Below are 57671 nucleotides of genomic sequence, written 5' to 3'. Positions count from 1 at the left end.
ATCCACGGACCGGCCGATCCGGATTGAAGACGAGACCTTCTACGAACCAACACACGGGCTCGCACTTCGCAACCCGCTCCGGAAGGACAAGTCTTCCGCAAAGGGGTTCGAGTTCTTCAATGAGGTACGTGTCTACTTCGATAGCGAAATCGAGCATCGCTGTCTCCTGCGGCTCATGACCAGGCGGGACATTGCGGAGATTCACTCACAGGCCCTGCTGTTCAATTATCACGACGCCCAACGGAAACCGCACGAGCACACGATCGATTACCTGATCATCTACAAAGACGGCTGGAGGGTTGGCATCGTCATTAAGCCCGAACGAAAGCGCGATGAGATGGAGGACCTTATCGAGCGCATCAAAGTCGATCCCAGTTCGGCTCAAGTCGACGACTTCCAGTTCCTTAGCGAAACGTACGGCTCAATTGAAGCGGCCGAAAACGCCGATTTCATTTTCTGGTCCCGCGAATTCGAGATCGATCAAGAAGTGTCCGACCTCCTGGATATCGTTCGCACCATCAATGGGTACGTTCGCTTCGGCGATCTCCTACGCTCCTGTCGCAACATCGATGAACGGCGTGTCGCTGTTTGGCGGCTGATTGATCTCGGCGTGCTCATCTCGCCGACAGGCGAACGCATCACCGAACTCACCTATCTCGCACGCAACCCGGCGCACTAGCGCCGGGTACAGCCGATGCGGCTTCGAGGGATACCCATGAACCAAGACGTTGTTACACCTAAGCCACTGAAGAATCCCATCGCGGACATCACTCGCGAGGATCGCTTCATGGTTGAGGACGAGCCGTGGCTTCTTTCCTCAAAAATTCCCGGCGGACTTAGCTTCCGGCACGCCGATGAACCTTGGCGTGAACCGTTGGAACTGACCCATGACCAGATCTGGAAGTACATCCAGTCGGGCAAGGCGTGGATCGATGAAGGAGCACAGAACCCCAATGTTCAAGCTCTAAACATCCGATTTGGCGGCAAGACATTCGATCAAAGCAGCAAGAGTAATCGGGACCGAGCCAACATTCGCCGAGCTTTCTTCGAGATCTACGAAGAGCGGTGCTTGATTGAAGGCAAAATCAGTCGTTCCGGTCCCGACTTCCAAAAATGGATCGACGAGAATTGGAGCCTCGTTTCAAAGCGAGCGCGTTGTGATGTCGTCGTCGCCGAGTCCGGCAAGCTCACCGTTTCCACATTCAACCGGCGATATCGCGCGTTCGTGGCAAGTGGCCGCAATGTGCTCTCCCTGATCCCAAAGCACACCGGACCGGGGCGAAAAACTGCACTTTGGACGCCGGAGGCATATGATCTCGCGCTCCAGTGCGCCCGTGGATACATGAGCCGCCTCAAGCCAACCAAGGCTCTGATCTTCGACGAATACAAGGCGCAGCTTGCAGTCGCGAACCGAAACCTCCGCGAGGAGGAGCAGCTTTATCAGCTCTCACGGACGAAATTCAACGATATCATCGCATCGTTGCCCGCGTTCGACGTTGTGGCCTCTCGCGAAGGTGAGGAATACGCTCTCAAATATTTCGCGCCTAATCTTCGCAGCTATAATGTGATCCTCCCTGGCAAGCGGGTCGAGATCGACGAATGGAAGGGTGATCTCTTCACATTCTTCTCGAAGGCTGGCGCCCTGGAAGGTGTGACTGCAAAACAGCGAGCAAAGCTGCGAAAAATCCGGCTCTGGCTTGTGTTCGCGATTGATGCGGCCACGCGGTACGTTTTGGCTGTCAAGGTCGCTCAAGCTCCGAACACCGAAGCTGCCCTGGGCATGCTCCGAATGATTATGACGGATAAGACAGCAATCTCTGAGATCGCGGGGGCTCAAAATCCGTGGGTCGGCGTTTGCAAGCCAAAGCTGGTCGTAAGCGACCATGGCTCTGCCCTCACATCAGACGAGGTCGTCAACGCTCTGAATTCTCTCAAAATTGGAGCAACGCGGCCTCCTGCTGGCCAACCCAAGAAGCGCCCATTTATCGAAAGTCTGTTTCATACCATTGGGCCTTTCTTGACTCGGTTTTTCGACGGTCAAACCTTCCGAAACATTTGGGAAAAAGGCGATTATGATCCCAAGGCCCATGCGTCGCTTGCAGCAAGCGAGTTCAACGAAATCGTCGTGCAGGCAATCAACGATTACTACCACGTTCGTCGCCATGGCTCGCTTGGTGGCCAATGTCCGCACGATGCTTGGGTCGATGCCGTGGAGACGTACAAAGTCACACCGCCTCCACGGCCGATCGACATGCTTCGCGCTTTCGGAGAAGTTCACACCGCACCGATCACGCAATACGGCATCGTCAAACATAACGTCCCATACATGAACGAGCGCCTTGCCACAGAAGCACTCGATCGGCGGACCTTCGAATTCAAGTTTGACGAGACCTACATCAACGAAATCCTCGTCAAACAAGAGGATGGCGGCTGGTTCCCGGTCCCGAACAACATTGATCTAGTCGAGGACCTGACACTCGCCGAGTGGGACGAGGCGAACAAGGAATTCTTGGCAGAGAATGCGGCCCGGACGGACCGGCACACTTCGACGGTCCACGACTTCATCCTACGCAACCGTGAAAACGGCAAAGCTGCCACCCTCCGTGCTGGCCTTGATCCCGCTGTACCGTCCCCAGCCAAGCTCGCGAAAATGCGAAAGAAAATCTACACCGGGGTTGCATCAGGACGGACTACAGGCCTGCCCATCGACACCAACGCGCCGGTGCAGCTTCCTCCTGACGAACTCCGAGGGGGTGTTGTCGGTCGCGTACGGCCTGCGGAGCTTCAACCTGCGCCAACCCCGCGCACTCCCTCGCCCTCCAATTTTTCTCGTTCAAAATGGGATGACTAAAAATGACCGATCAGATTGACCTTCATCGCGCAAATTTGCGTGCGCTTAAAAACCAAGTCCGCCAGAAACGGCTTAAGAACGACCGCGACGACGATCTCGCTGATGAGATCCAATCCATGCTCGATAACATCGACGACTTTTTCGAATACGGTTCCTGCGAGGATCGTCGCGGGCTGTTCGTCACCGGCCCAGCAGGTACAGGGAAGTCGACAGCCCTAAAGCATATCCTTCAGACAAATCCAGCGTTGCAGCCTTATCGAAACGAACATAATGCTCTTGTTCGTCCTGCTCTCAGCATCAAGCTTCCAAAGGAAAGCAAAACGAATGTCGTTGTGGAGCAGGTGTTTAAGGCACTCGACCTGCCTGCGGAGGGGAGTGAAAAGCTGCTGACACCCATGATGATGGACGCGCTCATGGCTCATAAGGTCAAAATCCTCCATTTCGATGAGGCGCAGCATACGGTGCGCTCCCAGACCAATGCGGCTTTTGAAGCGGTTCAAGACATGGTTAAGCAGCTTGTCGACTGGGAAGAGTGGCCGCTACATGTCATCCTTTCAGGGATGCCGCGTATCGAACGAATGCGCGATGATCAGCAAATCGGTCGGAGATCGATGGTTTTCCCGTTTCGACGGCTCGAAATCGAGAGCGACAAATATGTGTTTGCAGGTCTGCTCAATGAGGTTTCAGCGGACTGCGGACTTCAGTTGCGTGATAACTTGAGGGAAGACGATTTTCTCGGTCGTCTTTGCAAATCCACTCACGGCGCCTGGGGAACCGCGATTGGCGACATTCGTCGCGCATGTTTTCGCGCCCTGACAAAGCGAAAGTCCGAACTCACCGTCAGCCATTTCGCTCAGGAATACGAACGGAACACCGGTGCACTATTGAAGGAAAACATTTTTCTAGCCGAAAACTGGGAGCAACTGGAGGTCAAGGAAACGCTGAAAGCCATGCGCGATGAGGAGGAGAAGTAAAGTGGTCCTCCCTGTCCCTGTCACCCATAGGATTGGTCGCGAAAATGCGATCAGCTTAGCCTCCCGGTTGAGTGCTGGGAACGGCTATCGATCGCTTCGGTTATTTCTCGCATCCGGACGGGTCTCGCTGCGCGATCTTTACGTGGGTGAGGAAAAGGCAATCGCAAAGTTGGCGCATTGGTCCGGGGCCAAGCCCACGGACCTCTCGCAATTCGCTGTCCGGACGGAAACCAAAAGGAAGTATTGGAGCCTTGGTCACGCCACCTTTAACAAAGAGATGCGACGAGGCAATCGATTCCGGTATTGCCCTTCTTGCATCCTTCATGACTGTCGGCAAGGAAGTGAGCAACCGGCGTCACGCCCGTTTGTGCGGGTCCAGTGGCTTACTAGAGCGGTAGTAAATTGTACCGACCATCAACGCCCTCTAATCGAAGTCCAATTCCCGAAGTTTCAGGAAGACGATTTTGCTCGTTATGTCACAGCAAATTTTTCGACTATTGAAGCTCAGGCGGCGGATCCAGTTACAGACGAGGGTGTCGAAGTCGATCGGTTTATCGAAAATCGAATCCTCGGCGTCAAGGAAGAACCATATCTTGACCGCTTTGAGGTCCATGTAGCCGTCGAGCTGTGTTCCTACCTTGGTAAATTCATGAAACGTCACGAAGCAACATCGTCGCTCCTACCCGCCTCACTTCAATCTGCCTCGCCGCGAGAAGCAGGTTTTTACGTCGCGCGACAGGGTGCTGATGCGATTCGCAATGTGATCGTCACCTTCATTAACGTTCGCAAACCGAGCACCGCCGAGAAATTTCTTTTTGGTCAATTGGGACGATGGCTTCGAAGCAATAGCGCCGTGCCACGCTACGCTGAAACCGTCAGCCTCCTTCAAGACATCGCCGTTCGCAATCTGCCGTTCGGAGCGGGCGATATGTGTTTTGTTCCGGTCCATGAGCGCCATCTCCACTCGGTCGTTTCCGCGAGCCTGGAGTATGGCCTGTTTGAGAAGCGGGTCATCCAACTTATGCGAGACAGCAAGTTGATCGGGCCACAAAACTTGCATCCGAGCCGCATCTTTTTTAACGCGGAGCAAGCTCACGGCATCCTTGAAGAAGCGAGCCGCACGTTGACCAGCAAGGAAGTCCGCGAAGAACTTGGCGTCACGGAAAAAGTAATGGCTGACATCCTCGGCACAGGTCTTATCCCGCGCGTTGAGAACAGGGCAGACACGAGAGCGTACGCCCGAATTCGAAAAGAAGACGTGGAGCAATTCAAGGCGAAAATCATGGCCGCGACGACAGAGTCTAGCTCCGGCGGCCTATCGACGATTAGGGACGTCTGCCAAGCGTGCGGCTGTTCAACGACTGATGTCATCGCCCTCGTAACGAACGCCAAGCTTTCCAGTGTCACGATGGTGAAATCAGAAGCCTTCAGGTTGAACGACTTACGGGTCGATCTTACAGAGGCAGTAGGACTGATCGTTCCCGCTCGCGTTGCCGAGTGGGAGAAACATAACGCTGGCTTTATCAAGCTCGATGATGCACGAGTGGCGCTGCAGGTCAAAAGCCTGACGATCTCGTACCTCGTGCAACGCGGTTTGATCGTTGTAAAGAAGCTCACCAATCCCTACACGATGCGTCGTCAAGACTACGCTACTCTCGAATCCATCCGAGCTTTCGAAGCGGAGTACATCATGTTGGGCGAACTCTCCAAGTTGTACGACACCCATCCGATCGTCATCACGACGACTATGGAAAAGGCCGGGGTCAAAACGTCTCCGGAACGTGCGGGACTCGTTTCCAGGTTTTATCGTCGGGCCGAAGTGGATGCTCACAGGATCGCTGAGGCCGTCGCCAGGCTGAGGAAGTAATCACTCAACTCGGAGATTAATTCATGCCCGCCCACGCGGGCTTTTTTTTGGCCTAGATTCTCAATTTTTCGGAGCGCATTTCGAGTGATGTAAATGGCCCAGGTGATTGTCAGACGCAGACCTGTCGCGGTGAGTGGCGCACACCTATGGCGACATCGGTTACCAACCTAGCGAATGCGGAAAAAGACCCTGCATTAACATATTGATTTTCATCTGGAAATTCATTTGCGAGCCATTCGCAGGCGCAAACCTACGCGGGCCAATCAAATCGGTCACCGCCAGCCTATGGTGAAAATTTCGTTTTGCTTTACAACCATTAACTTGACGTTAGTCAAGTTTGCGGCACATAGATACCTGAAGTGCTCGATCTAAGATTGTAATAACGACACTCGAGCAGCCCTAGCCTCTCCGGCATAGGGACGGTCTTGCCATGATGGCAGGCACCCTGAGGGGGTTAACCGTAAACGTGATCCGATCATTGCTAGTCTTTCATCGATCTGCGGCGCAGTTCGAAGCGCTAGCCCATGCTTGTGGGGCTCTACGTGACCAGTATTTTGACCAACATCGCTGCAACAAATGCGCTTCAGACCTTGCGCACACTGAATTCGAACATGGAGCGCACGCAACAGCAAGTCAGTTCGGGCCTAAGGGTTCAGACCGCCGCCGACAATGTCGCGTACTGGTCCATTTCGACGACGATGCGGTCCGACACCGACGCCATAGCAGCCGCCAGCGATGCGCTCGGGCTCGGCACCGCCAAGGTGGACACTGCCTATCAGGGCATGGAGGCCGTGATCGATGTTCTGGATGAGTTCAAAGCCAAACTCGTCACCGCAAAAGAGACCAGCGTCGACAAGGGGCAGATCCAGCTCGAATTGGACAAGTTGAAAGAGCAGGTCGTCTCCATCGCCAACGGCGCGAGTTTCAGCGGAGAAAACTGGCTGAACACCGACATTGCCGACATCTATGACAACACGATCAACAAGTCGTCCGTGGTGTCAGGCTTCACCCGGACTGCATCCGGGGTATCAGTTCAGAAAATGGAATCTGATCTCTCATCGATTTCTCTGTTCAACACCACCGGTGGCGGCCTGCTTCAAGCCGATGCGCGCGATGCCTATACGGTCGGCGGAATCCGCTATCCGACCTCCTATTCCAGCTACTCCGACTCGACGGTATACTATACCGATGACGGGTCTATGGATTGGATGACCCCGGAACGATCCACTGGCAGTGCCGGCCTCTTCGCTCTGAACGATTTCCCGGATGAAGCGCCTCTCGATTTCAACACGGCCGGTTCGAACATCAGCTTCACACTCCTGCTTGACAAGGAAGTGGAGGACCCAAGCCAGCTTCCCGGGCCCTACTTTGGAGGAGTGAGCACTACGATCACAATCACCAAGGCTGACGTGGACGCCTATGATGCCAGTCTTGGTGGAGTCATATCGACCAACACGCAGTTCGCAGGCGTCCTCAACAGGCAGTTGAATCCACTCGGCGCCTTGGTTTCAGCCGACTCCTTCATGTACGATCCCCCGGATTCAAAAAATCGCGTCCACGATCCCAAGAAAATGAGCATCATGACGCTCCAGAAAAATGGTGACGGATCCTATGTCGGCATCTCGAACCTGAGTAGCACTGGCGTCAGCAACGGTGGTTTGAAAGAGAATTCTGCCTATGGCTTACGTGGGTCGAGCTTAAGCCTCGAGTTCCGAGACTTCACTCTATACAATGACGGCGAGAACGAAGACGGTATCGAGATCAACTTCAATTTCGCGGTCAATGGTGCGTCCCAGAAATCCTATTCCTTTGATCGCACCTATGTGAATACGCTGCTGAACAAGACCGACGGTACGGTCGCGACCGCAGAGGAGATGGAAACTCTGCTGCACTCGCTGCTCGACGCCGATTGGCCAAACCTAGTCATCGAGGCGACGGATGCCACCCACGTCACCATCAAGTCAGATCCCGCAGTCGATCGGAAATGGGGAAGCGGAACAAGCATAACGTTCAGCCAAATCCGCGTCAGCAACGAGCCTCGTCCGGCGCTCGACTTTATCGACATCGACATCGAAGAGAACCCCGACAATATCGACAATTATCTGAGCTACATCGAAACCGCGAAATCGAGGGTTGTCGACGGCGCCGCGTTCCTTGGTTCGCTCCAGCAGCGTCTCGACATGCAGACAAGCTTCAACTCAACCCTCATGGACAATATCGAAAGCGGTGTAAGCCGCCTTGTCGACACGGACATGGAGGAAGCCTCTGCTAGGCTGTCCGCAATCCAGACGCAGCAACAACTTGCCGTTCAGACGTTGCAGATCGCCAATAGCAGCAGCGAGACGATTATGCAGCTCTTCAACTCCTGAACGCACCTGGAGCGCTGGCCGAAGTTCTTTCACGGATCCAGCCCTCCTTTCATTCTCTGGTCGACATCGTCATGACCAGGCGTTCGGTGGTTCACCGCGCTTCCGCTGTGGCGCGTATCGAGACCACCCTGCCCGGCACCATTGCCACCATCTGGCCGCTCACGGCACCGGACGCCCTCTTGCCGTGCAAGGCGATGCCTCAGGCTCCACATCCACCAGCATGTCGTCACACTCGAGACAGGTCATGCAGATCCCGCAGCAATCCTGATCGAACTCCTCAGCGGATCTCGGTTGTCGACAGCAGTCGCAAATGGGCGAGCCCGGGCCGGCGACCCGGGTGGGAGACAGAATTTCCATGACGTTGCCATCGCGTGCGTGCGCAGAGGTATCTGCCATCGCAACCTCCCTATTTCAGTTGATGATCATAAGATGGGAGCGACTAGCTCAAGAATCCAGAGAGGGCGTACAGACAGGAAGCACCTGAACCATCACGCGTTTGTTGCGTTCCTTCGGTAGATCTGGAGATGACCGCATGAAACGAACACTCATCGCCTTCGCCCTCTCGCTCGCAACCTCGCAGGTGTTTGCCATGGACAGCCTTTCACACCTCGAATGGAAAAAGCGTGTCCTCATCCTTTTTGGTGACAAGGGCGATGCATCGATTGCCCGACAGGTCGGCATCCTGACATCGCAAAAGGCGGAATTGGCGGAGCGCGACATGGTTGTGCTGCAGGTTTCCGGAGATGTCGTGGAAACGATCTATGGTGACGCCGACCGGATCGACGCGCGCAGGCTGCGCGCGGAGGCAAATATTGCGGACGGTGCGTTTCATGTCGTCCTTGTCGGCAAGGATGGCGGCGTGAAGCTGAAAAGCGATACGGTCGTCAGCGACGTCGAGATGTTCGACCTGATCGATCGCATGCCGATGCGCCGCGGCGGAAAAGGCTGAATGACCTCAGACGACATTGGGATATCCGTGGCATGCAACGACTCCGATTCGTTCAACTTTTCGCGACCATTTCGGAAAACGCGGGCATATTCCCGATCGACATTTGCGTTGCGACGCGTTCACCCTACCTTAGGCGCCTAGGCCATGAATTGAAGGAGACGATGACAGATGAGCGCCGAATTCGGTCCGTACGTGCAGATGGGTAAGCTTGCTCAGGTGATGGCCCACCAGTACCAGAAGGACACCAACCTCGCTTTGGCGCCCCTGCTGTCGCATTACATGGACGAGGTCGAGGTCAACGTGGCCGCCGACAGTTTCAACCACTCCGGTTTCATGAACAATATCCGCGGGCCGCTCAAGGTCACGGCTGACGCAACGACGGACGAGCGGCGCAAGGCGTTCCTGCAGGCCGTCGTGGATGCGCTTCAGGAGCGCATGCAGCGCGTATAGGCCCTGCCGCAGCAGGATTATTCCAAGATTGAGCTCATAAAATCTGATGCAACGCGCCTTGTCGCGCACGTGCCGGCGTTGCGCTATGCACAGCGCGGATGGTCGTGGAAGACGGACGGGCTGCCGTCCCGACACGGTTTCGGCACGGCTGTTAGGCGGACGATCGGCCTTAACAACCGCCCTGATCACCGCGCCAGTTCACGAATCGACATACTTGGACACGCAAAATGAGTTCCCATTTCCCGTTTTTATGGTGCACTAGGTCTCAAAGATATTCGAGGGATCGATTCCGGTCCTTTTTGAGAGAGTTTGCGCCATGGAAAATCCGATCCCCCTGAAACGCATTTCCCAAAATGTCGTCTTTCGCAAAGGTGACGTGTTTGTTCTGTTCGGCGAGCTGTTCGGGCGCGGTTACGCGACCGGGCTGATCGAAGAGGCCAAGCGTGCGGGCATGAAGATCGTCGGCATCACCGTCGGGCGCCGCGACGAGAACAACGCGCTGCGTCCGCTGACCGATGACGAACTGCAGGCTGCGGAAACGCAGCTCGGCGGCAAGATCATTAACGTTCCGCTGATGGCGGGCTTTGATCTCGACTCACCGGCCGGCACGCCGACCCCGACCGATCTTCTGGCCGACATGACGCTCGAAAGCTGGCAGACCGACAAACTGGACTGGGATCACATCGAGGCATGCCGCACAGTCGGCGTGGAGCGCTTCCGGGATTCGCTGACGAAAGTCATGGCGATCCTCGAAGACATGATCCCGGCCGGCAAGAATGTCTTCTTTGCTCATACGATGGCGGGTGGCATCCCCAAGGCGAAGGCTTTCCTCGTCATTGCCAACCGCATCTACAAGGGCCGCGGCGCCCGCCACATGTCCTCGCAGACACTGCTCGACAGCGACATGGGCAAGCTGATCCTTGCAAACTTCGACGAGGTTTCCGCCAACACCTATCACCACCTGATCGATCTCAGCACCGCCATCCGCACGCGGATCGAAGCAGCGGGCAACCAGGTGCGCTACACGGCCTATGGATATCACGGCACCGGCATCCTGATCGGCGACGAATATCGCTGGCAGACCTACACCAACTACACGCAGGGCTATGCCAAGATGCGCCTTGAGGATGTAGCGCGCAAGGCTTGGGCCGATGGCATCAAGGCGACCGTCTACAACTGCCCGGAAATCCGGACCAACTCTTCCGACGTGTTTGCCGGTATCGAACTGCCGCTCATCCCTCTCCTTCTCGCATTGAAGAAGGAAGGCGGCGGCGCCTGGGCTGAAGAACTGTGGCAGGCCTGCCAGGAGCGCCTGGCAGACGGCTACACGGTTGAAGACACGCTGCAGAAGATCATCGATCTTCAGGCAGACGAAGTCATGCAGCCCTTCTACGATTTCAAGCGTTGGCCGATGCCAAACAGCCAGGGCCAGTCCGATCTCACCATCGGCACCTCGGCCGAGATCACGCAGATGCACAAGGACAGCAAGGTTCTGATCAGCGATCTGCTGAGCACGCTGGTCGTTGAGGCAACCGGACAGCTGATCTTTGCGGAAACCTCGAACCCGACCGGTCCTGTCGTGTGGCTCAACCACGACATCGTCGCCCGCAAGCTCAATTCGACCCATGTGTCGAATGCGGATGCAGGCGTGACCGAAAAGGTCAGAATGCTCGCCTGAAAAAGGCCGCTGCACTCCATCGTGCCCGCCGACCCGCGTCGGCGGCACCATCGATGCAAAGATACTCCCTGACCGTCGCCCGGCATCGCTTTGCCCCTCAGGCCCTAGTCCGGGTCTTGCCCTGACGGTTGCTCCGGCCTACCAAGCCTTGAACGATCAACCACCCTTGATCCGTCTAAGACGCCGGATGGGTGAGCCATGGAAACCGTGATGGCAGACGAGGACAGGCAGACCACATCCGGCGAAACGATTACTCTTTACGAGGCGATCGGGGGTGATGCGACGGTTCGGGCCCTTGCGGCGCGCTTCTACACCCTGATGGATACGCTGCCGGAAGCTGCCCGCTGCCGGGCCGTTCATCCGCAAAGTCTGACGGGAAGTGAAGCGAAGTTCTATGACTATCTGACCGGCTATCTCGGCGGCCCGCCCGTCTATGTGGAAAAACACGGGCACCCTCGCCTTCGCTCGCGCCATTTCGGCGCTGAGATCGGACCGGTGGAGCGCGACGAATGGTTGCTGTGCTTCCGCCGCGCCATGGACGAGACGATCGCAAGCCCGGCCCTGCGCGACATCATCTGGCCGCCGATCGAGCGGCTGGCTCATCACATGCAAAACAGGGAATAGAGCCTTGGCGAGACTCGATAAACTGCGGCCGTTCATTCTCTTTGCGAGCGGTCTGATGGGCGCCTGCGGCGTAGGCCTTGCGGCTGCCGCAAGTCATGGCGGCGATACGCTTTTGCTCGGGTCTGCCTCGATGATGTGCCTGGCGCACGCGCCGGTGCTGCTCGCTCTTTATCTCGGACATCAGCAGATCCGCACAGCGACGCTGGCCGGTCTCATTCTGGGCCTTGGGACGATCGTGTTTGCGGGTGATCTGGTGGCGCGTCATTATCTCGGAAGCCGACTTTTTCCGTTTGCCGCGCCGCTCGGCGGCAATCTTATGATTCTCGGCTGGCTCGCAATCGCGATCGGAGCGTTTTTGCGCGCCGAGGACCGGCGCTAGAACGTCCGGGTTTGGCTCGAAGGTATCGATCTCGGCAAAGCCGTATCCTGCGAGCGGTCCATCGCGAGCCGGTAAAGCTCGGTCACCATGCCGTCGCCGCTCTGTTCGGCGAGCTTGTGCAGGACCGCCATCGCGTCGAGATCGCGCCCCTCGCGATCGAGAATAGGCTGATCAGGATAACCTGTTTTCATCATTGCGATCCTTGATTGTCTGCAGCGCCCGCTCAAGGCTTGACTTCGACCCGTTGCGCAAGGGGATGAAGGTGACGCCGAACTTCTTGCATCCGGTCTTTACCCGCAGACACGCATCGTGGCTGATACAGTCGATCGGGCAGAACACGCAGTCAACCGAGGGAAGCACCGTATCGATGCGGGAAACCGCCTCGCGCAACCCACCGTCGTGATGGATCAGTTCCGCGCCGTGGCGGGTGGCGATGGCGCGCAGATGGGCCACCTGGCAGTCCCGGCCGCCGACATAGAGAAAGCTGCGGATGTCGACCACTTCCCCGCCGATCCCGGAGGCGCCATTGGCAGCGCTGCGGTTCGAGGATGCCGCAGCATCGGATGCGGCATTGCCGCCACTCGTATTTTTCCGCTTCTGTTTCTTCGCCATGATGCTCTCCGTATTGGCCCGGAATAATTCGGGGCAAACCCCGTCGTTGGCGCACCATATGAAACTTGAATTTGAGAGTAAAGATTAAAGTCGACTCTTTCACTCATATTAATTGAGGGACGCAGCCCGCGTCGTTTTCGACCCACACGCGCGCCGAATGGCAGTTTTTCTGCTCACGTAGCGTATGGCAGCAGACCGTGGTTTTTCGGGGCATCGATAGGCAAGGCCGACGTAGGCTTACAGCTCGATCAACGAAGCCTCGGGATTCACAGCAGTTTTAGCGTACCCTATACTGAGCATTTGCTCAAAACCGAGAATAAATTCAGACCCTGGCGTGTACTGTCAGTTTTCGCCCAAGTCCGGACAAATATTCGCCCGCTATTTTAACCAGCGATTAGCGCAATTACGGCAATAGGTTAGGTGGGCGTCCTCGCGCATGCCGAGAATTGGCGGGTTGGGATGTATTGTTGGGCAAGTTGAAGTGGTGTGCACTATGGCAATTCGGGATATGGCTATTTCGAAGAAACTCGGCCTCGTTACCGTCGTAATGGGCCTTTCTTCTCTTATTATTGCAGGCGTTGCGGGAAGCGGGCTCTATGGCCTGCAAAAGGCAATCATTTCAGTCGGCGCGCGTGAAGAAGTCGCTCGTGAAGCGATGGATCTTCGGGTCGACATTATCGCAATTAGCCGCATGACCTATCAGCTGGCCGCGGCGCCGGACAAAGCCAAGGATTTCCGCATCGACGCCGAAAAGCGCGCCGGCGAAATGCTGGCCCGCCTGCCGAAGATCGAGGCAACCGCAGACGCTGCTGAACAGGATCAGCTGAAGACGGTGAGAGCCGCCCTCGACAGCTATTTCGTCTCGATCCGCAGCATGGTGGACACCGCCGAAAAGAATGCAGCCGACACCGCCGCCATTTCGGCTGCGCTGAAAAAGGCGCTGGATGGCCAGAAGGTCGTCACCGACTCCGTCAAGGTCTACAGCACCTATTCGGGCAAGGAACTGGCTGTGGCCCGCGAAGAAGCCGTTGCGTCCTCGACCACCGCCATGCTGGTTTCGGCGCTGTCGGCCCTCGCCTTCATCATCATCGGCGCCACGATCAGCACGATCGTCGCACGCCGTGGCATCGTTCGCCCCATCCGCGAGCTGACCGAAGCCATGACCCGCCTTGCCAAGGGCGATATGAACATCGATGGCGTCGACGCAAGCCGCGGCGACGAAATCGGCGCGATGGCCCGCGCCGTCGAGGTATTCCATACCAACGCTGTCGCCATGACCGACCTCAAGGCACAGGAAGCAGCCCTTCACGAGCGTTCCAGCGACCTGCAGACGTCGATTTCGAAAGTTGTCGCATCTGCTGTCGCCGGCGATTTTTCCGGCCGCATCCGCAAGGACTACCAGAACGAAGACCTCAACCGCTTTGCATCGGGCGTCAACCAGCTGGTGGAAAGCGTCGACAATGCCGTCACGGAAGTTCGCCGCGTCATCGCAGCGCTTGCCGATGCCGACCTGACCCAGAGCATGAACGGCCAGTTCCAGGGTGCATTTGCCGAGCTTCAGACCAACGTCAACTCGACGATGGACCGGCTAAGCGCCACCATGAGCAACGTGCGCGGCGCAGCCGGCACGATCAACGACAATTCCGCCGAACTGTCTTCGGCGGCAAACGACCTCTCCAAGCGGACCGAGCAGCAGGCTGCAGCGCTTGAAGAAACGGCAGCCGCCCTCGACGAGATCACCACGACGGTGCGTGCCGCCTCTGCCCGCGCCACCGAAGCCCGCGACATGGTCTACGAGACCAAGCAGAGTGCGGCAAAGTCGGGCGAAATCGTTCGCAGCGCCGTCACCGCCATGAGCCGCATTGAAGACAGCTCGACGAAGATCAGCCAGATCATCGGCGTCATCGACGAGATTGCCTTCCAGACCAACCTGTTGGCGCTGAACGCCGGCGTCGAAGCCGCCCGTGCTGGCGAAGCCGGTCGCGGCTTTGCCGTCGTCGCTCAGGAAGTGCGTGAGCTCGCCCAGCGCTCCGCCAATGCGGCAAAGGAAATCAAGACGCTAATCAGCGCCTCGGCTTCCGAAGTCGCAGGCGGCGTTTCGCTGGTGCGCTCGACAGGTACAGCACTTGTCGAGATCGAAAGCCTGGTCAACAAGGTCAACGAACATGTGGAATCCATCGCCACGGCTGCCCGCGAGCAGTCGACGGCGCTGGCCGAGATCAACTCCTCGGTCAACCACATGGACCAGATGACCCAGAAAAACGCGGCGATGGTGGAAGAAACGACGGCAGCGAGCGAGACGCTTGCAGCCGAAAGCCGCCAGCTTCAGGCGCTTCTTTCCAACTTCAAGCTGGAAGGCGGCAGTGAGCTCGGCGGCATGGCACGCCGGATGCGCGCGGCCTGATAAAAGCCTGGACAGTCAGACAGTGAAATCCCGGGGGCAGCGATGCTCTCGGGATTTTTCAATTCGGATCGGCCATCCGGCGATGGCCCGCAACGCTCAGCAGGGTTTCGGTCCCTGTTCCGGCTTGGTGTCGACCAGCGCACTGCTCACTGCTTCTTCATGATACCAGCAGTGGTCCTGCACCGCGACCGGGTAGGTCCCGACCGGCACCGTGGCGCCGTTCTCAAGACGGATCCGTGGCGTCAATGGAAATTGCAGGATCTGCGCTGTCTCACGATGGATGCCAATAACCATCCTATCGCCTCCTCCTCAATGCGCACTCAAACGCATACCAACCAGAGATATGCACATTTTTTGTGCTTTCTGCACTATTTTACATCATTTGCCTGTTCGGCGCTAGGCACGAATGAAAGCAAACGAGCTCAGGGCGATATAGTTTCGTCGGCGGAACTCAGACGCGAAGCAGAATTCCTAGTTTCAAGACCCCCGGTGGGTGCGCGAAAAATCGATTGATTTTCAAACGGGCTGGGATGATGGCGTTACAGTCGTCACCCGCAGACATGTAAGCCCGGCCAATCATACGACTTTTTTATCGGGATTTTCAGGCGACGACAAAAACTGGCACGGTATGTGCGTCCTATGTCTCATGCCCGGGATGCAGCGCTTTCGCGTCGCAGTCTCTGGATGGCTCAACCATGAACACCACGGCCTGAGAGATAAAATATGACCAAGTTTAAGCTCGAGTACATCTGGCTCGACGGTTACACCCCCGTCCCGAACCTGCGTGGCAAGACGCAGATCAAGGAATTCGACACCTTCCCGACGCTGGAACAGCTGCCGCTGTGGGGCTTCGACGGTTCGTCGACCAATCAGGCCGAAGGCCGTTCGTCCGACTGCGTGCTGAAGCCGGTCGCCATCTATCCGGATCCGGCCCGCACCAACGGTGCGCTGGTCATGTGCGAAGTGATGATGCCCGATGGCGTTACCCCGCACGCGTCCAACAGCCGCGCAACCATCCTCGACGACGAAGATGCATGGTTCGGTTTCGAACAGGAATACTTCTTCTACGAAGACGGCCGTCCGCTCGGCTTCCCGGAAAGCGGCTACCCCGCTCCGCAGGGTCCGTACTACACGGGCGTCGGCTACAAGAACGTCGGTTCGGTTGCCCGCGAAATCGTTGAAGAGCATCTCGACCAGTGCCTCGCAGCCGGCATCAACCACGAAGGCATCAATGCCGAAGTGGCCAAGGGCCAGTGGGAATTCCAGATTTTCGGCAAGGGCTCCAAGCGCGCCGCCGACCAGATCTGGATGGCCCGCTACCTGCTTCTGCGTCTGACGGAACAGTACGGCATCGACATCGAGTTCCATTGCAAGCCGCTCGGAGATACCGACTGGAACGGCTCCGGCATGCACTGCAACTTCTCGACCAAGTACATGCGCGAAGTGGGCGGCAAGGAGTATTTCGAGGCGCTGATGGCGCAGTTCGACAAGAACCTGCAGGACCATATCGACGTCTACGGCCCGGACAACCACCTGCGTCTGACCGGCAAGCACGAAACGGCTCCGTGGAACAAGTTCTCCTACGGCGTTGCCGACCGTGGCGCCTCGATCCGCGTGCCGCATTCCTTCGTCAACAACGGCTACAAGGGCTACCTCGAAGACCGCCGTCCGAACAGCCAGGGCGACCCCTACGCGATCGCCTCGCAGGTTCTGAAGACGATTTCGGAAGTGCCGCTCGCAAAGTCCGCTGCCGCTTAAGACACAACGTCCTCCCAAGGACAACGAAGACGCCGGCCTCGCGCCGGCGTTTTTTTGTTTCGGGGGTTCTGCACGTGAGGCTTTCCCGGCACGCTCCCCTGGATCGGTACCTCTCCGCCCTCAGGGCTCAGGGCTCACCCCTATCCGCCCTCATCCCCCTCTCCGCACCCTGAACCCTCTCCAAACCCTAATCCCTGTGCTCGTCACAGGGATCCAGCAGCGTCGCGTCCGCGGCGCGGAAGGGTCTTCTCAGCCCAAGGACTTGGGCTGACTGGATTCCTGTGACGAGCACAGGAATGAGGGAGTGTGGGAGGGCCGCTCGCGAAGACGGCTGCCGCTTGTGATCCCAAGTCGGCTGTCGCTTAGGACGCTGGAGCCATTGCCGCTTGAGGCGCAAAAGCTCTCTCCACCCTCATCCCTGTGCTCGTCACAGGGATCCAGCAGCGTCGCGTCTGCGGCGCGGGAAGGCTCTCCTTAGCCCAAGGACTTGGGCAGCCTGGATTCCTGTGAAAGGCACAGGAATGAGGGAGTGTGTGAGGGACGCCTCGCCAAGACGGCTGCCGCCGGAGATGCAACATCGGCTGCCGCTTGAGACGCAAAGTCCTCCGGGAAGCCCTAGGGCTTCAGCCCCTCCAGAAACAGCCCCTCCAGAAACCGCGCCGCATCCTCGAAACGGTCCTCGTCGTCCCGGTCCTGGCCGAGGACGGCGCGGACCTGGACGTCGAAATCGGCGTAATGTTGCGTGGTGGACCAGATCGAGAAGATCAGGTGATAAGGGTTGCAGGTGCGGATCTTGCCGGCTTTCGACCAGGCGCGGATGACGTCGGCCTTTTCATCGACCAGGTCTTTGAGGGGCCCCTTCAGCTCGTCCTCGATATGCGGCGCGCCCTGCAGGATTTCGTTGGCGAAAAGCCGGCTTTCGCGGGGGAAATCCCGCGCCATTTCCAGCTTGCGACGGATATAGGAGCGGATTTCCGAAGCCGGATTGCCTGTAGCGTCGAAAGCGCGCAGCGGCTCCAGCCAGGTCGAGAGAACCCGGTCGATCAGCTGGCGGTGGATCGCCTCCTTGGTGCGGAAATAATAGAGCAGGTTCGGCTTCGACATCCCCGCCGCCTCGGCAATCTGGTCGATCGTCGTGCCGCGGAAACCGCTGACCGAAAACACCTCGAGTGCCGCCTCGAGAATGACCTCTTCCTTCTCCTCCTGGATGCGGGTGCGCCGCTGCGTTTTAGCCGCTCGTGGAATGGCCATCCGTATCCTGCCTTGCAGTCCCAAACGCTGATCCAGATTCGTATCACGAGGCCCATTTTCAGGGCATGTGGCGCGAAAATAGGCGAGTATTTTTCGTGATTTACGGCTTGAGTGGCGGTCGGGACATTGTATGTTTTACCAGTCGGTCAAATTATCGATCACAGACAAAACAAACGCAATGCCGATGTTTCAGATCGTGCAAACGTCGGTCTGGAACGCGGCTCAAGCAGGCATAACGGGTGAGGACAGGATGATGGCGGCAGCACCGGGCGAGAACATGCGTGTGAACGGCGACCGGCTGTGGGACATGCTGGAGGAGATGGCAAAGATCGGCCCCGGTATTGCCGGCGGCAACAACCGCCAGACCCTGACCGACGAGGACGGCGAAGGGCGCCACCTGTTCAAGCGCTGGTGCGAAGACGCCGGCATGACCGTCAGCACCGACAAGATGGGCACGATGTTTGCGACCCGCGCCGGAACCGATCCGGATGCGTTTCCGGTCTATATCGGCTCCCACCTCGATACCCAGCCGACCGGCGGCAAATATGACGGCGTGCTGGGCGTGCTGGCAGGGCTCGAAGTCGTCCGCTCGATGAACGATCTCGGCGTCAAGACGAAGCATCCTGTCGTTGTCACCAACTGGGCGAACGAGGAAGGCGCGCGGTTTGCGCCGGCCATGCTTGCCTCCGGTGTGTTTGCCGGTGTTCATTCGCTCGACTACGCCTATAGCCGCAAGGATCCGGACGGCAAGACCTATGGCGAAGAGCTGAAGCGGATCGGCTGGCTGGGCGACGAAGAGGTCGGCGCCCGCAAGATGCATGCCTATTTCGAATATCATATCGAGCAGGGCCCGATCCTCGAAGCCGAGCAAAAGCAGATCGGCGTCGTTACCCATTGCCAGGGCCTGTGGTGGCTGGAATTCACGCTGACCGGCAAGGAAGCGCATACCGGCTCGACGCCGATGGACCGCCGCTGCAATGCGGGACTCGCGTTCGGCCGCATTCTGGAACTGGTGCAGACTGTGGCGATGGCGGAGCAGCCGGGCGCTGTCGCTGGCGTCGGCCAGGCGTTCTTCGCGCCCAATTCCCGCAACGTGCTGCCCGGCAAGGTCGTCTTTACCGTCGACATGCGCACGCCGACGCAGGAAAAGCTCGACCGCATGCGGGAAAAGATCGAGGCGGGCGCAATCGAGATCTGCGAAGCGCTCGGCGTCGGCTGCGCGGCGGAAGCCGTCGGTCATTTCGATCCGGTCACCTTCGATCCGGTTCTGGTCGGCCGGGTGCGCAATGCCGCGGTCAAGCTCGGCTACAGCCACCTGGACATCATTTCGGGCGCCGGCCACGATGCCTGCTGGGCGGCACGACTGGCACCCTCGACGATGATCTTCTGCCCCTGCGTCGACGGCGTCTCGCATAACGAGGCGGAAGAAATCTCCAAGGACTGGGCGGCCGCCGGCTGCGACGTGCTGCTGCACGCGGTGCTGGAAACGGCGGAGATTGAGGCTTGAGCGTAACCATCGCCATCGAACTTCCCGACCAGCCGGATGTCGCGGCCCTCATCGAGATGTCGGACAGCTTCATGGCCGGTCTGTATCCTCAAGAAGGGAATTTTGCGGTCGATATAAATGCGCTTTGCCAACCGGACATCGTATTCGTCGTGGCAAGGCTGGACGGAAAAGCGGTTGGTTGCGGAGGTCTCAAGTGGCTCGGCGACAAGACAGCAGAGGTGAAGCGCATTTTCGTGCACGACAATGCCCGCGGTCATGGCGTGGGGCGACGGATCATGGGCATGCTGGAAGACCTTGCAGCCTCGCATCGGATCGAGCGGGTTTATCTGGAGACGGGCCCCCTCAATACCGAAGCGATCGGTCTCTACCAAGGACTCGGCTACCGGACTTGCGGCGCCTTCGCGCAATATGACGAAAATCCCTACAGCCTGTTCATGGTCAAAGCTCTTGAAGCTGCCTGATCGACCGGAGATTGTGGAATGTGCCTTTCCTCGCTATGTTCGACGAGTTTCAATGTCGCGGAGCCAGCCGCATGTCACCCGCACCGGAAACCTCTGTTTTCGAGCCTCTCCGTGCCTTCCGTTCGACGAGGAAAGGCTGGAACTGGCTGAAGCCTAAGACCAGAGCGTTACGTGCCGGCCGAGCCGGAAAAGTCGTCCATCGCGCGGCAATGCGCCATCAGTGACAGGAGGCAATGACATGGGCAGGCCACGGGAAGTCTCTGAGGAAGAACGCGCCGAGCTGATCCGCAAGGGCTACCGGCCGATCGAGGTTTGGGTGCCGGACTTTACCAGCGAGGCCTATCGATTGCGGGCGGCGCTGCAGGCGAAGGCATCGGCGGAGGCGGATCGCAAGGCTGGCATCATCGAATTCAGTGACGAAAGTCCTGCCGAGGACTGGGACAGGCCGTGAATTTGAAACGAGGCGACATGGTCACGGCGGCGTTTCAGGGTGACCTTGGCAAGCCAAGACCCGCGGTCATCGTCCATGCCGACGAGTTCATCGAGGGCCACGTCACGCTTCTCCTATGCCCGCTGACGACGTTTCTTTCGGACTCTCCGGATTTTCGACCGACCCTGACGCCCTCAGCATCGAACGGGCTGCAGGCAATATCCCAGATCATGACCGACAAGATGACCCACCTTAGAAAGGCGTCGATCCGTCAGATCATTGGGCATCTCGGTGACGACGAGATGCAGCGACTTGAGAGTGCGTTGATCAGTATTATCGGCCTGCGGCAATCGGTGCTGCCAATCGCCACAATAAAATAAGGGAGCGAGCCATGACCACCATCATCAAGAACGGCACTGTCGTGACAGCCGACCTCACCTACAAGGCGGATGTGAAGATCGAGGGTGGTCGTATCGTCGAGATCGGGCCGGATCTCCGGGGCGAAGAGGTTCTGGATGCGTCAGGCGCCTACGTGATGCCGGGCGGGATCGATCCGCATGTGCATCTGGAAATGCCGTTCATGGGCACCTATTCGGCCGATGATTTCGATAGCGGCACGCGGGCGGCGCTTTCGGGCGGCAGCACGATGGTGGTGGATTTCTGCCTGCCCGAGCCGGGTCAGTCGCTGCTTGATGCGCTCAAGCGCTGGGACAACAAGGCGACCCGCGCCCATTGCGACTATTCCTTCCACATGGCGATCACCTGGTGGAGCGAGCAGGTGTTTGACGAGATGAAGGCGTTGGTGCGCAACCACGGGATCAACACGTTCAAGCACTTCATGGCCTACAAGGGCGCGCTGATGGTCAATGACGACGAGATGTTCGCCTCGTTCTCGCGCTGCGCCGAGCTTGGAGCCCTGCCGCTCGTACATGCGGAAAACGGCGATATCGTCGCCGCCATGCAGCAGAAACTGATGGACGCGGGCAATGACGGACCCGAGGCGCATGCCTATTCCCGCCCCGCTTCCGTCGAGGGCGAAGCGACCAACCGCGCCATCATCATTGCCGATACCGCGGGCGTTCCGCTCTATGTGGTGCACACGTCCTGCGAACAGGCGCATGAGGCGATCAGGCGCGCCCGCCAGTCCGGCATGCGGGTCTATGGCGAGCCGCTGATCCAGCATCTGACGCTCGACGAAAGCGAGTACGCCCATCCGGACTGGGATCATTCCGCCCGCCGCGTGATGTCGCCGCCGTTCCGCGACAAGCGCCATCAGGATTCGCTATGGGCGGGCCTGGCGGCCGGTTCGCTGCAGGTGGTAGCGACCGACCACTGCGCCTTCACCACCGACCAGAAACGCACCGGGCGCGGCGATTTCCGCAAGATCCCGAACGGCACCGGCGGCCTTGAAGACCGCCTGCCGATGCTGTGGACCCACGGCGTCGAGACCGGCCGCATCACCATGAACGAGTTCGTTGCGGTCACCTCCACCAACATCGCCAAGATCTTGAACATCTACCCGAAGAAGGGCGCGATCCTGGTTGGAGCCGACGCGGATATCGTGGTGCTCGACCCGAAGGCATCAAAGACGATTTCCGCCGCGACCCAGCAATCGGCGATCGATTACAACGTTTTCGAAGGCAAGCATGTGACCGGGCTGCCGCGCTTCACGCTGTCGCGCGGCAACGTCGCCTATGCCAATGGCGAGATCCGCACCAAGCCGGGCGACGGCAAGTTCGTGTCGCGGCCGCCCTTCCCGGCAGTCAGCAGGGCGCTGTCAGCCTGGAAGGAGATCACCGCGCCGCGCAAGGTGGAACGCGCTGGCATCCCGGCATCAGGCGTATGAGCGGCTTGATGACAGCGATACCCCATGGAGCGCAGGCGGGTGGCTCAGTCCACCAGCGCGTCCAGTTCCGGCAGCAGGACCACGCTTTCCTGCTCGTTGGGATCCGTGCGCGCGATGATCGCGGTGCAGGGCGTGCCCGACCGGTTGGCCGGCAGATGCGGAACGCCGGCCGGGATGTACATCAGCTCGCCCGCCTGCAGCACGACGTGGTTCTCCAGCCGGTCGCCATACCAGGTGTCGGCGGAGCCGGAGAGCATGTAGATCGCGGTCTCGTGGGTCTCGTGCAGATGCGCCTTGGCTTTTGCCCCCGGCGGAATGGTCAGAAGATGCATGCAGATGCCCTTGGAGCCGACCGTTTCGGCCGAAATGCCCTGCACATAGGTGAGGCCCTGCTTGCCGTCATAGGCAGCGTCGGGCCTGACGATACGGCAGGTCGGTCTTGATGACGTGTCCATTGAAATTCCCCCTCTCCAGCGGAGCCGCGGCCGCCTTCATGGCGCCGACGGCCGGATGTGCAGCTCCATGATACCAGAAAACCCGGCCCTTCAAACGATCAGCCACGCTTACGACGGAGCGCGCCCATGACCTACTCCGTCGTTTCCGCGAGAAATCTCGGCCTCACCTTCGAGACCGGCGACGGGCTGGTTCATGCGCTGTCTGATGTCGATCTCGACGTGAAGAAGGGCGACTTCGTCTCCTTCATCGGCCCCTCCGGCTGCGGCAAGACAACGTTTCTGCGGGTGATCGCCGATCTGGAACGGGCAACCTCGGGCGAAATCCTCGTCAACGGCATGACGCCGGAGGAGGCGCGCAAAAGCCGCTCCTACGGTTACGTGTTTCAGGCGCCTGCCCTTTATCCCTGGCGGACGATTGAGAACAACATAGCCCTTCCGCTCGAAATCATGGGCTACTCGACGGCAGAACGCGCGAGCCGCATCGAGCGGACGCTCGATCTCGTCAATCTCTCGGGCTTCGGCAAGAAATATCCGTGGCAGCTTTCCGGCGGCATGCAGCAGCGCGCCTCGATCGCCCGCGCGCTCGCCTTCGATGCCGATCTCCTTCTGATGGACGAACCCTTCGGCGCACTGGACGAGATCGTCCGCGACCATCTGAACGAGCAACTCCTGAAACTTTGGGAGCGGACGCAAAAGACCATCTGCTTCGTCACCCACTCGATCCCCGAGGCGGTCTATCTCTCCACCAAGATCGTGGTCATGTCACCGCGACCCGGGCGGGTGACCGACGTGATCACGTCGACCCTGCCGAAGGAACGCCCGCTGGATATCCGCGAGACGCCCGAATTCCTGGCGATCGCCCACCGGGTCCGCGAAGGTCTCCGCGCGGGGCACAGCTATGAGGAATAAGACCTGCGTCAGCAAAAAGACCCCTCCCCACCCTCCCCACAAGGGGGAGGGCTTAACTTGCCGCGCCCTCACCAAAAACCGTCTCTGCAGTGGAATATGGACTGAGCGGTGCAGCGTAGTCTCTCCCCCCTTGTGGGGGAGATGGCCGGCAGGCCAGAGGGGGTCTTTCTTTTACCGATCACATCAGCATGTCGCCGGGGTCTTGTCGTTTTTCGAGAAAGGAATTCGCATGCCGCATTCCAACATCGATCCCAGGACACGACGAAGCGCCAAACGGCTTCGCCGCGAACTGACCAAAGCCGAATCCGCGATGTGGACTATGCTCCGCGACTTCCGGCAGTTTGGCGCGCGCTTCAGGCGCGAGACTCCAATCGGTCCTTATATTGCTGATTTCGCGTGGCTTTCCGCCAGAATCGTGATCGAGGTGGATGGCGACAGTCATGAAACCGATCATGGTCGGGCTCACGACGTGCGGCGCGATGCGTTCATGAAGGGACAGGGCTTCACTGTCATGCGTTTCGATAACCATCAGGTCATTGACGGACCGGATTACGTCTTCACGACCATCGAAGCTCTAATCGCGCCTTTTCTGGAAAGGCCGCCGACATGACCACCCAGGACACACTGAAATCCCGCATCCTGCCCGTCGCAACAGTCGTCCTCGTCATCGTCGCGATCTGGTATGTCGGCGCGTATTTCATGAACGCGCCATTCCAGCGCGATCTCGACCGGCGCGGCAATGTGACCTCCACGCCGATGGAATTCCTCGGCAAGACGATGTCGCAGCCGAAACCGATCCTGCCGGCGCCGCATCAGGTGGCGTCGAATGTTTTCGAGAACACGTTTCTGCGCAGCGTTTCCTCAAATCGCAGCCTCGTCTATCACGCCTGGGTGACGCTCTCCTCGACGCTTGCGGGCTTCGGTTTCGGAACGCTTCTCGGCATCCTGATCGCGGTCGGCATCGTCCACGTGCGCGCGCTCGACCGCAGCCTGATGCCGTGGATCATCGCGTCGCAGACCGTGCCGATCCTTGCCGTCGCGCCGATGGTGATCGTCACGCTCGGCGCGATCGGGATTTCCGGTCTGGTGCCCAAGGCAGTGATCTCCACCTACCTCTCGTTCTTCCCCGTCGCAGTCGGTATGGTGAAGGGCCTGCGCTCGCCGGAACTGATCCAGCTCGATCTGATGCGCACCTATCATGCCAGCGCCGCACAGACTTTCTGGAAGCTGCGTGTCCCCGCCTCGGTGCCGTTCCTGTTTACCTCGATGAAGGTGGCGATTGCCGCAAGCTTGGTCGGTGCCATCGTTGGCGAGCTGCCGACCGGTGCTGTCGCCGGCATCGGCTCGAAGCTTCTCGCCGGCGCCTATTACAGCCAGACGATCGATATCTGGGCGGCGCTGGTTGCGGGCTCGGTGCTGGCATCGCTTCTGGTCGCAGTCGTCGGGATCGCCGGAAAGATCGTCAACCGCAACATGGGAGGAAAGCCGACATGAGCGCGCTGATGCGAACCTCCCTCCTCACGTCATGGCAGGGCTGGCTGTCCCTGGCGCTGTCGCTCGCCGCACTTGCGACCCTTCCGCTCCTCGATCCCGATGCGGTGGCGCGTTTTGCACCGATGGCACTATTTGCGATCTTCGCTCTGTCGATTGCAGGCGCGGTCGTTTCGTTTCTGCCGCTCCCGCCCCTGTTTCTCGCGGCAGCGATCTTCGTCTTCTGCCACCTGTCGACCAGCATCCTGATTTCAGGCCTCTCCGGAAACGAAGGCAAGGCGGCAACGGCGTTTTTCCTGATGATCGCCGCCAACTGGCTGCTGGCATGGCGCTGCGTCAGCCTGTTGTCGGAGATCCGGACCCGTTCCAGGTTTGCGGATGGGCTTCTGGGTCTCGCGATCCCGGCGATCTTCGGCGCGTGGCTGCTGATCCTGTGGGAGGCGCTCACCCGCGGCTTCGGCGTGCCCTTCATCCTCCTGCCGCCGCCCTCCTCGATCGGGCTGCGGATTGCAGCCTCGCTGTCGATCCTCTGGGCGGACGTCCAGCAGACCATCTTCAAGGCGGTGCTGGCGGGGTACATCCTCGGCTGCAGCGCGGGCTTCGTGGTGGCGATCCTGGCCGACCGCTTCGCCTTCCTGCGCGCAGGACTGATGCCGATCGGCAATCTGATGTCGGCGCTGCCGATCATCGGCGTCGCACCGGTCATGGTCATGTGGTTCGGTTTCGACTGGCAGTCGAAGGCCGCCGTCGTCACGATCATGACCTTCTTCCCGATGCTGGTGAACACGGTGGCCGGGCTTTCCGCCTCCGGAACGATGGAGCGTGACCTGATGCGCTCCTATGCGTCGGATTACCGGCAGACACTGATGAAGCTCAGGCTTCCGGCCGCCATGCCGTTCATCTTCAACGCGCTGAAGATCAATTCCACCCTGGCGCTGATCGGTGCCATCGTTGCGGAATTCTTCGGCACGCCGATCGTCGGCATGGGCTTTCGCATCTCCACCGAGATCGGCCGCATGAATGTTGACATGGTCTGGGCGGAAATCGCGGTTGCGGCGCTCGCCGGATCGCTCTTTTATGGCGTCGTCGCCCTTGCCGAGAGAGCAACGACATTCTGGCATCCGTCTAACCGTGGGGGTTAGTCGCTGACGATCCGCATCCCGAAAACGGGGGCGGCAACAAAAGAGGGAAACGACAATGAAAAAGATGATCATGGCACTGATGGCGGGAGCGTTCTCGCTTGCCGCATCCAATGCATTCGCCGCCGACAAGCTGACGCTGCAGCTGAAATGGGTCGCCCAGGGCCAGTTCGGCGGTTATTTCGTGGCCAAGGACAAGGGCTTCTACGAGGAGGAAGGCCTTGACGTGACGATCAAGCCGGGTGGTCCCGACATCGCTCCGGAACAGGTGATCGCCGGCGGCGGCGCCGACGTGATCGTCGACTGGATGGGCGGCGCGCTGGTTGCCCGCGAAAAGGGCGTACCGCTGACCAACATCGCCCAGCCTTTCGCCAAGTCCGGTCTCGAGCTGATTTGCCCGAAGGACGGCCCGGTCAAGACGGAAGCCGATTTCAAGGGCAAGACGCTCGGCGTCTGGTTCTTCGGCAACGAGTATCCGTTCTTTGCCTGGATGAACAAGATCGGCTTGAAGACCGAGGGCGGTACGGATGGCGTGACGGTTCTGAAGCAGAGCTTCGACGTCCAGCCGCTGATCCAGAAGCAGGCGGACTGCATCTCCGTCATGACCTATAACGAATACTGGCAGGCGATCGACGCCGGCTTCAAGGCCGAAGATCTGGTCGTCTTCAACTATACCAAGCTCGGCAACGACCTTCTGGAAGACGGGCTCTACGCTCTCGACACAAAGCTGGCCGATCCAAAGTTCAAGGAGAACATGGTCAAGTTCGTGCGCGCTTCGATGAAGGGCTGGAAATACGCGATCGAGAACCCGGAAGAAGCCGCAGAAATCGTCATGGACAATGGCGGCCAGGACGAGAACCACCAGAAGCGCATGATGGGCGAAGTGGCAAAGCTGATCGGCGACGGCAAGCTGGACATGGCGACCTACGAGCGCACGGTAAAGGCGCTGCTCGACCAGAAGATCATCACCAAGCAGCCGGATGGTGGCTACACGACCGATGTAACGACCGCCGCTCTTAAATAAGCAGGGCCTGATCGAGCCGATCTAACCTGCCGAAACAGTATATGCCCGGCGCGCTGCCGGGCATATTTTATGGGGCGGTAACCATCACTGATCTTGGTCTTGGCATTTCCGCGAGCAGATTGATTTGCGGCGACGGAAGCCGTAAAAACACGGGACATGAATTTGTCGGATGACGGACTTGTGGCGGCTTTGGGTCGTCACCACCTCATCAGGTACTGCGCAGGGAGGGGCGCGGATCCCGGACAGCGAAATAAAGACCCTCTGGTGCATCGGAAGTCGTCGCATGTTTCGCATTTCGTCAAAGCTCGCGTTGTTGGCGGCGTCCCTCGCCCCTGCCCTGATCACGCTCCTCGCCTTTCCGGCATTGGCGCAGCAAGCACAGCCGACCGCACCGCAGAAGAACCTTCCGTCGATCATCGTGACCGAGGCCAAAACCCGCCCGATGACCGATCGGGTCATCGCGACCGGTACGATCCGCCCGATCGAGGAAATCTACATCCAGCCTCTGGTCGACGGTCTCTCTATCCGCAGCGTCGATGCCGATGTCGGCGACGAGGTGAAGCAGGACGCGGTTCTCGCAACCCTCAACGACGACTCGCTCATTCTGCAAAAAAGCCAGCTTGAGGCAAACAGGGCCAAGGCCGAGGCCGGCGTCGCGCAATACAAGGCGCAGGTGATCGAGGCCGAAGCCAATCTTGCCGACGCCATCCGCCAGCGCGACCGCACCAGAAAACTCGGACAAAACGGCACGAGCAGCCAGAGCCAGGTCGAACAGACGCAGGCCCAGGTTGAAGTCGCCGAAGCACGGCTGAACGCGGCGAAACAGGCCGTTTCCGTCGGTGAGGCCGACGTCAAGGTCGTCGATGCGCAGATCAAGGACGTCGACCTCAACCTTGCCCGCACCGGCGTCAAAAGCCCGGTTGATGGCGTCGTCACGGCCAAGAATGCGCGGATCGGCGCGATTGCCGCCGGCGCCGGCGAACCGCTCTTCACCATCATCAAGGACGGCGCGATCGAACTCGTGGTCGATCTTTCGGAAACCGACATCCAGAAGGTCAAGCTCGGCCAGAAGGCGATCATCACCATTGCCGGCGGCACACGCAAGATCGAAGGTAAGGTGCGGATCGTTTCGCCCTCCGTCGATGCGACCACCCGCCTCGGCGCCGTGCATATCGTCGTCGATGACGAGAGTGGTGCCCGATCGGGCATGTATGGCAGTGCGGAGATCGTCATCACCGAAACGACGGCGCTGGCCCTGCCGCTCTCGGCCGTGACCACGGCGCCGTCGGGCTCGGTCACCCGCAAGGTGGAAGGCGACACCGTCAAGCAGGTCAAGATAGAAACCGGCATTCAGGACGGCGGCTTCATCCAGATCGTCAGTGGCATTGCCGAGGGCGACCGGGTCGTCGCCAAGGCCGGCGCCTTCGTGCGCGACGGCGACAAGATCAACCCGGTCCTGCCGGGCTCAAAGGCTGGCGCCGACAAGGCCGAAGCTGACCGGGCCCCGCCCGCCGCTGTTTCGAATTGAGGACGCGAAGATGAACTTCTCCGCCTGGTCCATCCGCAACCCGATCGCGCCGCTTCTCGGCTTTGCCCTGTTGCTGTACGTCGGCATCCAGTCCTTCTATGCGCTGCCGATCACCCGCTTCCCGAATATCGACGTGCCCGTCGTCTCCGTCACCGTCGTCCAGTCCGGCGCATCGCCTGCCGAACTGGAAGTACAGGTGACCAAGGAGATCGAGGATGCCGTCGCCTCGATCAGCGGCATCGACGAAGTCCAGTCCACCATCACCGATGGCCAGTCGCAGACGGTCGTCGTCTTCCGTATCGAAAAGCCAACGCCCGAAGCGGTGCAGGATACCAAGGACGCGATCGACAAGATCCGCGGCGACCTGCCGGCCGGCATCGAGGAACCGATCGTCACCAAGGTCGATGTCGAAGGACAGGCGATCCAGACATTCGCCGTCTCGTCGCCGAACATGACGCTCGAAGAACTCTCCTGGTTCGTCGACGACACGGTGACGCGGGCGCTGGAAGGCCAGGCCGGGATCGGCCGGATCGACCGTTACGGCGGCTCCGATCGCGAAGTGCGCGTGTCGCTCAATCCCGCCAAGCTCGATGCCTATGGCATCACGGCAGCCGACGTGAACCAGCAGATCCGCGGCACCAACGTCAACCTCGGCTCCGGCCGCGGCCAGGTGGCCGGCAACGAACAGACAATCCGCACGCTCGGCGATGCCCGCGATGTGGCGCAGCTGGCCGAGACGTCGATCAGCCTTTCCAACAATCGTTTCGTGCGGCTGTCGGAACTCGGCACCGTCACCGATACCTATGAGGAGCAGAAATCCTTCTCGCGCTTCAACGGCACGCCGGCCGTCACCTTCGCCGTCTTCCGCGCGAAGGGTGCAAGCGAAGTCTCCGTCGCCGAAACCGTGGCGGAAAGCCTCGACGGCGTGCGCAAGGCGCATCCAGACGTTGCGATCGCCATGGTCGACGACTCCGTCTATTTCACCTACGGCAATTACGAAGCAGCCCTTCACACGCTGGTGGAAGGCTCGATCCTTGCCATCATCGTCGTCATGCTGTTCCTGCGCAACTGGCGCGCAACGCTGATCGCAGCCGTCGCCCTGCCGCTGTCGGCGATCCCCACCTTCTGGGTCATGGACTTGATGGGGTTCTCGCTTAACCTCGTCTCATTCCTGGCGCTGACGCTTGCGACCGGTATTCTGGTGGATGACGCGATCGTCGAGATCGAAAACATCGCCCGCCATATCAAGATGGGCAAGACGCCATACAAGGCCGCACTCGAGGCGGCCGACGAAATCGGGCTCGCCGTCATCGCGACCAGCTTCACCATCATCGCCGTGTTCGTGCCCGTTTCCTTCATGCCGGGCGTTCCCGGACAGTATTTCATCCAGTTCGGCCTGACCGTCGCCTTCTCGGTCTTCTTCTCGCTGGCGGTCGCGCGCCTGATCACGCCGCTGATGGCGGCCTATCTGATGCGCGCCGAAGACGGGATGGAAGACCATCACGACAATGACGGCTGGATCATGCGCGCCTATACGCGCCTCGTCACCGGCACGACCCGCAAATGGTACTGGCGCTATGCGACGCTTCTTGGCGCCATCGCCTTCCTCGCCGGCTCGCTCATGCTGCTGAGCAAGGTGCCCGGCAGCTTCCTGCCGCCCGACGATTCCTCGCGCGTCGTTCTCTCCGTCGAGCTGCCGCCCAATGCGACACTGGAAGAGACCGCCGAGACGTCTGAAAAGATCGACCGCGCGGTTCGCGATATCGACGGCGTCGAAAGCGTCTTCGTGCTCGGTGGCGCATCGCCCAAGGGCGATCTCGAACTGCGCCGTTCGACCGTTCGTGTCATCCTCGAAAACATCGACCATTCGCTGATCAAGACGCTGGTCAACAAGGGGCTGGGCAGCCTGCCGCTGATCGGCTCTTCTTTGCCGAAAATGGAAGAACATGGCCGTACCCGTCCGCAATGGGACGTGGAAAAGGACATCTTTGCCGCAATCCGCGATATCCCGGACGTGCGTATCTCGAAGGTCAACGACCGCGCCGAGCGCGAACTGGCGTTCAACTTCCTCTCCGACAACGAGGCGGACCTGAACGATGCGATCGGGCTCCTGGAATCGCGCCTGCGCGCTTCGCCGATCCTTGCCAACGTCTCCTCCGACGGCGCCCTGCCCCGGCCGGAACTGCAGATCCGTCCGCGCATGGCGGAAGCCGCGCGCCTCGGCATTACGCCGCAGCAGATCTCCGAAACGGTGCGCGTCGCAACCATCGGCGATATCGACGCCAATCTCGCCAAGATCAACCTGGATGACCGGCAGATCCCGATCCGTGTCCAGACCTCACTCGATGTGCGGCGTGATCTAGCAGCGATCAAGGCGTTGAAGCTGAGGACCGCAAGCGGCGCCACGGTGCCGCTCACCAGTGTTGCCGACGTGGATTATTCGGAAGGCCCGAGCTCGATCACGCGCAACGACCGCAACCGCGTCGTGGCGATCGGCTCGGATGTGCCCTTCGGCACGGCACTCGACACGTCGTCGGCCGAGTTCAAACGCATCGTCGACGAAACCAACCTTCCGCCATCCGTTCGGCTGGCCGAAAGCGGCGACGCCAAGGTGCAGGCGGAAATGACCCAGAGCTTCGGCAATGCCATGCTCATGGGCCTGCTTCTGGTTCTGGTCGTGCTGATCCTGCTGTTCAAGGACGTCATTCAGCCGCTGACCATCCTGTTCTCGCTGCCGCTTGCGATCGGCGGCGTGGCGGTGGCGCTGATTGTCACCCAGAACGCGCTGTCGATGCCGGTTCTGATCGGTATCCTGATGCTGATGGGGATTGTCACGAAGAACGCCATCCTGCTCGTGGATTTCGCCATCGAGATGAAACGCCACGGACTGGAGCGTGTTCACGCGATGGTCGAAGCCGGCCGCAAGCGCGCCCGCCCGATCATCATGACGTCTATCGCCATGTCGGCCGGCATGTTGCCCTCGGCGATGGGTATCGGCGAAGGCGGATCGTTCCGCGCCCCGATGGCAATCGCCGTGATCGGCGGCATCATCGTTTCCACCGTCCTGTCGCTCCTCGTTGTCCCCGCCTTCTTCCTCATCATGGACGATCTTTCCGGCCTGCTCGGGCGGATCTTCGGTCGCTTGGTCGGCAAGAAAGAAGAGGAGGATTTCGGCCTTTCCAACGAGGAACTGACCCAGGAGAACCGTGACCTCGGCGAGCGGCTTCGCCGGCTGGAACGCGAAAACGGCATCGACCACGATATGCTCAGCGCCGCTGGCGGCGCCAAGGTCCTGCGGCTTCCGCCTATGGCTGCGGAGTAAAATCACCGGTCCGAGCAAGCGATTCCGGGTGGGGCAGAAGACGTCGAAGGGTGCGGAAATGCAAAAGCGCATCCCGATCGCAAAGAATCTTGGACGATTTGATCGACGTCAAAACGCGCTTCGGAGCACGTGTTAATTTAGAATAATTACATTCTAGGAAGCTCCCCGCCAGAAAAGAAGAACGGACATGGGCAACGGCGACATCAAACTCAACAATCGCGACCGCGCGGTTCTCATGAAAACGCCTTTCATGCACGGCCTGACCGGTAACTCGCTGGTCAAGATGCTGTCGGCGATGAGTGTCGAGACAGTGTCCGCCCGTGACCTCATCGTGCGAGAGGGCCAACGTGCCGAAGCGTTTTACTGTGTGCTGAATGGCTATGTCCGCCTCTACCGGCTGAGCCGAGACGGGCGCGATGCGGATATCCGCATTTCCGCACCGGGAGATACGTTCGGCGAGTGCATGCTTTATGCGGACCGGAAGTATCCCTTTTTCGCCCAGGCCGCAGAGACCTGCACGCTGGTGCGTTTCGACCTGCAGACGGTCAAGGATCTGGCTGAAGAGGATCCCGGTATCTCCCGCGCCGTGATGACGACCCTGTCGCGTCATCTGATCAGCACGATGGACTGTGTTGCCAACGACCGGCTGTTCACGGCGCCGCAACGGGTGGCAAACTACATCCTCAGCCGCTGCCCGGTTGACGGTGGACCGGCAGCCATCCGCCTGCCGTTCCAGAAAAGCCTGCTCGCCGGCATGCTGGGACTGGCTCCCGAAGCCCTGTCGCGCGCCTTTTCGTCCCTGCGCAAGACAGGCGTCACGGTTCGCGGCCGCATCATCCAGGTGGTGGACGTGCAGGCGCTGCGGGAAATCTGAACCGTCGAAGCAAGTAACCCGGGAGGCCGGCCTAAGCAGGCCGGCCACTCGCGTCAGCATGGCTTGCCTCAACGGATCAGGAAACCGCAGACCTCGTCATTGCGATCTCACAGCCCGCCCTGCGTCTCCAGGAACCGCACCACATGCTCGACGCCCTCGCCGCGCTTGAGGTCGGTAAAGACATGTGGCTTCATCTCGCGCATCCGTGAAGCATCCCTGTCCATCACGTCGATATCGACATCGACGTAAGGCGCCAGGTCCTTCTTGTTGATGATCAGGAGATCGGAGCGGGTGATACCCGGTCCGCCCTTGCGGGGAATTTCCTCTCCCTGGCACGTCGAGATCACGTAGATGGTGATGTCGGCAAGGTCAGGAGAAAACGTCGCCGCCAGATTGTCGCCGCCGGATTCGATGAACACGACATCGAGATCCGGAATGCGCTCGTTGAGACCGGCGATCGCCTGAAGATTGATCGTCGCATCCTCGCGGATCGCCGTATGCGGACATCCGCCCGTCTCAACGCCGACGATCCGGTCAGACGACAGCGCCTGCATCCGCACCAGCGCTTCGGCATCCTCTTTCGTGTAGATATCGTTGGTGACGACTGCGACCGAATATTTGTCGCGCATCGCCTTGCAGAGCTTTTCGGTGAGCGCCGTCTTGCCGGAGCCGACCGGCCCGCCGATCCCGACGCGAAGCGGTCCGTTTGCCGATTTCATGAGGACATTCCTTTCGATTGCTGCAACAGCTTATCCCGGTCGCTAGGACCGGAACAGCCGCGAATGCTGTGTTTCGTGGCGAAGCGAGGCGATCTCCGCCTGCACGGCGGCACCGCCGAGATCATCGAGCGTTGCGCCTTGTGCCTTGGTCGCAATCTCGCCAACCAGAGCCTCGAGACCGGCCAGAATGCCGACGCCGTGGGCCTGACCGCACACACCAAGGCGGATGCCGGCTGAGACCGATTGCGAGACAGCCGCATGCAGATAGGCGGCGATTGCGCTCGTCTTCGGCACGCCATGGGCCGCCGAGATGGCGCCGACCGCGATCGGAAAGGGCACCTGTTTCGGCAAAAGCTGCAGCACAGGGTGCGGCCAGGCGATGGCCGCCGTGACGAAGGCCTGGCCGAGCGATAACGTTTCCGCATGACGCTCTGCCGAGCCTACCAGCGCCAGACCGAGTTCGGAGAGGTCCTTCAACGCGTCGGGTTGATCGACAGCCTCGAAAGCGCTCGAAAACAGAACCGCATCGTTCCAGAGCGAACCGTGAAGCAGGATGGTTTCGAGCCAGGATGCGAGATCCGAGGCCGATGTCACCAGCCGATCCGCCACCGCGCGCTCCAGCCCGCCCGACCAGGCAAAGCCGCCGATCGGAAAAGCCGGAGACAGCCATGCCATCAGACGGAGCAAGGCGTGCGTATCTAGCCCCTGCCCAAGCTTACCCTGCAGACCCACGTCTTGCATCATACCGGTTCAGTCATGGGCATGATGACCGTGACTGCCGTGATCATGGCCGCCATGCGCGTGATAGGCGCCGCGGGCCGGCTGGAAGGGTTCGTCAATGTCGGTGACGGTTGCGCCGAGGCCCTGCAGCATGGAACGGATGACGTGATCGCGCAGGATGAGGATACGGCCGTCCTCGATCTGCGCCGACAGGTGCCGGTTGCCGAGATGCCAGGCAAGCTCGATCAGGTGCAGCGTATCGCGCGCCTTGACCTCGAACAGCTTTTCCGGGGCCGCCTGGACTTCCACCGTGTCGCCGTTCTCAAGCACCAGCCGGTCACCATGGTGAAACAGCACCGCTTCCTTGAGATCGAGCATCACCATGTCGCCATTCGACAAATGCAGCAGCTTGCGGCGCAGGTGCCGCAGATCATGCGGCAAGGTGACGACATCCACCGGCGGATCGCTGATTTCACCGGCGGGACGATAGGAATGGATATGCTGCATGAAAGTCTCCTTGAAGGCGGCATAATCACCAAGCGCGATGCTCGGCACAAGGCCTAGTTACGCCCCGGCTGCAAAATCCGTGGCCGGGAAAAGCATGGGCCGTCAATTGAAAATCCGGAGCGACAGCGCCAGCAAATGCGGCAGTGGATTCCACAGCCCCGTGCGCAGTCCCGCGGCCCTCAGCGCCCGTGCTGTCCAGGTGTTGCAGCCGACAAGCGCGTTGAACGATCCATGCGCTTCGAAGAAGCGGTCATAGACGCCGTAGCCTGCGCCGGGGATGGGCACGACCTTGTTATCCACCTCCACGAAACTCGCACGAATGAAGTCGGACATGGCTTGGAATTCATCAGCATCGAGATCGAACGCCTGCACCGCCGGATGCGTGTCGTCTATGCCGCCGGCGACATCGACATGCATGACCGAGGAATCGATGGTCAGCGCGCGGAAGGCCGGCATGGGTTTGAGATCGGCCCAGGTCGGCGTTTCCAGATAGAAGGACCGCCCTCCCCAGCCGATCACCAGCCATTCTGCCGCGGGATCGGCGACGGGAATGCCTGATGCTTCCAGAAACGAATAGGACGCCCGCGTTTCCGCATCGAGCGGGATGACGAGATCCGTATGGATCGGGTTCGAAAGAACCAGAATCCGGCGCGTGTTTTCGCCAGCGACCGGGGGATCCGGCGCAAACAGTGGCCGCGGCACGAATGTGCCAACGGTGACGGCGAGAACGATCAGGATAGCAATGACAGGGATCGCCAGCAGCAACCGCCTTGCAAGCCTCTTCATGCGCCGTGTCCGGTAAGGTATTCCATCAAAACAGGAAATACCGCTGTGCCATCGGCAGAACCGTTGCCGGCTTGCAGGTCAGGAGCTCCCCATCGGCGCGTACTTCGTAGGTTTCCGGATCGACCTCCACATGCGGCGTCAGCGAATTGTGGATCATCGACGCTTTCGAGATGCCGCCACGGGTGTTGCGGACGGCCAAGAGCTTTTTAGCGACCCCCAGCCTGCCGACGATGCCTGCGTCGAGCGACGCCTGGGAAACGAAGGTGACGGAGGAATTGGTGCGCAGCTTGCCATAGGCTGCAAACATCGGGCGATAGTGCATCGGCTGCGGCGTCGGGATAGAAGCGTTCGGATCACCCATCGGTGCTGCCGCGATCGAGCCGCCGAGCAGCACCATTTCCGGCTTCACGCCGAAAAAGGCAGGGCTCCAGAGCACCAGATCTGCGCGCTTGCCGACTTCGACAGAGCCGATTTCATGGCTGATGCCGTGCGCGATCGCGGGGTTGATCGTGTATTTGGCGATATAGCGTTTGACGCGGAAATTGTCGTTGTCGCCGGTTTCGTCGGGCAGATGACCGCGCTGGCGTTTCATCTTGTCGGCCGTCTGCCAGGTGCGGATGGCAACTTCGCCGACGCGGCCCATCGCCTGGCTGTCCGACGAGATGATCGAGAAGGCGCCGATATCGTGCAGGATGTCTTCGGCTGCGATCGTCTCCTTGCGGATACGGCTTTCGGCAAAGGCGATGTCTTCCGGGATCGACGGCGACAGGTGGTGGCAGACCATCAGCATATCGAGATGTTCGGCCAGCGTGTTGATCGTGTAGGGCCGCGTCGGATTGGTCGAGGACGGAATGACGTTGGGATTGCCGCAGATCTTGATGATGTCAGGCGCGTGACCGCCGCCGGCCCCTTCCGTGTGGAAGGCATGAATGGTGCGGCCCTTGATGGCGCCGATAGTGTCTTCCACGAAGCCGCTTTCGTTGAGCGTATCGGTGTGGATCATCACCTGCACGTCGAAAGCGTCGGCGACTGTCAGGCAGTTGTCGATGGCGGCGGGCGTCGTGCCCCAGTCCTCGTGCAGCTTCAGCGATGACGCGCCGGCGAGGATCATTTCCTCGAGCGGCGCCGGCCGCGAGGCATTGCCCTTCCCGGCCAGCGCGAGGTTCATCGGAAACGCATCAAAGCTTTCGATCATCCGCTCGATATGCCAGGCGCCGGTGCAGGTGGTGGCAAGCGTGCCATGCGCCGGTCCCGACCCGCCACCAAGCATCGTCGTGATGCCCGACATCAGCGCTTCCTCGATCTGCTGCGGGCAGATGAAATGGATATGCGCATCCATGCCGCCGGCGGTCAGGATCTTGCCTTCGCCGGCAATCGCCTCGGTGGATGGTCCGACGATGATCGTCACGCCCGGTTGCGTATCCGGATTGCCCGCCTTGCCGATCGCATGGATCCGGCCGTCCTTCAGACCGACATCGGCCTTGTAGATGCCGGAGTGATCGACGATCAGCGCATTGGTGATGACAGTATCGACAGCGCCCTCGGCCCGCGTTGCCTGGCTCTGTCCCATGCCGTCACGAATGACCTTGCCGCCGCCGAACTTGACCTCCTCGCCATAGACGGTGAAATCCTTCTCGACTTCGATGATGAGTTCGGTATCGGCAAGCCGCACCTTGTCACCGGTGGTCGGGCCGAACATGGAAGCATAGGACGCGCGGGACATTTTGTAGGGCATGGATCAGACTTCCTGAGAAAGCAGAATGAAAGGCATGTTCTTGGCGGCGGCGTGGTCGAGTGTCACGGTTGGTGACGCGCCGGCAGCCGTGTTGAGTTCGGCAATAAAGTAATCCGCAAAACCGGCAGTTCCCGTCCTGAACGACGCAAGCGCTCTGGCAACCGCATCAGCTTCGCCGATGACGAGACGGTCGGACGAGATAAGTCCTTCGATAAGGCTGGCCAGTCGTTCGCGATCGTAACCGGTTTTGCGACGAAGTACCCAGACGAGTTCAACCAGCGTGATGGGATTGATGAACCCCGGCCGGCTCGTGGAAAGTCTTTCGTGAAAAAATTGCGCCACCCGTGGCGACCAAAGAGGGTCATCGTCCAGAAAATATCGAGCAAGAATATTGGTATCGAGACCGATCAAGGATCATCCTCCGAGCGACTGGGAGACGTTCGGCGGGCGACCGTCTCTGTGATCGCCTCCTCGATATCCATTGGCGGGCCGTCGTGCTTGCCGAAGATGCCGCGCAAATGCGCGAGATCGCTCTTCTTCGCCTCGACGGTGACCTTGCCCTCGTCATCAACGATGAACTGCAGCGAGCCCCCAGGCTTCAGGCCGAGCGCCTGACGCACCTCGACCGGGATCGTTGCTTCTCCATCCGTCGATGTTTTGGCTTCGAACCTGCCCATTATCGTGCTCCGGCGCTATCGAAAGCGCCTAGTTTACCGCAAAAATTCCTGCCTAACCAATGTCGCTTCTGGCGCAAAAAAGGCTCAGTTCCCCTCTTCCGTCAGCTCCTTCAGCTCGTCCGTCCGCTTCGCGGTCAGCCCCGCCTGGCAGCCGTAGATCAGCATCGGTTCCATCGAGCCGCCGCGGGCCTGGAAGCCGTAGGAGGCGCATTGGGCGTCGCGGTAGGTGACCCAGGCGCGTTGCGCTGCGACGAGGGCTTTCTCCGCACCTGCCGTGGAGGGATCGGCATCCGCATCACGGGCCCGCATCAGGTCGCGGGTCTTCTTGTATTGAGTGTTGAGAAGCTTGTCCGCGGCGATGAATTCCTGCTCGGCGCAGTAGGTCAGTTCCATCTGGACCTGGGCGTTGTCGCAGTCCACGTCCGGCCTGTCTTCGCCGGACGCCGGGGCGTCGATCAGCAGCACGCAGCCACAGGCGGCGAGAAGCGCCAGCGATTTCATAGGGCACCCATGATCTTCTGCTGGAACCCGTAGACCTTGCGGGCGCCTGACAGCGGGATCAGCGTGATCGACCGGGTCTGCCCCGGTTCGAAGCGAACGGCAGTGCCAGCCGGAATATCGAGCCGCATGCCGCGCGCCTTGTCGCGATCGAACGCAAGGCCGTTATTGGTCTCGAAGAAATGATAGTGGCTGCCCACCTGCACGGGCCGGTCGCCGGTGTTGGAAACCTCGATCGAAATCGTCGGGGCGCCGACATTGAGTTCGATCTCGCCTGCAACGGTAAAGACTTCACCGGGAATCATGGTCCACCTCCTCAGGCGCTCAATAAGAGTTTTGGCTGGCAGCCTTCGGCCTTCAGAACACGCACCGTCGAGGCCGGATTGTTCACGAGTGCGGCGGCTGGGCGCACCGGACGACGCACCAGTTCACCATTGCAATTCGGGCAGATACCGGCAAGCACGCCGCTGGCGCAATCGACGCAATAGGTGCATTCGAACGTGCAGATCATCGCCTCGCGGCTGTCGGGCGCGAGATCCTTGTCGCAGCATTCGCAGTTGGGGCGCAGTTCGAGAGCCATCGCGAACTCCTCAGCGGATCGGTTCGTGCACGGTGACGAGCTTGGTTCCGTCCGGGAACGTCGCCTCCACCTGCACGTCGTGGATCATTTCGGGGATGCCGTCCATCACTTGGTCGCGGGTGATGACATGCGCGCCCTCCTCCATCAGAGCCGCGACGGAGCGGCCATCGCGGGCGCCTTCCACCACGTAGTCGGTGATCAGCGCGATCGCTTCTGGATAGTTCAGCTTGACGCCCCGCTCCAGCCGACGGCGGGCAACGACCGCGGCCATGGAGATCAGAAGCTTGTCTTTTTCGCGTGGGGTGAGGTTCATGGGCGTCCCGCAATCGGCGTCATCAATGACAAATCAGATGTTCCAGACTTTCGGCACTGGCGCGCCGTTACGCAATACGGAAATTGCCGGTACCAGGATTTTTCTAAGCTCGAACCCGGTCGGCGCCGTGAGACGCGCAACGATCTTGCCGTTGAAGAAGCTGGCCCCGCCGGATGTGGGCCCGAGACAGTCCCGCAGCTTCGGAAACAGAGCTTCTGCCAGCGGTCCCGAATAGAACAATGTCGCGAACGCGACCTGGCCGGAGAGGACGGCGGCCGCTTCCGCCAGCCGCGCGATCTCGCCGTCGAAACGCATTTCTTCTGCGTGAATGAGCGAGCCAGCGCGCCGGACACGCCAGCGATCCCGGAAGAAACCGAGATTGACCGCTTCGCCCATCATCTTGCGGCCAAGAATGACGGCTTCGACGGCCAGGAACTCGGCGGTTTCGGCCAGATCCACATCAAGCCTTCGCGTCAGCGAGGCGCGGTCGAACAGTATGGTTTCCTGCGGCAACCAGTGGACGGAAGCGTTTTCGCCGACGGTGATATGAGTGGAGACGGAAGCGGTGTCTGCGGCCGCCTTGTAGATTTTCTCGTTGGCCTGCGTGGTGACCGAGAGGCGGGTGGAAGCGGATGCGGCGACGGACCAATCGATCACGTCGCCGCCCGTCAGTCCCCCTGACGTGTTGATGAGAATCGCCTCCATTTCAGGCGAAAAGGTTTCCGGAAGGCGTATTTTTGCGCAGCCCTCCTGGAAGAACTGGTCAAGCCGTGTGCGCCCGGCAAACGCCTTCGTTACAAGGCGTCCCGAACCCCTTGCCCGCTGCGGCGGGGTGTCGTCGGCTGAATGCTGCTGCACGTCGTGTCCTGCATGTTGATCTGTGTCGAGCAGTCAGACGCAACAGTCGTGCCAGACTTCGATCCGCTAGAGGATTTCGCCGGTGCCGCGGTGGCGACCATATCCGTCGTGTCGGCCTTCGAGAAGAAATCCCACATGCGGAAAGCCGGGTCGACATTGGCGTCGAAGGCAGGCTTGGCCGGCACGACGCTCGAAACCTTGGTGACACCGGCAACGCCATCCTTGGCGGCAGCCATCACCGCTTCCCGGGCTTCTGAAGGCTTCGGCCAGTCATGCGTGCCCTTTTCAAACACGTAGGTCGCGATGCGGGCGCCGTTGGTGCAGGTGCCGTACATCGTGTAGGTCACGCCTTCGACAGTCTTTGCGTTACCGTTGCCCTTGCAGCCGTCGAGATCGGTCCAGCGCTTGATCGCGGTCTTGAAACCATACTGCCAATAGGCGCTGCCGCCGCCGGCATAGGGGTTCTGGGCATCTTTTTCGCCCGCAAAGGCCACGATCGAGATCGGCTTGGCCGGATTGCAGTTGGCCGCGTCCGGGCCCCACTTGCCATCGGTCTCGACGGGACGACCGGCGCGCAGCGAATTGACGAAACCGGCCGCGACGAAATCGTCTTGACCGGAGCAGACATAGGCTGACAGCATGCGGCCGCCACCGGAATAACCCGAGGCAAAGATGCGGTTCGGATCGACGCAAAGTTCATCCTTCACCTCTTCGACGGCATCCTCGATAAAGGCTATCTCGTCCTGGCCGCCCTGGGCGCCATTGGGAAGAATAGCCTGGCTCACCTGCACATGCGGAACGTTCCAGCCATAGGTGCCCGGCGCCTTGCCGGACAGGCTGCCTTGCAGCGCCACGGCGATAAACCCGTTCTTTTCGGCAACCTTGTCCCAGGAAGAGCGCTTCAACTGGCCGACCGGATTGGAGTTGCTGCCGTGAAAATCGAACACGACGGGCAGTTTGTCCTTGCCTGTATAGGAGGACGGCACGAAGTAGACGGCCTGGCGTTCGATACCGTCGGTCTCGATGGTGACCGGGTGGAGACCCGGCGTCATAGGCTGGCCACAGCCGGCAAAAGCGGCACCTGCGGCCAAGAAAAACGCTCCGGTCGCGGTGGCGCGAAGGGCGGAGCGGGAACGAGAACCAACAATGCGTTCAAAGACCATCAGCGCCTCATCATGGGGTGCGGGGGTTATCTACGATGTTCGGAAGATGCGTTCATCTGCTGTTCATCTAGCACACAGGCCCAGGCTTTGAAACCGCGTTAACGAATAGAAGCCATGCAAACATTCACCCCTAAACAGTGAGGTGCCGCCTTGCTTCTGCCGTATCCAGCGTCTCAGCGGCGCCTTCGTGCACGATCTCGCCACGATCCATAATATAGACATGATCTGCCAGCTCCCGGCAGAAGTCGAGATACTGTTCGACCAGCAGGATTGCCATGCCGGTACTGTCGCGCAGGTAGCGGATGGCCCGGCCGATATCCTTGATGATCGACGGCTGGATGCCTTCGGTCGGCTCGTCCAGCACCAGGATCTTCGGCCGCGTGACCATGGCCCGGCCGATCGCCAGCTGCTGCTGCTGGCCGCCGGACAAATCACCGCCGCGGCGCCCCAGCATGGATTTGAGCACCGGGAACAGCGCGAAGATGTCATCCGGGATAAACTTGTCCTTGCGCTCCAGCGGTGCGTACCCGCTTTGCAGGTTTTCCTGAACGGTCAGCAGCGGAAAGATCTCGCGCCCCTGCGGCACATAGCCGATGCCGTGCTTGGCACGGTGATAGGGCGCCAATCCGTTCAACGTCTCGCCCTGGAAGCTGATCGTACCGGCTGACACCGGATGCTGCCCGGTGACGGCGCGCAACAGCGACGACTTGCCGACGCCGTTACGACCAAGCACGCAGGTGATCTTGCCCATATCCGCCTTGATCGACACGCCGCGCAGGGCCTGTGCCGCACCGTAATGGAGATTGACGTTTTCGACTGTCAGCATGGTCGGTCTCTTTTCTCGTTGTGTCGGCCGCTGGAGTATCGACAAGCTTGCGGCACCCTTTCACCTCCCCCTTGAGGGGGGAGGTCGCAGCGAAGCTGCGGGTGGGGGTGACCGCCGGGATCCCAAAGATCACCCCACCCCGGCGCTTTGCGCCGACCCTCCCCCTCAAGGGGAGGGTAATCCCTCACCGCCCCAGATAATTCTCGATCACCTTCGGATCGTTCGACACGAAATCGATCGACCCTTCGGCCAGCACCGACCCTTCCGCGAGACACGTCACCTTGACGCCGAGATCACGGATGAAGCCCATGTCGTGTTCCACCACCACGACCGAGCGGGTCTTGGCGATTTCCTTCAGCAGCAATGCGGTCTCGGATGTCTCGGCATCCGTCATGCCGGCGACCGGCTCGTCGACAAGAAGCAGTTTCGGTTCCTGCGCGAGCAGCATGCCGATCTCGAGCCACTGTTTCTGGCCGTGCGAAAGATTGGCGGCATATTCGTTTTTGCGGTGGGACATGCGGATCGTCTCGAGGATTTCCTCGATGCGCGCCTTGTCGTCTGCAGACAGCGTATAGAACAGCGTGCCGAACACGCTGCGCGACCGGTTGAGCGCCAGTTCGAGATTATCCCACACGGTGTGGCTTTCGAACACGGTCGGCTTCTGGAATTTGCGGCCGATGCCGAGCTGGGCGATATCGGCCTCGTCCTTCTTGGTGAGGTCGATCGTGTCCTCGAAGATCACCCGGCCGGTGTCGGGACGCGTCTTGCCCGTGATGATGTCCATCATCGTCGTCTTGCCGGCACCGTTCGGGCCGATGATGGCGCGAAGCTCTCCCGGTTCGACCACGAGCGACAGCGAATTGATCGCCTTGAACCCGTCGAAGGAGACGGAGACGTCTTCGAGATAGAGCAGGCTTTTCGTGCGTGTTTCGGCAATCGTGTTCATCGTCTCACTCCGCTGCCTGAACCTGTCGCGCAACCGGGACCGCCCCGGCATCCCTGCCCTTTTCCGCCTCGACCGCTGCCTTCAGCGCCTTGCGGCCAGCAAAGCCGTGCTGGATGGTGCCGACGATGCCCCGCGGCAGGAACAGCGTGACGGCAATGAACAGGCCGCCCAGCGCAAACAGCCAGATTTCCGGGAAGGCGCCGGTGAAATAGCTTTTCCCGGCATTGACGAGGATGGCGCCGATGATCGGGCCGATCAGCGTGCCGCGCCCGCCGACCGCCGTCCAGACGACGACTTCGATCGAGTTGGCGGGGGCAAATTCGCCTGGATTGATGATGCCGACCTGCGGCACGAACAGCGCACCGGCAATGCCGGCAAACATGGCCGAAACGACGAAGGTGAAGAGCTTGATATTCTCCACCCGGAAGCCGAGGAAGCGAACCCGGCTTTCCGCATCGCGCACGCCAACCAGCACCTTGCCGAATTTCGAGCGGGTGATGGCCGAGGCGACCAGAAGGCAGAGAGCCAGCATGATCGCCGACATCGCAAACAGCGCTGCACGGGTGCCGCCGGCCTGCACGTTGAAGCCGAGGATTTCCTTGAAATCGGTCAGGCCGTTATTGCCGCCGAAACCCATGTCGTTGCGGAAGAAGGCGAGCAGCAGCGCATAGGTCATCGCCTGGGTGATGATCGACAGGTAGACGCCGTTGACGCGGCTCCGGAAGGCGAACCAGCCGAAGACGAAGGCCAGCAGGCCGGGCACGACCAGAACCATCAGCATCGCAAAGGCGAAGTGATCGAACCCGTACCAGAACCACGGCAGTTCCTTCCAGTTGAGGAAGACCATGAAATCGGGCAGCAGCGGATTGCCGTAGGTGCCGCGCGAGCCGATCTGGCGCATCAGATACATGCCCATCGCATAGCCGCCGAGCGCAAAGAACGCGCCGTGGCCGAGCGAGAGGATGCCGCAATAGCCCCAGACCAGATCGAGTGCCAGCGCCAGAAGCGCGTAGCAGAGATACTTGCCCATCAGCGCCATCGCATAGGTCGGGATGTGGAACGCGCTGTCTGGCGAGGTCAGGAGATTGAGCGCCGGGACGAGAATGGCGACGCCGAGCAGGATGGCGATGGCAACGACGATCTTGCCTTCGAGTGCACGCAGAATGAAGCCGGTAATCATGCTTCGATCGCCCTTCCCTTGAGCGCGAAAAGACCGCGCGGACGTTTCTGGATGAAGAGAATGATGAGAACCAGAACCAGGATCTTGCCGAGAACGGCGCCAACCGAGGGTTCGAGGAACTTGTTAAGCACCCCGAGCGACAGTGCCCCGACCAGCGTGCCCCAGAGATTTCCGACGCCGCCGAACACCACGACCATGAAACTGTCGATGATGTAGCTCTGGCCGAGATTGGGCGAGACGTTGTCGATTTGGCTGAGCGCGACGCCGGCGATACCGGCAATGCCCGAGCCGAGCGCGAAGGTCAGCGCATCGACCCATGGCGTGCGGATGCCCATCGACGACGCCATGCGGCGGTTCTGGGTGACGGCCCGCATATTGAGGCCGAAGGCGGATTTCTTCATCACCACCAGCAGCGCGAAGAAGATCGACAGCGAGAAGATGACGATCCACATGCGGTTCCAGGTGATCGTCATGCCGCCGAGCGGAAACGAACCGGACATCCAGGACGGGTTGCCGACTTCCTTGTTGGTGGGGCCAAATATCGACCGGATCGTCTGCTGCAGGATCAGCGACACGCCCCAGGTTGCAAGCAGCGTTTCCAGCGGCCGGCCATAGAGAAAGCGGATGATACCGCGCTCCACGACGAAGCCGACGGCGCCGGTGACGAGAAAGGCGACCGGCAGCGCAATCGTCAGCGACCAGTCGAACAGGCCCGGCGCGTGACTGCGGATCACTTCCTGCACCACATAGGTGGAATAGGCGCCGAGCATGACCATTTCGCCATGCGCCATGTTGATGATGCCCATCACGCCGAAGGTGATGGCAAGTCCGATCGCGGCCAAGAGCAGCACGGAACCGAGCGACACGCCGTACCAGACGTTCTGGGCCATATCCCACAGCTGCTGCTCGTTCTGGATTGCTTTGATCGCCGCATCTAGATCGGCTTTCAGGCTCGGATCGATCGTTGACGAAACCGAACTCAGGATGCCGAGCGCGCTGCGCCCGCCAAGATTGCCCATGGTCTGGATGGCGGCCCGCTTTTCGTCGAGCGAGCGGTCGGATGAGAGCACCGAGACGGCGCGCGCCTCTTCCATGCGGAATTTGACGTCGCGGTCTGTTTCCTTGGCAATCGCAGCCTCGACGAGATCCAGCGCCTCCGCACTCGGCGACAAAAGGATCGCATCGGCTGCGGCAAGACGGACACCGCGATCAGGGCTCATCAGCGTCAGACCGCCAAGCGCTGCACGAATGGCGCGCCGCAGCGTATTGTTGACGCGGATCTTGGTGACTGCCCCCTTGGCGACCTGGCCGGCACTTTCCGCCGTCACCGGATCGATGAGATCGAGCTGCGCGCCGGCGGGTTTTGCCACGAACACGGCCTTGTCCGCCTTGCGGAAATAGAGATCACCCTCGGCAAAAGCCTCAAGCGCCGGCACAACGCGGATATCGCCACTGGTGGCGATCTGAGCGACGATCGATTCAGCCTGGCCGAAATCGGCATCGGCGAGCTGGTTAAACAGCGGCTTCGGATCAGCCCCTTGCGAAAATGCTGGCGCTGCTAGAGCGAGGAGGAGAACGGCAAAAACCGCTCTGATGAAGCTTCTTGTTGTCACGACATCGCCCTTCACACATGGCGGATACTTGCGGATTGGAGGCTGGCTCAACACTCCTCATTCCTGTGCTCGTCACAGGAATCCAGTCGGCCCAAGTCCTTGGGCCGAAAAAACTCTTCCGCGTCGCTGACGCTACGCTGCTGGATCCCTGTGACAAGCACAGGGATGAGGAGAGGAGACGCGGCATTCCGCTCGCTCCCCTCTCCGATCATGAAGAGATAACCCGGATCAGCTGCCGCCCTTGCCGCCGCACTTGCCGGTGGCAACGTTGAAGTTGCCGCAGGACATGGGCTTGCGCCAATCGGAGATCAGGTCCTTGGAGTCCGGCAGGTAATCCGACCATTCGTCACCGACGACGGCCGGCGTTTCCTGGACGATTTCGAACTGGCCGTCGGCCTGGATTTCACCGATCAGCACCGGCTTGGTGATGTGGTGGTTCGGCATGACGGTGGAATAGCCGCCCGACAGGTTCGGCACCGAAACGCCGATGATCGAGTCCAGAACCGCGTTCGTGTCGGTCGTCCCGGCGGATTCGACGGCCTTAACCCAGGCCTGGAAACCGATATAGGCGGCTTCCATCGGATCGTTGGTCACGCGCTTGTCGTTCTTGGTAAAGGCGTGCCATTCCTTGATGAAGGACGCATTGACCTCGGCATCGACGGACTGGAAATAGTTCCAGGCGGCGAGATGGCCGACCAGCGGCTTGGTGTCGAGACCGGCAAGCTCTTCTTCGCCGACCGAGAAGGCCACGACCGGAATGTCTTCGGCCTTGATGCCCTGGTTGCCGAGTTCCTTGTAGAACGGCACGTTGGCGTCACCGTTGATGGTGGAAACAACGGCGGTCTTCTTGCCGGCAGAGCCGAACTTCTTGATGTCGGAAACGATGGTCTGCCAGTCGGAATGACCGAACGGCGTGTAGTTGACCATGATGTCGGCCTCGGCGACGCCCTTCGACATCAGGTAAGCCTTGAGGATCTTGTTGGTCGTCTGCGGATAGACATAGTCGGTGCCGGCGAGAACCCAGCGCTGGACGCCTTCTTCCTTGGCGAGATAGTCGACAGCCGGAATGGCCTGCTGGTTTGGCGCGGCACCCGTGTAGAAGATGTTGCGCGAGGATTCTTCACCCTCGTACTGGACCGGGTAGAACAGGATCGAGTTCAGCTCTTCGAAGACAGGAAGAACCGACTTGCGCGACGACGAGGTCCAGCAACCGAAAACGGCTGCAACCTTGTCCTGCGAAATCAGCTGGCGGGCCTTTTCGGCAAACAGCGGCCAGTCGGAGGCCGGATCGACGACGACGGCTTCGAGCTTCTTGCCCAAAACGCCGCCCTTCTTGTTCTGCTCTTCCACCATCATCAGCATGGCGTCTTTCAGCGTCGTCTCGGAAATCGCCATCGTACCGGACAGCGAATGCAGAACGCCGATCTTGATCGTATCGTCGGCAGCGTATGCGCCCGAAAGCGCCGTGGCGGACATGGCAGCGGCAAGCAGCGCGCCGGTAAGTTTCACCCTGAATGTCATTGGTCGAACCCCTCTTCTTGTTCGTTCAAGCAACCGGAGATTTAACCGTTGCTTAACCGGACTATCGGCTGCTGCACCGCAAAAACGTATACGTCGAATGACGTATCGGGAGGGGTGAACCGGCCCGTTGGAGGGCAAGTCCTCTCCAGTCTGACAGTTTGCTGACAGCGGCACTCAGTGGCCTGTCAGGGCCCCGATGGCATTCTGCACTCGTCAACCAAATACGAGAGGAAACATGCCATGAAAACGAAACTTGCTCTGACGACCTTCGCCGCCGCACTCGCCCTCACCGCTTCGCTTCCACTGGTCCAGGCAGCCGTTCCCTTTGCCGGCACATCCGCAGCCTTTGCCCGCCAGGGTGCGGACGATGGTCCGAACCATGATGCCAATGACGACAAGGGTGGCAAGCGCGGCGGCAAGAGCCGCGACGACGCTGCAACCCATGACAAGAATGACGACAAGGGCGGAAAGCGCGGCGGAAAGAGCAGCGATGACGCCGCGACCCATGACAAGAACGACGACAAGGGCGGAAAGCGCGGCGGCAAGAGCAGCGATGACTCTGCAAACCACAACAAGAACGACCACAAGGGCGGCACGCGCGGCGGCCACAAATAGGCTTTGTCCGACCACTGTCCGCACCCCCGCCGGATGCCGGCGGGGGTGCGGCCGTTTGCAGCAACATCGCCATCATGGCAGAGTAGTTTTTCGCAGCCCACAAGCGCTGCCACACATTCCTGTCCGGAGCATCAATGGGCGTGACCCGTCGTATCTATCTTGCTGCACTGCTCGCGGCCACACTCGGGGCAGCGATCGTCGCACCCGTTGCGCCCGCATTCGCCAAGGACGGCGACGGCGGTAGCGATGGCGGCGGATCTTCCGGTTCGGGCGGTAGCGGCTCGGGCAATGACGGCGGTGGCGATGATGGCGATAACCACGGCGGCGATGACGATGGCGGTGATGACCACGGCAAGGACGGTGCGGGAAGCCATGACAAATCGGGTGCCGGCTATGACGCAAACGATTCCGATCGGGCCCGCGACGCGGTTCGCAGCGGTCAGATCATGCCGCTGAAGACGATGCTGAGAAAGATCGACGCCACCAGGTATGGTCGCATCATCGACATCCGTCTCAGCCGCTCGCCGTCGCGCGACGTCTATCAACTGAAACTGCGTGACAACAACGGTGCCATCCGCACACTGCGGGTCGATGCGAGAAGCGGCTCGCTTCTGGGAGGCGGTTGATATCATGAAGATCCTGCTTGCCGAAGACGATCCCCAGATCGCAGCGCTCGTTGTCGAGAAGCTCAGTCGCGAGGGCTATTTCGTCGAAACTCTGTCGAACGGACCGGACATTTGGGAACGGGGCGAGACAGGCGACCATGCAGCCATCATCCTCGATCTCGGCCTGCCGGGGATGGACGGGCTTTCAATTCTCAAGCGCTGGCGGGCAAGCGGCGTCGAAAAGCCCGTCCTCGTGCTGACGGCGCGCGGTTCCTGGATGGAACGCGTCGATGGCTTCGACGCCGGTGCCGACGATTACCTGCCGAAACCGTTTCGCAGCGAGGAGCTGCTCGCCCGCCTGAAGGCCCTGCTTCGCCGAACCGGCAAGGTTCAGGCCCGCGTCAAATCGGCCGACCGCTTCACGCTGGACGAGCAGGCCCGCCGTGTGACGTTCGACGGACGCGAACTGGATCTGAGCCCTCTGGAATACCGGATGATCTCGCTGTTCATTGACCGTCCCGGTGCCGTCCTGACGCCGGCGGAGCTTGCAAGCCAGGTTCAGGGCCGCGACGACGACGCCGCCAAGAACGCCGTCGAGGCGATGGTGGCCCGCTTGCGCAAGAAAACCGACAGCGACGCGATCGAGACCCGCCGCGGCTTTGGCTATGTCTTGCCGGAGAAACGCCCGTGATCCGCTCCCTGCGTTTCCGGCTGGCAATCGGCGCCCTGATATCGATCGGTGTGGCCCTGTGGCTCGCCTGGTTCGTGCTTGGTCACCTGTTCGAGGACTATGTTGCCGACCAATATTCCGCGGAGATGACGGCCGTCTCGGACGCGCTCGGCGCCCGGCTGACAATCCAGCAGAATGGTCTCTCCCTGGCCAGCGAGCCGTCCGATGCACGCTTTCAGATCCCCGCCGGTGGCCTCTACTGGCAGATATCGCCCGCAGACGGGAAACCTCCGCTGCGCTCGCGCTCGCTTTGGGACCAGGAACTTTCGCGGCAGGTGTTTTCCCCCGATCTCTATTGCGGCTTCTACCAGGCCGAGGGACCCGATGGACGCCCGATCCTGATCACGGTCAGGGAGATGTCGATCGGCGAAGGCGATGCCCTGCAGCGCTTCACCCTCTACACGGCCTTCTCCAAGAACGACATGGAGGAAGCGCTGGCCACCTATCACCGCCCTCTGGTCATGATGCTGGTTGCCATCGGCGCCCTGCTTTTTATGGCCGCACTCCTGCAGAGCCTCGTCGGCCTGAGGCCGCTGGCGCGCCTGCGCCGGGATGTAGCCGATATCCGGGCCGGTCGCCTGCCGAGCATCGGTGCGCAGGGGCCAAGCGAAGTCACGCCGCTCGTCAACGAAATCAACCTTCTTCTGTCGGAGCGGGAAAATGCCGTCGAGCGGGCGCGCGCCCGGGCAAGCGATCTGGCACATGGCCTGAAGACGCCGCTGACGGTGCTCTCCCATCTGGTCGAGGATCTGCCGGACGCCCGTCGCGAAACGGCCCTGCAGCAGATCGAGCTGGTGCGCCAGCGCGCCGACCGGCAGTTGCAGGCCGCTCGAATGGGCGTCGAACAGATGGCGACGACATCGCTTCTCGGCATTTCGGGAAAGCTTGTGAGTGTGCTGTCGCCGGTCACCGAGGACCGCGGGATCGAATGGGCCCTCGACATCGATCCGGCGCTCACGGTCCAGGCGGACCCGGCCGATGCGGCCGAAGCGATCGGCAACATTCTCGACAACGCTGTCCGTTTTGCAAGACGGCGCATCGCGCTGACGGCATCGAGGGGCGACGGCGGGATGGTGTTGCTGCGTATCGCGGACGATGGCCCGGGCGTCACGCCGGAGCGTTACGCCTCCATGCTGAAGCGCGGTGTCCGCGGCCAGCAGGAGGAAGACAACGATGGCGCCGGAACAGGCCTTGGCCTGGCGATTTCCGGCGACATCGCAAATGCTTACGGCGGGAAGCTGAGCCTCTCCCGGTCGCATATGGGAGGTCTTGAAGCCGTCCTGTGTCTGCCGGCGACCAAGGAGATCGCGGCATGACGAAGGAGCAGACTACTTCTTTTTGGTGTTGCTTTCGGCCGACTTGACCTGCGAACCCAAAGTCGGCGCAGCCGCTGGAGCGGCCTTGTCCTTCTTGGGTTTGCGCGTTTCCTTGTTGCCGCGTACCTGACCCTTGGCCATGACCTGTCTCCTCATGTTGATGGTGAAGCATAGCCGCTGATCCGGGTAAAATAGCAAGCGTTATTACACCGGTTTGATAGGGCATTTTCCGACGCTTGATCGCAAACTCACAACCGGACGGGAACAATTCAACGTCTGATGCAATTGCCCCGGATCGATCGAAGCCGTGGAGCATCCCGTGATCAACGACCTCTGGTACAAAAATGCCGTCTTCTATTGCCTCAATGTCGAAACCTTCATGGATTCCAACGGCGACGGGGTCGGTGATTTTCAAGGGGTGCAGCGGCGCCTGGACTACCTCGCCGGCCTCGGCGTAACCGCGATCTGGCTGATGCCGTTCCAGGCGTCTCCCGGCCGCGACGACGGATATGATGTCTCCGACTATTACAACGTCGATCCCCGCTACGGCACGCTCGGCGATTTCGTCGAGTTCACCCACAGTGCCAAGCAACGCGGCATCCGCGTCCTGATCGATCTCGTCGTCAACCACACGTCGGACGAACATCCCTGGTTCAAGGAGGCCTGTGCGGACAAGAATTCGCGCTACCGCGACTGGTATGTCTGGTCGAAGACGAAACCGGCCAATGCCGATGAAGGCATGGTGTTTCCGGGCATCCAGAAGACGACATGGACGCGCGACAAGGCTTCCGGCGAGTACTACTTCCACCGCTTCTACGAATTCCAGCCGGATCTCAACACCGCCAACCCGCATGTGCAGGCCGAGATCCTGAAGATCATGGGCTTTTGGCTGCAGCTCGGCGTCTCCGGCTTCCGCATGGATGCGGTTCCCTTCGTGATTGCCGAAAAGGGCGCCGACGTCACAAAGCCGAAGGAGCAGTTCGACATGCTGCGGTCCTTCCGCGAATTCCTGCAATGGCGCCAGGGTGACAGCATCATTCTGGCCGAAGCGAATGTCGTTCCGAAGGAGAACCTGCAATATTTCGGCGACGACGGCGACCGGATGCAGATGATGTTCAACTTCCACGTCAACCAGTCGCTGTTTTACGCGATGGCCAGCGCCGACGTGAGGCCGCTCGCAAAGGCGATGAACGACACCAAGGAACGCCCGGCGACCGGCCAGTGGGGCATTTTCCTGCGCAACCACGACGAACTCGATCTCGGCCGCCTGACCGACAAGCAGCGCCAGACGGTGTTCGACAAGATGGGTCCGGACAAGGACATGCAGCTCTACGACCGCGGCATCCGCCGCCGTCTGGCGCCGATGCTGGGCGGCGATCCGCGCCGCCTGAAACTCGCCTACAGCCTGATGTATTCCCTGCCCGGAACCCCGGTTCTGCGCTACGGCGACGAAATCGGCATGGGCGACGACCTGTCGCTGCCCGAGCGCAACTGCGCCCGCACGCCGATGCAATGGTCGAACGAGCCGCAGGGCGGCTTCACCAAGAGCGACAAACCGATCCTGCCCGTGATCCACGAGGGACCCTACGGCTTCGACCACGTCAACGTCGCCATCCAGCGTCGCGATCCGGATTCCATGCTCAACTGGACGGAGCGGATGATCCGTATGCGCAAGGAAGCGCCGGAGATCGGCTGGGGCACATTCGAATGCCTCGATACCGGCGACGACGGTGTGCTCGCCATGCGCTACGACTGGCGCGACAACGCGCTGGTGATCCTCCACAATTTCCACGACCGGCCGGTGGAGATCACCTTCGACGTCGGCCTTGAGGATGCGGGCAAGAACCTGATCGACATCGCCGACGACTCGGACAGCACAGCGGACGACAAAGGCAAGCATCACATCGTGATCGAGCCCTATGGCTATCGCTGGTATCGCGCCGGTGGGCTGGATTACCTGCTGAAGCGCAGCGAGGTGTGAGCGGCGGTAAAACCGCCCTTGCAAAACCCTGCACCAAAGTCGAAACTGCCTAAATATCAGTCTCCCCGATAAAGGCGATCGTTTTTAGGCATGGCAGCACGCCAACGCATCATACCGGTTCGCCGTGAGTACAATCGCTGGGTCGCAAACCAGACGCTGGAAGACTATGCGCTGCGGTTTACCGCAAAGAGCGCTAGGCGGTTTTCGTCGAGCCGGATTTCGCAGACGGCGATCGGTGCGATCTCGTTTCTGGCACTGGAGGCGATCGGCGGGGCGATCACGCTCTCCTACGGCACGACCAACGCGTTTTTCGCCATTCTGGTGGCCGCTCTCGTCATGCTGGTCGTGGGATTGCCGATCAGCCGCTATGCGATCCGCCACGGGGTCGATATCGATCTCCTCACCCGCGGCGCCTCGTTTGGCTATATCGGCTCCACCATCACCTCGCTGATCTATGCGAGCTTCACCTTCATGCTGTTTGCGATCGAAGCGTCGATCATGACCGGCGCGCTGGATCTCGCCTTCGGGATTCCGCCCTGGATCGGCTATATCATCTCCGCCGCGGTGGTGATCCCGCTGGTCATCTACGGCGTGCAGCTGATCTCCCGGTTCCAGCTTCTGACCCAGCCGTTCTGGATCATCCTCAACATCCTGCCCTTCGTCTTCATTGCCTTCATGGACTGGCAGAAATTCGACCTCTGGCGCGCCTTTGCCGGCATCAGCCATTCGAATGGCGAAGTCGGCGGTTCGGCACCCTTCGATCTGGTGGAATTCGGGGCGGCCTCCGCCGTCATCTTGGCACTGATGCCGCAGATCGGCGAGCAGGTCGATTTCCTGCGCTTTCTACCGCCGGAAGGGCAGCGGAAATGGCGGCACCGGTTCGCGGTGTTTCTGGCGGGACCCGGCTGGGTGCTGGTCGGCGTTCCAAAACTTCTCGCGGGCTCCTTCCTCGCCGTCCTGACGCTCTCGAGCGCTGTGCCGGTCGAGGACGCGGCCGATCCTGCCCACATGTATCTCGCCGCCTTCGGCTACATGATCCCCAACGAAACCGCGGCGCTGATGCTGATGGCCGCCTTCGTGGTCGTGTCGCAGCTGAAGATCAACGTGATGAACGCCTATGCGGGGTCGCTTGCCTGGTCGAACTTCTTCTCGCGCCTGACCCACAGCCATCCCGGCCGAGTCGTCTGGCTGGTGTTCAACGTCATCATCGCGCTGCTTCTGATGGAACTCGGCATCTACAGGCTGCTGGAGGAAACGCTCGGCATCTTCTCGATCGTCGCGATGAGCTGGCTCTGCACAATTTCGGCGGATCTGTTCATCAACAAGCCGCTCGGTCTGTCGCCACCCGGCATCGAGTTCAAGCGCGCCCATCTCTATGACGTCAATCCGGTCGGGCTCGGCGCCATGTTTGGTGCGACAGGCATTGCGCTGACTGCCCATTTCGGCCTGTTCGGACCGCTGATGGCGTCGCTTGCCACCTATTTGACGCTCAGCGCCTTCGTGGTGTCGCCAGCGATCGCCTTTGCCACAAAGGGCAAATACTATCTCGCCCGAAAGCCGCGCCAGAGCTGGAAGACGCTGGGTTCGATCACCTGCTCGATCTGCGAACACCCGTTCGAGCACGAGGACATGGCATGGTGCCCGGCCTATGCGGCGCCGATCTGTTCTCTGTGCTGTTCGCTCGACAGCCGCTGCCACGACATGTGCAAGCCGCATGCGCGGCTGAACACACAGATCGGCACCGTGGCGCGCACATTCCTCACCGAAAGCGTCATTGCAAAGCTCACGACCCGGCTAGGCCGCTACGGGATGACGGCGGTGATCTCCATCTCGGCAATCGGTGCCATCCTGTCGCTGATCGCCTATCAGGTAGGCCAGGCAGCACCCGCCAATGCCGATGTCATCTACGGCACGATCCTGATCGTCTTCTTCGTGTTTGCCATCATCACCGGCATCTTCTCCTGGTTCTACGTGCTGGCGCATGACAGCCGGATGGTGGCCGAGGAGGAATCCTCGCGGCAGAACACGCTTCTGCTGAAGGAAATCTCGGCGCACAAGAAAACCGACGCGGCGCTGCAGGATGCCAAGGAAACCGCCGAAGCCGCCAACCGCGCCAAGAGCCGGTATGTGGTTGGCTTGAGCCACGAGTTGCGCACGCCGCTCAACGCCGTTTTGGGCTATGCCCAGATCCTGGAACGCGACGACACCATCCCTGCCCCGCGGCAATCGGCGATCAAGGTCATCAAGCGGTCCGCGGATCATCTTTCCGGCCTGATTGACGGGCTGCTCGACATTTCAAAGATCGAGGCCGGGCGGCTGCAGGTCTATTCAAACGAGATCAACATCCAGGATTTCCTCGACCAGATCGTCGAGATGTTCAGCCTCCAGGCGCAGGCCAAGGGCCTTGCATTCGAACACGTGCGCGCCCGCACGTTGCCGCAATATGTGCGCACCGACGAAAAGCGGCTTCGCCAGATCCTCGTCAATATCCTCTCCAACGCGGTCAAATTCACCGACGAAGGCACGGTGCGCTTCGAGATCGGCTATCGCAGCCAGGTCGCGACTTTCACCGTGACCGATACCGGCCGCGGCATCGCGGAGAAGGATCTCGGCCGCATCTATGAGCCGTTCCAGCGCGGCGAAGCGGAAAGCATCCGGCCGATGCCGGGACTTGGGCTTGGGCTGACGATCACCCAGCTTCTGACCAACACCCTCGGCGGTGAAATCTCCGTTGCCAGCACCAAGGGTGAAGGCTCGATCTTCAAGGTGCGTCTCATGCTGTCGGCGATCGAGAGGCCGAATACGACGCCGGAGGCCGAGCGCAAGATCGTCTCCTATACCGGGCCGCGCCGAACCATCGTCGTGGTCGACGACAACCAGGATCACCGTGACCTGATGCGCGAGGTGCTGGCGCCGATGGATTTCGTCATCCTGACGGCCGTCGACGGACCGGAATGCCTGACGCTGATCGAGGGTGTGCGGCCGGATCTGTTTCTGGTCGATATCTCCATGCCCGGCATGAGCGGCTGGCAGCTCGTGTCGCGGTTGCGCGAAGAAGGCCAGACGGCCCCCATGATCATGCTTTCGGCCAATATCGGCGACGGCACGACCGCAGATGCCGGTGGCGAAGGGCATGACGATACGCTGTCCAAGCCCGTCAACCTGCGCCGCCTTGCCGACAAGCTCGCCTCGCATCTCTCCCTTAAATGGGTCTACGAGGACGAAGCGCCGGCGCTGACGCTTTCGGCGCTGGTCAAGCAGCCGGTCATCAGCCCCGGGACGGGCCATCTTCAGGATCTGCTGCGGCTCGGTGAAATTGGCTACGTCCGCGGCATCGAAGCCAAGCTCGCGGATCTCGCCACGGACCAATCGCACCGCCCGTTCGCGGAAGAGCTCGGAACCTATGTAAAGGCCTTCGACATGGCCGGTTACATGAAATACCTGGAACGCATGGAGACACAGGAACTGGAAGAACGGGAAAAGAGCGATGGCTGACGCGACGACACCGCGCGATATCGTCCTCTTGGTGGACGACAGTCCCGACACGCTCGGTTTTCTGACCGAGGCGCTGGAGCAATCCGGCTTTTCGGTGCTGATCGCCACGTCGGGTCAGGCAGCGCTTTCGATCGTCGAGCGCATCACGCCCGATCTGATCCTGCTCGACGCCGTGATGCCCGGCATGGACGGGTTCGAGACCTGCCGCAGACTGAAGGCGCATGCGGCAGCTCAAGTGCCAGTGATCTTCATGACGGGCCTGACCGAAACCGAACACGTCGTCAACGCGCTGGACAGCGGCGGCGTCGACTATCTGAGCAAGCCGATCAATATCGACGAATTGCGGGCGAGAATACGCGTGCATCTTTCCAACGCCCGCTCCGCCCAGAGCGCCCGCGTCGCGCTCGATGCCGCCGGCCGGCATCTGCTTGCGGTCAGAAACGACGGTTCGATCCGCTGGTCGACGCCGCAAGCAACGCGGCTGATGAATGCCGCAACGGAAAGCGATGACGGAATTGCGATCGTCGCGGGCCGCATCGGCGCCTGGATGGCGGAGCGCGATACGGCAGGCTTTGCCCGCAACGCCGCCTTCTCGCTGTCCGAAAACCTGCAGACCAGCCTGCAGTTTGCGTTTCTCGGCGCGATCGGCGCCGACGAATTCCTGTTCCGGCTGTCGGCCGCTGTCATCAAGCGGCCGGACGACGAAATCCTGCGCCAGCATTTTCCCCTGACGCAACGGGAGTCTGAAGTGCTCTTATGGATCGCCAAGGGCAAGGCGAACAAGGATATCGGCGATATCCTCGGTCTGTCGGCCCGCACCGTGAACAAGCATCTCGAGCAGATCTACATCAAGCTCGGCGTCGAAAACCGCGCCTCGGCAGCGGTTATGGCGGCGAACGTCCTGCACACAGGCGACCGGCCCGACTAGATGCAAACGGGCCGACCGGGGCCAGACACTTGCAGTCGGCGATGCCAAGGGATAGATCCGCGCGCACCCTCAACGGCCTAGACAAGCCGCATCCGGAACTCCGCAGTCATGACTACACAATCGCCTTTGACGGCACAGACGCCCCACGACGCAGATAACTCCCCGACGGCGGACCGGGTGAGGAAACGCGTCGTCCTGCATTTCCCG

The 57671-nt window shown here is 60.4% G+C and carries 56 protein-coding genes and 1 pseudogene (2 of these 57 running past the window's edge); 33 read left to right on the top strand and 24 right to left on the bottom strand.

Annotated features, from left to right (window positions below; genetic code table 11):
- The 10 genes from ASG19_RS08665 to ASG19_RS08610 form a co-directional block, all read left to right on the top strand.
- Positions 1 to 679 carry the 3' portion of a hypothetical protein gene (locus ASG19_RS08665; RefSeq protein WP_156466458.1) on the top strand. It extends 146 nt beyond the left edge of the window, so only the last 679 of its 825 coding nucleotides appear in the window; its start codon lies off the left edge, out of view; the stop codon is at positions 677 to 679.
- Positions 680 to 715: 36 nt separating this feature from the next.
- Positions 716 to 2851, top strand: a complete 2136-nt coding sequence (locus ASG19_RS08660) for a DDE-type integrase/transposase/recombinase (RefSeq protein ID WP_162238135.1) — start codon at positions 716 to 718, stop codon at positions 2849 to 2851.
- A 2-nt stretch (positions 2852 to 2853) separates the two neighbouring features.
- Positions 2854 to 3825: an ATP-binding protein gene (locus ASG19_RS08655; protein ID WP_062455307.1), complete on the top strand. Its 972-nt coding sequence runs from the start codon at positions 2854 to 2856 to the stop codon at positions 3823 to 3825.
- Position 3826: 1 nt separating this feature from the next.
- Positions 3827 to 5692 (top strand): TniQ family protein, encoded by a 1866-nt coding sequence (locus tag ASG19_RS23495; protein ID WP_162238134.1) that lies wholly within the window; start codon positions 3827 to 3829, stop codon positions 5690 to 5692.
- 524 nt (positions 5693 to 6216) lie between these two features.
- Positions 6217 to 8061, top strand: a complete 1845-nt coding sequence (locus ASG19_RS08635) for a flagellin (RefSeq protein ID WP_062455300.1) — start codon at positions 6217 to 6219, stop codon at positions 8059 to 8061.
- A 532-nt stretch (positions 8062 to 8593) separates the two neighbouring features.
- A complete protein-coding gene (locus tag ASG19_RS08630) occupies positions 8594 to 9010 on the top strand; it encodes a DUF4174 domain-containing protein (protein ID WP_062455298.1) in 417 nt (138 codons plus the stop codon).
- A 168-nt stretch (positions 9011 to 9178) separates the two neighbouring features.
- Positions 9179 to 9460 (top strand): hypothetical protein, encoded by a 282-nt coding sequence (locus ASG19_RS08625; protein WP_062455296.1) that lies wholly within the window; start codon positions 9179 to 9181, stop codon positions 9458 to 9460.
- A 316-nt stretch (positions 9461 to 9776) separates the two neighbouring features.
- Entirely contained in the window at positions 9777 to 11138 is a 1362-nt protein-coding gene (locus ASG19_RS08620; protein WP_062455294.1) for a hypothetical protein, read from the top strand.
- 198 nt (positions 11139 to 11336) lie between these two features.
- Positions 11337 to 11762 carry a group II truncated hemoglobin gene (locus tag ASG19_RS08615; RefSeq protein ID WP_244476126.1) on the top strand — a complete coding sequence of 142 codons (426 nt, stop codon included), beginning with the start codon at positions 11337 to 11339 and terminating at the stop codon, positions 11760 to 11762.
- Between the two features lie 55 nt (positions 11763 to 11817).
- Positions 11818 to 12141, top strand: coding sequence for a DUF423 domain-containing protein (locus ASG19_RS08610; protein ID WP_082476311.1), 324 nt, complete (start codon positions 11818 to 11820; stop codon positions 12139 to 12141).
- Here the strand turns inward: ASG19_RS08610 and ASG19_RS08605 are convergent.
- Positions 12138 to 12332, bottom strand: coding sequence for a hypothetical protein (locus ASG19_RS08605; protein WP_062455292.1), 195 nt, complete (start codon positions 12330 to 12332; stop codon positions 12138 to 12140). The two genes, ASG19_RS08610 and ASG19_RS08605, sit on opposite strands and share 4 nt — an antisense overlap.
- A pseudogene (locus ASG19_RS08600) lies at positions 12313 to 12639 on the bottom strand (DUF2325 domain-containing protein); the annotation flags it as partial. The pseudogene ASG19_RS08600 and the gene ASG19_RS08605, both read right to left, overlap by 20 nt.
- A 607-nt stretch (positions 12640 to 13246) precedes the next feature.
- Between ASG19_RS08600 and ASG19_RS08595 the strand changes: the two are divergent.
- Positions 13247 to 15157, top strand: a complete 1911-nt coding sequence (locus ASG19_RS08595) for a methyl-accepting chemotaxis protein (RefSeq protein ID WP_062455288.1) — start codon at positions 13247 to 13249, stop codon at positions 15155 to 15157.
- A 96-nt stretch (positions 15158 to 15253) separates the two neighbouring features.
- Here the strand turns inward: ASG19_RS08595 and ASG19_RS08590 are convergent, their stop codons facing one another.
- Complete coding sequence (locus ASG19_RS08590; RefSeq protein WP_062455286.1) at positions 15254 to 15451, bottom strand: DUF2735 domain-containing protein; 198 nt, start codon at positions 15449 to 15451, stop codon at positions 15254 to 15256.
- A 429-nt stretch (positions 15452 to 15880) separates the two neighbouring features.
- Between ASG19_RS08590 and ASG19_RS08585 the strand changes: the two genes are divergently transcribed.
- The gene (locus ASG19_RS08585; protein ID WP_062455284.1) at positions 15881 to 16915 is read left to right on the top strand and encodes a glutamine synthetase beta-grasp domain-containing protein; all 1035 of its coding nucleotides are present in this window, start codon (positions 15881 to 15883) and stop codon (positions 16913 to 16915) included.
- Positions 16916 to 17530: 615 nt separating this feature from the next.
- Here ASG19_RS08585 and ASG19_RS08580 read toward each other — a convergent pair.
- Positions 17531 to 18166, bottom strand: coding sequence for a TetR family transcriptional regulator C-terminal domain-containing protein (locus tag ASG19_RS08580; protein WP_062455282.1), 636 nt, complete (start codon positions 18164 to 18166; stop codon positions 17531 to 17533).
- Positions 18167 to 18419: 253 nt separating this feature from the next.
- On the opposite strand from ASG19_RS08580, the gene ASG19_RS08575 reads away from it, so the two are divergent.
- The 5 genes from ASG19_RS08575 to hydA all read left to right on the top strand — a co-directional run bounded on the left by ASG19_RS08575 (position 18420) and on the right by hydA (position 22410).
- The gene (locus tag ASG19_RS08575; protein ID WP_062457847.1) at positions 18420 to 19673 is read left to right on the top strand and encodes a Zn-dependent hydrolase; all 1254 of its coding nucleotides are present in this window, start codon (positions 18420 to 18422) and stop codon (positions 19671 to 19673) included.
- The gene (locus ASG19_RS08570) at positions 19670 to 20134 is read left to right on the top strand and encodes a GNAT family N-acetyltransferase (protein WP_062455280.1); all 465 of its coding nucleotides are present in this window, start codon (positions 19670 to 19672) and stop codon (positions 20132 to 20134) included. The genes ASG19_RS08575 and ASG19_RS08570 overlap by 4 nt, the downstream gene beginning before the upstream one ends.
- Before the next feature lie 238 nt (positions 20135 to 20372).
- Positions 20373 to 20585, top strand: coding sequence for an antitoxin MazE-like protein (locus ASG19_RS08565; protein ID WP_062455277.1), 213 nt, complete (start codon positions 20373 to 20375; stop codon positions 20583 to 20585).
- Positions 20582 to 20944, top strand: coding sequence for a type II toxin-antitoxin system PemK/MazF family toxin (locus ASG19_RS08560; RefSeq protein WP_244476124.1), 363 nt, complete (start codon positions 20582 to 20584; stop codon positions 20942 to 20944). The genes ASG19_RS08565 and ASG19_RS08560 overlap by 4 nt, the downstream gene beginning before the upstream one ends.
- 11 nt (positions 20945 to 20955) lie before the next feature.
- The gene (gene hydA / locus ASG19_RS08555) at positions 20956 to 22410 is read left to right on the top strand and encodes a dihydropyrimidinase (protein ID WP_062455272.1); all 1455 of its coding nucleotides are present in this window, start codon (positions 20956 to 20958) and stop codon (positions 22408 to 22410) included.
- 44 nt (positions 22411 to 22454) lie between these two features.
- On the opposite strand, the gene ASG19_RS08550 is transcribed toward hydA, so the two are convergent.
- The gene (locus tag ASG19_RS08550) at positions 22455 to 22865 is read right to left on the bottom strand and encodes a cupin domain-containing protein (RefSeq protein WP_062455270.1); all 411 of its coding nucleotides are present in this window, start codon (positions 22863 to 22865) and stop codon (positions 22455 to 22457) included.
- A 126-nt stretch (positions 22866 to 22991) separates the two neighbouring features.
- Between ASG19_RS08550 and ASG19_RS08545 the strand changes: the two genes are divergently transcribed.
- The 8 genes from ASG19_RS08545 to ASG19_RS08510 all read left to right on the top strand — a co-directional run bounded on the left by ASG19_RS08545 (position 22992) and on the right by ASG19_RS08510 (position 33152).
- Entirely contained in the window at positions 22992 to 23774 is a 783-nt protein-coding gene (locus ASG19_RS08545) for an ABC transporter ATP-binding protein (protein ID WP_062455268.1), read from the top strand.
- Between the two features lie 229 nt (positions 23775 to 24003).
- The gene (locus tag ASG19_RS08540; protein WP_062455266.1) at positions 24004 to 24384 is read left to right on the top strand and encodes a DUF559 domain-containing protein; all 381 of its coding nucleotides are present in this window, start codon (positions 24004 to 24006) and stop codon (positions 24382 to 24384) included.
- Positions 24381 to 25268 carry an ABC transporter permease gene (locus ASG19_RS08535; protein ID WP_062455264.1) on the top strand — a complete coding sequence of 296 codons (888 nt, stop codon included), beginning with the start codon at positions 24381 to 24383 and terminating at the stop codon, positions 25266 to 25268. Before ASG19_RS08540 ends, ASG19_RS08535 begins: the two co-directional genes overlap by 4 nt.
- An 8-nt stretch (positions 25269 to 25276) precedes the next feature.
- Positions 25277 to 26407 (top strand): ABC transporter permease, encoded by a 1131-nt coding sequence (locus tag ASG19_RS08530; RefSeq protein ID WP_062457844.1) that lies wholly within the window; start codon positions 25277 to 25279, stop codon positions 26405 to 26407.
- Positions 26408 to 26462: 55 nt separating this feature from the next.
- Positions 26463 to 27428, top strand: a complete 966-nt coding sequence (locus ASG19_RS08525; protein WP_062455262.1) for an ABC transporter substrate-binding protein — start codon at positions 26463 to 26465, stop codon at positions 27426 to 27428.
- A 283-nt stretch (positions 27429 to 27711) separates the two neighbouring features.
- A complete protein-coding gene (locus ASG19_RS08520) occupies positions 27712 to 28956 on the top strand; it encodes an efflux RND transporter periplasmic adaptor subunit (protein ID WP_082476260.1) in 1245 nt (414 codons plus the stop codon).
- A gap of 10 nt (positions 28957 to 28966) precedes the next feature.
- On the top strand, positions 28967 to 32278 hold the full coding sequence (locus ASG19_RS08515; RefSeq protein WP_062455261.1) for an efflux RND transporter permease subunit: 3312 nt from the start codon (positions 28967 to 28969) through the stop codon (positions 32276 to 32278).
- Positions 32279 to 32465: 187 nt separating this feature from the next.
- Complete coding sequence (locus tag ASG19_RS08510; RefSeq protein WP_062455259.1) at positions 32466 to 33152, top strand: Crp/Fnr family transcriptional regulator; 687 nt, start codon at positions 32466 to 32468, stop codon at positions 33150 to 33152.
- Between the two features lie 107 nt (positions 33153 to 33259).
- On the opposite strand, the gene ureG is transcribed toward ASG19_RS08510, so the two are convergent.
- The 18 genes from ureG to urtA all read right to left on the bottom strand — a co-directional run bounded on the left by ureG (position 33260) and on the right by urtA (position 47794).
- Positions 33260 to 33871 (bottom strand): urease accessory protein UreG, encoded by a 612-nt coding sequence (gene ureG, locus ASG19_RS08505; RefSeq protein ID WP_062455257.1) that lies wholly within the window; start codon positions 33869 to 33871, stop codon positions 33260 to 33262.
- A 42-nt stretch (positions 33872 to 33913) separates the two neighbouring features.
- Positions 33914 to 34615, bottom strand: a complete 702-nt coding sequence (locus tag ASG19_RS08500) for an urease accessory protein UreF (RefSeq protein ID WP_244476123.1) — start codon at positions 34613 to 34615, stop codon at positions 33914 to 33916.
- 6 nt (positions 34616 to 34621) lie between these two features.
- Positions 34622 to 35098, bottom strand: coding sequence for an urease accessory protein UreE (ureE, locus tag ASG19_RS08495; RefSeq protein ID WP_062457838.1), 477 nt, complete (start codon positions 35096 to 35098; stop codon positions 34622 to 34624).
- Between the two features lie 102 nt (positions 35099 to 35200).
- The gene (locus ASG19_RS08490; protein WP_062455255.1) at positions 35201 to 35884 is read right to left on the bottom strand and encodes a TIGR02117 family protein; all 684 of its coding nucleotides are present in this window, start codon (positions 35882 to 35884) and stop codon (positions 35201 to 35203) included.
- Positions 35885 to 35909: 25 nt separating this feature from the next.
- Positions 35910 to 37619 carry an urease subunit alpha gene (gene ureC, locus ASG19_RS08485; protein ID WP_062455253.1) on the bottom strand — a complete coding sequence of 570 codons (1710 nt, stop codon included), beginning with the start codon at positions 37617 to 37619 and terminating at the stop codon, positions 35910 to 35912.
- Between the two features lie 3 nt (positions 37620 to 37622).
- Positions 37623 to 38030, bottom strand: a complete 408-nt coding sequence (locus tag ASG19_RS08480; RefSeq protein WP_062455251.1) for a type II toxin-antitoxin system VapC family toxin — start codon at positions 38028 to 38030, stop codon at positions 37623 to 37625.
- Positions 38027 to 38296: an AbrB/MazE/SpoVT family DNA-binding domain-containing protein gene (locus ASG19_RS08475; RefSeq protein WP_062455249.1), complete on the bottom strand. Its 270-nt coding sequence runs from the start codon at positions 38294 to 38296 to the stop codon at positions 38027 to 38029. The genes ASG19_RS08480 and ASG19_RS08475 overlap by 4 nt, the downstream gene beginning before the upstream one ends.
- Positions 38297 to 38380: 84 nt before the next feature.
- Entirely contained in the window at positions 38381 to 38797 is a 417-nt protein-coding gene (locus ASG19_RS08470) for a lysozyme inhibitor LprI family protein (RefSeq protein ID WP_062455247.1), read from the bottom strand.
- Positions 38794 to 39099, bottom strand: coding sequence for an urease subunit beta (locus tag ASG19_RS08465; RefSeq protein WP_062455246.1), 306 nt, complete (start codon positions 39097 to 39099; stop codon positions 38794 to 38796). The genes ASG19_RS08470 and ASG19_RS08465 overlap by 4 nt, the downstream gene beginning before the upstream one ends.
- Positions 39100 to 39110: 11 nt before the next feature.
- Positions 39111 to 39374: a DUF1272 domain-containing protein gene (locus ASG19_RS08460; RefSeq protein ID WP_062455244.1), complete on the bottom strand. Its 264-nt coding sequence runs from the start codon at positions 39372 to 39374 to the stop codon at positions 39111 to 39113.
- A 10-nt stretch (positions 39375 to 39384) separates the two neighbouring features.
- Positions 39385 to 39687 (bottom strand): urease subunit gamma, encoded by a 303-nt coding sequence (locus ASG19_RS08455; protein ID WP_062455242.1) that lies wholly within the window; start codon positions 39685 to 39687, stop codon positions 39385 to 39387.
- Positions 39688 to 39720: 33 nt separating this feature from the next.
- Positions 39721 to 40545 (bottom strand): urease accessory protein UreD, encoded by an 825-nt coding sequence (locus ASG19_RS08450; protein ID WP_062455240.1) that lies wholly within the window; start codon positions 40543 to 40545, stop codon positions 39721 to 39723.
- Complete coding sequence (locus ASG19_RS08445) at positions 40482 to 41636, bottom strand: polyhydroxybutyrate depolymerase (protein WP_156466457.1); 1155 nt, start codon at positions 41634 to 41636, stop codon at positions 40482 to 40484. The genes ASG19_RS08450 and ASG19_RS08445 overlap by 64 nt, the downstream gene beginning before the upstream one ends.
- 202 nt (positions 41637 to 41838) lie before the next feature.
- Positions 41839 to 42534, bottom strand: a complete 696-nt coding sequence (gene urtE, locus ASG19_RS08440; protein WP_062455236.1) for an urea ABC transporter ATP-binding subunit UrtE — start codon at positions 42532 to 42534, stop codon at positions 41839 to 41841.
- Between the two features lie 184 nt (positions 42535 to 42718).
- Positions 42719 to 43480, bottom strand: coding sequence for an urea ABC transporter ATP-binding protein UrtD (urtD, locus tag ASG19_RS08435; RefSeq protein ID WP_062455234.1), 762 nt, complete (start codon positions 43478 to 43480; stop codon positions 42719 to 42721).
- Positions 43481 to 43484: 4 nt separating this feature from the next.
- Positions 43485 to 44660, bottom strand: a complete 1176-nt coding sequence (gene urtC, locus ASG19_RS08430) for an urea ABC transporter permease subunit UrtC (protein ID WP_062455233.1) — start codon at positions 44658 to 44660, stop codon at positions 43485 to 43487.
- Positions 44657 to 46273: an urea ABC transporter permease subunit UrtB gene (gene urtB / locus ASG19_RS08425; protein ID WP_062457836.1), complete on the bottom strand. Its 1617-nt coding sequence runs from the start codon at positions 46271 to 46273 to the stop codon at positions 44657 to 44659. The genes urtC and urtB overlap by 4 nt, the downstream gene beginning before the upstream one ends.
- Before the next feature lie 228 nt (positions 46274 to 46501).
- Positions 46502 to 47794, bottom strand: a complete 1293-nt coding sequence (urtA, locus tag ASG19_RS08420) for an urea ABC transporter substrate-binding protein (protein ID WP_062455231.1) — start codon at positions 47792 to 47794, stop codon at positions 46502 to 46504.
- A 240-nt stretch (positions 47795 to 48034) separates the two neighbouring features.
- On the opposite strand from urtA, the gene ASG19_RS08415 reads away from it, so the two are divergent.
- From ASG19_RS08415 to ASG19_RS08400, 4 genes are all read left to right on the top strand, one after another.
- The gene (locus ASG19_RS08415; RefSeq protein ID WP_062455229.1) at positions 48035 to 48409 is read left to right on the top strand and encodes a hypothetical protein; all 375 of its coding nucleotides are present in this window, start codon (positions 48035 to 48037) and stop codon (positions 48407 to 48409) included.
- A gap of 134 nt (positions 48410 to 48543) precedes the next feature.
- Entirely contained in the window at positions 48544 to 49035 is a 492-nt protein-coding gene (locus ASG19_RS08410; protein ID WP_062455228.1) for a hypothetical protein, read from the top strand.
- A gap of 4 nt (positions 49036 to 49039) precedes the next feature.
- Positions 49040 to 49705 carry a response regulator transcription factor gene (locus tag ASG19_RS08405; RefSeq protein ID WP_062455226.1) on the top strand — a complete coding sequence of 222 codons (666 nt, stop codon included), beginning with the start codon at positions 49040 to 49042 and terminating at the stop codon, positions 49703 to 49705.
- On the top strand, positions 49702 to 51060 hold the full coding sequence (locus ASG19_RS08400) for a HAMP domain-containing sensor histidine kinase (protein ID WP_062455224.1): 1359 nt from the start codon (positions 49702 to 49704) through the stop codon (positions 51058 to 51060). Before ASG19_RS08405 ends, ASG19_RS08400 begins: the two co-directional genes overlap by 4 nt.
- A gap of 12 nt (positions 51061 to 51072) precedes the next feature.
- Here ASG19_RS08400 and ASG19_RS24610 read toward each other — a convergent pair whose 3' ends face one another.
- Positions 51073 to 51201 (bottom strand): hypothetical protein, encoded by a 129-nt coding sequence (locus tag ASG19_RS24610; RefSeq protein ID WP_256413792.1) that lies wholly within the window; start codon positions 51199 to 51201, stop codon positions 51073 to 51075.
- 178 nt (positions 51202 to 51379) lie between these two features.
- Between ASG19_RS24610 and ASG19_RS08395 the strand changes: the two genes are divergently transcribed.
- From ASG19_RS08395 to ASG19_RS08380, 4 genes are all read left to right on the top strand, one after another.
- The gene (locus ASG19_RS08395) at positions 51380 to 53041 is read left to right on the top strand and encodes an alpha-amylase family protein (RefSeq protein ID WP_062455222.1); all 1662 of its coding nucleotides are present in this window, start codon (positions 51380 to 51382) and stop codon (positions 53039 to 53041) included.
- A gap of 90 nt (positions 53042 to 53131) precedes the next feature.
- Positions 53132 to 56536 carry an ATP-binding protein gene (locus ASG19_RS08390; RefSeq protein ID WP_062455220.1) on the top strand — a complete coding sequence of 1135 codons (3405 nt, stop codon included), beginning with the start codon at positions 53132 to 53134 and terminating at the stop codon, positions 56534 to 56536.
- Positions 56529 to 57464, top strand: a complete 936-nt coding sequence (locus tag ASG19_RS08385; RefSeq protein WP_062455217.1) for a response regulator transcription factor — start codon at positions 56529 to 56531, stop codon at positions 57462 to 57464. The genes ASG19_RS08390 and ASG19_RS08385 overlap by 8 nt, the downstream gene beginning before the upstream one ends.
- A 108-nt stretch (positions 57465 to 57572) precedes the next feature.
- Positions 57573 to 57671, top strand: the beginning of a protein-coding gene (locus tag ASG19_RS08380) for a hypothetical protein (protein WP_244476122.1). The gene runs 1131 nt beyond the window's last position; the window shows 99 of its 1230 coding nt (coding positions 1-99); the start codon lies at positions 57573 to 57575; its stop codon lies beyond the right edge, outside the window.

The sequence above is a fragment of the Rhizobium sp. Leaf306 genome (assembly GCF_001423425.1).
GTDB lineage: Bacteria > Pseudomonadota > Alphaproteobacteria > Rhizobiales > Rhizobiaceae > Neorhizobium > Neorhizobium soli.
This window is presented reverse-complemented; position numbering and strand designations above follow the sequence as displayed.

Coding starts and splice junctions, on each gene's coding strand:
- ASG19_RS08660 (WP_162238135.1), top strand. CDS start 716: ATGAACCAAGACGTTGTTACACCTAAGCCACTGAAGAATCCCATCGCG.
- ASG19_RS08655 (WP_062455307.1), top strand. CDS start 2,854: ATGACCGATCAGATTGACCTTCATCGCGCAAATTTGCGTGCGCTTAAA.
- ASG19_RS08635 (WP_062455300.1), top strand. CDS start 6,217: ATGCTTGTGGGGCTCTACGTGACCAGTATTTTGACCAACATCGCTGCA.
- ASG19_RS08630 (WP_062455298.1), top strand. CDS start 8,594: ATGAAACGAACACTCATCGCCTTCGCCCTCTCGCTCGCAACCTCGCAG.
- ASG19_RS08625 (WP_062455296.1), top strand. CDS start 9,179: ATGAGCGCCGAATTCGGTCCGTACGTGCAGATGGGTAAGCTTGCTCAG.
- ASG19_RS08620 (WP_062455294.1), top strand. CDS start 9,777: ATGGAAAATCCGATCCCCCTGAAACGCATTTCCCAAAATGTCGTCTTT.
- ASG19_RS08615 (WP_244476126.1), top strand. CDS start 11,337: ATGGAAACCGTGATGGCAGACGAGGACAGGCAGACCACATCCGGCGAA.
- ASG19_RS08610 (WP_082476311.1), top strand. CDS start 11,818: ATGGGCGCCTGCGGCGTAGGCCTTGCGGCTGCCGCAAGTCATGGCGGC.
- ASG19_RS08605 (WP_062455292.1), bottom strand. CDS start 12,332: ATGAAAACAGGTTATCCTGATCAGCCTATTCTCGATCGCGAGGGGCGC.
- ASG19_RS08595 (WP_062455288.1), top strand. CDS start 13,247: ATGGCAATTCGGGATATGGCTATTTCGAAGAAACTCGGCCTCGTTACC.
- ASG19_RS08590 (WP_062455286.1), bottom strand. CDS start 15,451: ATGGTTATTGGCATCCATCGTGAGACAGCGCAGATCCTGCAATTTCCA.
- ASG19_RS08585 (WP_062455284.1), top strand. CDS start 15,881: ATGACCAAGTTTAAGCTCGAGTACATCTGGCTCGACGGTTACACCCCC.
- ASG19_RS08580 (WP_062455282.1), bottom strand. CDS start 18,166: ATGGCCATTCCACGAGCGGCTAAAACGCAGCGGCGCACCCGCATCCAG.
- ASG19_RS08575 (WP_062457847.1), top strand. CDS start 18,420: ATGGCGGCAGCACCGGGCGAGAACATGCGTGTGAACGGCGACCGGCTG.
- ASG19_RS08565 (WP_062455277.1), top strand. CDS start 20,373: ATGGGCAGGCCACGGGAAGTCTCTGAGGAAGAACGCGCCGAGCTGATC.
- hydA (WP_062455272.1), top strand. CDS start 20,956: ATGACCACCATCATCAAGAACGGCACTGTCGTGACAGCCGACCTCACC.
- ASG19_RS08550 (WP_062455270.1), bottom strand. CDS start 22,865: ATGGACACGTCATCAAGACCGACCTGCCGTATCGTCAGGCCCGACGCT.
- ASG19_RS08545 (WP_062455268.1), top strand. CDS start 22,992: ATGACCTACTCCGTCGTTTCCGCGAGAAATCTCGGCCTCACCTTCGAG.
- ASG19_RS08540 (WP_062455266.1), top strand. CDS start 24,004: ATGCCGCATTCCAACATCGATCCCAGGACACGACGAAGCGCCAAACGG.
- ASG19_RS08535 (WP_062455264.1), top strand. CDS start 24,381: ATGACCACCCAGGACACACTGAAATCCCGCATCCTGCCCGTCGCAACA.
- ASG19_RS08530 (WP_062457844.1), top strand. CDS start 25,277: ATGCGAACCTCCCTCCTCACGTCATGGCAGGGCTGGCTGTCCCTGGCG.
- ASG19_RS08525 (WP_062455262.1), top strand. CDS start 26,463: ATGAAAAAGATGATCATGGCACTGATGGCGGGAGCGTTCTCGCTTGCC.
- ASG19_RS08520 (WP_082476260.1), top strand. CDS start 27,712: ATGTTTCGCATTTCGTCAAAGCTCGCGTTGTTGGCGGCGTCCCTCGCC.
- ASG19_RS08515 (WP_062455261.1), top strand. CDS start 28,967: ATGAACTTCTCCGCCTGGTCCATCCGCAACCCGATCGCGCCGCTTCTC.
- ASG19_RS08510 (WP_062455259.1), top strand. CDS start 32,466: ATGGGCAACGGCGACATCAAACTCAACAATCGCGACCGCGCGGTTCTC.
- ureG (WP_062455257.1), bottom strand. CDS start 33,871: ATGAAATCGGCAAACGGACCGCTTCGCGTCGGGATCGGCGGGCCGGTC.
- ASG19_RS08500 (WP_244476123.1), bottom strand. CDS start 34,615: ATGATGCAAGACGTGGGTCTGCAGGGTAAGCTTGGGCAGGGGCTAGAT.
- ureE (WP_062457838.1), bottom strand. CDS start 35,098: ATGCAGCATATCCATTCCTATCGTCCCGCCGGTGAAATCAGCGATCCG.
- ASG19_RS08490 (WP_062455255.1), bottom strand. CDS start 35,884: ATGAAGAGGCTTGCAAGGCGGTTGCTGCTGGCGATCCCTGTCATTGCT.
- ureC (WP_062455253.1), bottom strand. CDS start 37,619: ATGCCCTACAAAATGTCCCGCGCGTCCTATGCTTCCATGTTCGGCCCG.
- ASG19_RS08475 (WP_062455249.1), bottom strand. CDS start 38,296: ATGGGCAGGTTCGAAGCCAAAACATCGACGGATGGAGAAGCAACGATC.
- ASG19_RS08470 (WP_062455247.1), bottom strand. CDS start 38,797: ATGAAATCGCTGGCGCTTCTCGCCGCCTGTGGCTGCGTGCTGCTGATC.
- ASG19_RS08465 (WP_062455246.1), bottom strand. CDS start 39,099: ATGATTCCCGGTGAAGTCTTTACCGTTGCAGGCGAGATCGAACTCAAT.
- ASG19_RS08460 (WP_062455244.1), bottom strand. CDS start 39,374: ATGGCTCTCGAACTGCGCCCCAACTGCGAATGCTGCGACAAGGATCTC.
- ASG19_RS08455 (WP_062455242.1), bottom strand. CDS start 39,687: ATGAACCTCACCCCACGCGAAAAAGACAAGCTTCTGATCTCCATGGCC.
- urtE (WP_062455236.1), bottom strand. CDS start 42,534: ATGCTGACAGTCGAAAACGTCAATCTCCATTACGGTGCGGCACAGGCC.
- urtD (WP_062455234.1), bottom strand. CDS start 43,480: ATGAACACGATTGCCGAAACACGCACGAAAAGCCTGCTCTATCTCGAA.
- urtC (WP_062455233.1), bottom strand. CDS start 44,660: ATGATTACCGGCTTCATTCTGCGTGCACTCGAAGGCAAGATCGTCGTT.
- urtA (WP_062455231.1), bottom strand. CDS start 47,794: ATGACATTCAGGGTGAAACTTACCGGCGCGCTGCTTGCCGCTGCCATG.
- ASG19_RS08415 (WP_062455229.1), top strand. CDS start 48,035: ATGAAAACGAAACTTGCTCTGACGACCTTCGCCGCCGCACTCGCCCTC.
- ASG19_RS08410 (WP_062455228.1), top strand. CDS start 48,544: ATGGGCGTGACCCGTCGTATCTATCTTGCTGCACTGCTCGCGGCCACA.
- ASG19_RS08405 (WP_062455226.1), top strand. CDS start 49,040: ATGAAGATCCTGCTTGCCGAAGACGATCCCCAGATCGCAGCGCTCGTT.
- ASG19_RS24610 (WP_256413792.1), bottom strand. CDS start 51,201: ATGGCCAAGGGTCAGGTACGCGGCAACAAGGAAACGCGCAAACCCAAG.
- ASG19_RS08390 (WP_062455220.1), top strand. CDS start 53,132: ATGGCAGCACGCCAACGCATCATACCGGTTCGCCGTGAGTACAATCGC.
- ASG19_RS08385 (WP_062455217.1), top strand. CDS start 56,529: ATGGCTGACGCGACGACACCGCGCGATATCGTCCTCTTGGTGGACGAC.